Origin of the sequence: Streptosporangium becharense, assembly GCF_014204985.1 — a bacterium.
GTDB lineage: Bacteria > Actinomycetota > Actinomycetes > Streptosporangiales > Streptosporangiaceae > Streptosporangium > Streptosporangium becharense.
The window spans coordinates 2,756,405-2,814,075 of sequence record NZ_JACHMP010000001.1 but is presented as its reverse complement, the minus strand read 5'-3'; the positions used below and the strand labels follow the sequence as shown (position 1 = coordinate 2,814,075).

47 protein-coding genes (2 of these 47 running past the window's edge) are annotated in these 57,671 nt (G+C 72.3%); 31 read left to right on the top strand and 16 right to left on the bottom strand.

Translation table 11 applies throughout. The features are described 5' to 3' along the window. From F4562_RS11970 to F4562_RS11955, 4 genes are all read left to right on the top strand, one after another. Window positions 1–1,946, top strand: the 3' portion of a protein-coding gene (locus F4562_RS11970; RefSeq protein WP_184538668.1) for a hypothetical protein. It extends 208 nt beyond the left edge of the window; 1,946 of the gene's 2,154 nt are visible here — the last part of the coding sequence; the start codon falls outside the window, past its left edge; its stop codon occupies window positions 1,944–1,946. 203 nt (window positions 1,947–2,149) lie between these two features. Continuing rightward, window positions 2,150–3,001 (top strand): permease-like cell division protein FtsX, encoded by an 852-nt coding sequence (locus tag F4562_RS11965; protein WP_184538670.1) that lies wholly within the window; start codon window positions 2,150–2,152, stop codon window positions 2,999–3,001. Window positions 3,002–3,287: 286 nt separating this feature from the next. Beyond that, window positions 3,288–4,181, top strand: a complete 894-nt coding sequence (locus tag F4562_RS11960) for a glycosyltransferase family 2 protein (protein ID WP_184538672.1) — start codon at window positions 3,288–3,290, stop codon at window positions 4,179–4,181. Between the two features lie 3 nt (window positions 4,182–4,184). Further along, the gene (locus F4562_RS11955) at window positions 4,185–5,375 is read left to right on the top strand and encodes a glycosyltransferase family 4 protein (protein WP_184538674.1); all 1,191 of its coding nucleotides are present in this window, start codon (window positions 4,185–4,187) and stop codon (window positions 5,373–5,375) included. On the opposite strand, the gene F4562_RS11950 is transcribed toward F4562_RS11955, so the two are convergent. Next, window positions 5,330–6,274, bottom strand: a complete 945-nt coding sequence (locus F4562_RS11950) for a lysylphosphatidylglycerol synthase transmembrane domain-containing protein (RefSeq protein ID WP_184538676.1) — start codon at window positions 6,272–6,274, stop codon at window positions 5,330–5,332. The two genes, F4562_RS11955 and F4562_RS11950, sit on opposite strands and share 46 nt — an antisense overlap. 67 nt (window positions 6,275–6,341) lie before the next feature. Between F4562_RS11950 and F4562_RS11945 the strand changes: the two genes are divergently transcribed. The 7 genes from F4562_RS11945 (at window position 6,342) to F4562_RS11915 (ending at window position 16,132) form a co-directional block, all read left to right on the top strand. Then, window positions 6,342–7,181, top strand: coding sequence for a class I SAM-dependent methyltransferase (locus F4562_RS11945; RefSeq protein WP_311733837.1), 840 nt, complete (start codon window positions 6,342–6,344; stop codon window positions 7,179–7,181). Beyond that, window positions 7,178–8,104 carry a lysylphosphatidylglycerol synthase domain-containing protein gene (locus F4562_RS11940; RefSeq protein WP_184538678.1) on the top strand — a complete coding sequence of 309 codons (927 nt, stop codon included), beginning with the start codon at window positions 7,178–7,180 and terminating at the stop codon, window positions 8,102–8,104. The genes F4562_RS11945 and F4562_RS11940 overlap by 4 nt, the downstream gene beginning before the upstream one ends. An 89-nt stretch (window positions 8,105–8,193) precedes the next feature. Further along, complete coding sequence (locus F4562_RS11935; RefSeq protein ID WP_184538680.1) at window positions 8,194–9,315, top strand: glycosyltransferase family 4 protein; 1,122 nt, start codon at window positions 8,194–8,196, stop codon at window positions 9,313–9,315. 17 nt (window positions 9,316–9,332) lie between these two features. After that, window positions 9,333–10,427, top strand: a complete 1,095-nt coding sequence (gene manB / locus F4562_RS11930) for a mannose-1-phosphate guanylyltransferase (protein ID WP_184538682.1) — start codon at window positions 9,333–9,335, stop codon at window positions 10,425–10,427. A 19-nt stretch (window positions 10,428–10,446) separates the two neighbouring features. After that, window positions 10,447–11,343: a DNA-3-methyladenine glycosylase family protein gene (locus tag F4562_RS11925; RefSeq protein WP_184538684.1), complete on the top strand. Its 897-nt coding sequence runs from the start codon at window positions 10,447–10,449 to the stop codon at window positions 11,341–11,343. Window positions 11,344–11,689: 346 nt separating this feature from the next. Then, window positions 11,690–14,293 (top strand): bifunctional FO biosynthesis protein CofGH, encoded by a 2,604-nt coding sequence (locus F4562_RS11920; protein WP_184538686.1) that lies wholly within the window; start codon window positions 11,690–11,692, stop codon window positions 14,291–14,293. Window positions 14,294–14,413: 120 nt separating this feature from the next. Beyond that, complete coding sequence (locus F4562_RS11915; protein WP_312872108.1) at window positions 14,414–16,132, top strand: substrate-binding and VWA domain-containing protein; 1,719 nt, start codon at window positions 14,414–14,416, stop codon at window positions 16,130–16,132. 131 nt (window positions 16,133–16,263) lie between these two features. On the opposite strand, the gene F4562_RS11910 is transcribed toward F4562_RS11915, so the two are convergent. From F4562_RS11910 to cofD, 4 genes are all read right to left on the bottom strand, one after another. Further along, entirely contained in the window at window positions 16,264–16,875 is a 612-nt protein-coding gene (locus F4562_RS11910; protein ID WP_184538690.1) for a phage holin family protein, read from the bottom strand. A 168-nt stretch (window positions 16,876–17,043) separates the two neighbouring features. Then, complete coding sequence (locus F4562_RS11905; RefSeq protein ID WP_184538692.1) at window positions 17,044–17,568, bottom strand: ClbS/DfsB family four-helix bundle protein; 525 nt, start codon at window positions 17,566–17,568, stop codon at window positions 17,044–17,046. Between the two features lie 156 nt (window positions 17,569–17,724). Then, complete coding sequence (locus F4562_RS11900; RefSeq protein ID WP_184538694.1) at window positions 17,725–19,044, bottom strand: coenzyme F420-0:L-glutamate ligase; 1,320 nt, start codon at window positions 19,042–19,044, stop codon at window positions 17,725–17,727. After that, window positions 19,041–20,075: a 2-phospho-L-lactate transferase gene (gene cofD, locus F4562_RS11895; protein ID WP_246473410.1), complete on the bottom strand. Its 1,035-nt coding sequence runs from the start codon at window positions 20,073–20,075 to the stop codon at window positions 19,041–19,043. The genes F4562_RS11900 and cofD overlap by 4 nt, the downstream gene beginning before the upstream one ends. 342 nt (window positions 20,076–20,417) lie before the next feature. On the opposite strand from cofD, the gene F4562_RS11890 reads away from it, so the two are divergent. From F4562_RS11890 to F4562_RS11875, 4 genes are all read left to right on the top strand, one after another. Next, on the top strand, window positions 20,418–23,153 hold the full coding sequence (locus tag F4562_RS11890; protein WP_184538696.1) for a hypothetical protein: 2,736 nt from the start codon (window positions 20,418–20,420) through the stop codon (window positions 23,151–23,153). Window positions 23,154–23,379: 226 nt separating this feature from the next. Beyond that, window positions 23,380–23,640 carry a WhiB family transcriptional regulator gene (locus F4562_RS11885; RefSeq protein WP_012888122.1) on the top strand — a complete coding sequence of 87 codons (261 nt, stop codon included), beginning with the start codon at window positions 23,380–23,382 and terminating at the stop codon, window positions 23,638–23,640. 221 nt (window positions 23,641–23,861) lie between these two features. Further along, on the top strand, window positions 23,862–26,723 hold the full coding sequence (locus tag F4562_RS11880; protein WP_184538698.1) for a glycosyltransferase family 2 protein: 2,862 nt from the start codon (window positions 23,862–23,864) through the stop codon (window positions 26,721–26,723). Beyond that, entirely contained in the window at window positions 26,720–28,132 is a 1,413-nt protein-coding gene (locus tag F4562_RS11875) for a DUF5719 family protein (protein WP_184538700.1), read from the top strand. Before F4562_RS11880 ends, F4562_RS11875 begins: the two co-directional genes overlap by 4 nt. Window positions 28,133–28,234: 102 nt before the next feature. Here the strand turns inward: F4562_RS11875 and F4562_RS11870 are convergent, their stop codons facing one another. Next, a complete protein-coding gene (locus tag F4562_RS11870; protein ID WP_184538702.1) occupies window positions 28,235–28,687 on the bottom strand; it encodes a metallopeptidase family protein in 453 nt (150 codons plus the stop codon). Window positions 28,688–28,892: 205 nt separating this feature from the next. On the opposite strand from F4562_RS11870, the gene F4562_RS11865 reads away from it, so the two are divergent. From F4562_RS11865 to F4562_RS11845, 5 genes are read left to right on the top strand one after another with little or no spacing between them, the layout of a single operon-like run. Next, window positions 28,893–29,261 (top strand): DUF3499 domain-containing protein, encoded by a 369-nt coding sequence (locus tag F4562_RS11865; protein ID WP_184538704.1) that lies wholly within the window; start codon window positions 28,893–28,895, stop codon window positions 29,259–29,261. A gap of 49 nt (window positions 29,262–29,310) precedes the next feature. Continuing rightward, a complete protein-coding gene (locus F4562_RS11860; protein WP_184538706.1) occupies window positions 29,311–30,669 on the top strand; it encodes a phosphomannomutase/phosphoglucomutase in 1,359 nt (452 codons plus the stop codon). A 4-nt stretch (window positions 30,670–30,673) separates the two neighbouring features. Next, window positions 30,674–30,847 (top strand): Trm112 family protein, encoded by a 174-nt coding sequence (locus F4562_RS11855; RefSeq protein WP_184538708.1) that lies wholly within the window; start codon window positions 30,674–30,676, stop codon window positions 30,845–30,847. Then, window positions 30,844–31,950, top strand: a complete 1,107-nt coding sequence (locus tag F4562_RS11850; RefSeq protein WP_311733838.1) for an SIS domain-containing protein — start codon at window positions 30,844–30,846, stop codon at window positions 31,948–31,950. Before F4562_RS11855 ends, F4562_RS11850 begins: the two co-directional genes overlap by 4 nt. Before the next feature lie 47 nt (window positions 31,951–31,997). Next, entirely contained in the window at window positions 31,998–32,930 is a 933-nt protein-coding gene (locus F4562_RS11845; protein ID WP_184538710.1) for a cation diffusion facilitator family transporter, read from the top strand. A 146-nt stretch (window positions 32,931–33,076) separates the two neighbouring features. Here F4562_RS11845 and F4562_RS11840 read toward each other — a convergent pair whose 3' ends face one another. Then, window positions 33,077–34,084: a TDT family transporter gene (locus F4562_RS11840; protein WP_184538712.1), complete on the bottom strand. Its 1,008-nt coding sequence runs from the start codon at window positions 34,082–34,084 to the stop codon at window positions 33,077–33,079. A gap of 276 nt (window positions 34,085–34,360) precedes the next feature. Further along, entirely contained in the window at window positions 34,361–34,696 is a 336-nt protein-coding gene (locus F4562_RS11835; protein WP_184538714.1) for a MerR family transcriptional regulator, read from the bottom strand. Window positions 34,697–34,905: 209 nt separating this feature from the next. Between F4562_RS11835 and ahcY the strand changes: the two genes are divergently transcribed. Further along, a complete protein-coding gene (gene ahcY, locus F4562_RS11830) occupies window positions 34,906–36,333 on the top strand; it encodes an adenosylhomocysteinase (protein WP_184538716.1) in 1,428 nt (475 codons plus the stop codon). 71 nt (window positions 36,334–36,404) lie between these two features. Then, window positions 36,405–37,655, top strand: a complete 1,251-nt coding sequence (locus F4562_RS11825; RefSeq protein WP_184538718.1) for an adenosylhomocysteinase — start codon at window positions 36,405–36,407, stop codon at window positions 37,653–37,655. 42 nt (window positions 37,656–37,697) lie between these two features. Here F4562_RS11825 and F4562_RS11820 read toward each other — a convergent pair whose 3' ends face one another. After that, window positions 37,698–38,330 carry a DUF305 domain-containing protein gene (locus F4562_RS11820; RefSeq protein WP_311733839.1) on the bottom strand — a complete coding sequence of 211 codons (633 nt, stop codon included), beginning with the start codon at window positions 38,328–38,330 and terminating at the stop codon, window positions 37,698–37,700. Between the two features lie 266 nt (window positions 38,331–38,596). On the opposite strand from F4562_RS11820, the gene F4562_RS11815 reads away from it, so the two are divergent. Together F4562_RS11815 and F4562_RS11810 are read left to right on the top strand one after the other, a co-directional pair. Then, complete coding sequence (locus tag F4562_RS11815; protein ID WP_184539580.1) at window positions 38,597–39,943, top strand: LVIVD repeat-containing protein; 1,347 nt, start codon at window positions 38,597–38,599, stop codon at window positions 39,941–39,943. A gap of 239 nt (window positions 39,944–40,182) precedes the next feature. After that, on the top strand, window positions 40,183–41,571 hold the full coding sequence (locus F4562_RS11810) for an LVIVD repeat-containing protein (RefSeq protein ID WP_184538721.1): 1,389 nt from the start codon (window positions 40,183–40,185) through the stop codon (window positions 41,569–41,571). 88 nt (window positions 41,572–41,659) lie between these two features. On the opposite strand, the gene F4562_RS11805 is transcribed toward F4562_RS11810, so the two are convergent. Next, complete coding sequence (locus F4562_RS11805) at window positions 41,660–42,640, bottom strand: RDD family protein (RefSeq protein ID WP_184538723.1); 981 nt, start codon at window positions 42,638–42,640, stop codon at window positions 41,660–41,662. A 36-nt stretch (window positions 42,641–42,676) separates the two neighbouring features. Between F4562_RS11805 and F4562_RS11800 the strand changes: the two genes are divergently transcribed. Continuing rightward, the gene (locus F4562_RS11800; protein WP_184538725.1) at window positions 42,677–43,672 is read left to right on the top strand and encodes a stage II sporulation protein M; all 996 of its coding nucleotides are present in this window, start codon (window positions 42,677–42,679) and stop codon (window positions 43,670–43,672) included. Window positions 43,673–43,819: 147 nt separating this feature from the next. Here F4562_RS11800 and F4562_RS11795 read toward each other — a convergent pair whose 3' ends face one another. From F4562_RS11795 to F4562_RS11775, 5 genes are all read right to left on the bottom strand, one after another. Continuing rightward, window positions 43,820–45,289, bottom strand: coding sequence for a DUF58 domain-containing protein (locus F4562_RS11795; RefSeq protein ID WP_184538727.1), 1,470 nt, complete (start codon window positions 45,287–45,289; stop codon window positions 43,820–43,822). 3 nt (window positions 45,290–45,292) lie between these two features. Further along, entirely contained in the window at window positions 45,293–46,216 is a 924-nt protein-coding gene (locus F4562_RS11790; protein ID WP_184539582.1) for an AAA family ATPase, read from the bottom strand. A gap of 187 nt (window positions 46,217–46,403) precedes the next feature. After that, the gene (locus F4562_RS11785; protein WP_184538729.1) at window positions 46,404–47,558 is read right to left on the bottom strand and encodes a DUF4350 domain-containing protein; all 1,155 of its coding nucleotides are present in this window, start codon (window positions 47,556–47,558) and stop codon (window positions 46,404–46,406) included. Continuing rightward, on the bottom strand, window positions 47,555–48,385 hold the full coding sequence (locus tag F4562_RS36295; RefSeq protein WP_311733841.1) for a DUF4129 domain-containing protein: 831 nt from the start codon (window positions 48,383–48,385) through the stop codon (window positions 47,555–47,557). The genes F4562_RS11785 and F4562_RS36295 overlap by 4 nt, the downstream gene beginning before the upstream one ends. Further along, window positions 48,382–49,725 carry a glycerophosphoryl diester phosphodiesterase membrane domain-containing protein gene (locus tag F4562_RS11775; protein ID WP_184538731.1) on the bottom strand — a complete coding sequence of 448 codons (1,344 nt, stop codon included), beginning with the start codon at window positions 49,723–49,725 and terminating at the stop codon, window positions 48,382–48,384. The genes F4562_RS36295 and F4562_RS11775 overlap by 4 nt, the downstream gene beginning before the upstream one ends. Window positions 49,726–50,092: 367 nt before the next feature. On the opposite strand from F4562_RS11775, the gene mtrA reads away from it, so the two are divergent. The 6 genes from mtrA (at window position 50,093) to F4562_RS11745 (ending at window position 57,106) form a co-directional block, all read left to right on the top strand. Beyond that, complete coding sequence (gene mtrA / locus F4562_RS11770; RefSeq protein WP_030509347.1) at window positions 50,093–50,770, top strand: MtrAB system response regulator MtrA; 678 nt, start codon at window positions 50,093–50,095, stop codon at window positions 50,768–50,770. Between the two features lie 25 nt (window positions 50,771–50,795). Continuing rightward, window positions 50,796–52,535 carry an MtrAB system histidine kinase MtrB gene (gene mtrB / locus F4562_RS11765; RefSeq protein ID WP_184538733.1) on the top strand — a complete coding sequence of 580 codons (1,740 nt, stop codon included), beginning with the start codon at window positions 50,796–50,798 and terminating at the stop codon, window positions 52,533–52,535. After that, window positions 52,525–54,315, top strand: coding sequence for an LpqB family beta-propeller domain-containing protein (locus F4562_RS11760; protein WP_184538735.1), 1,791 nt, complete (start codon window positions 52,525–52,527; stop codon window positions 54,313–54,315). Before mtrB ends, F4562_RS11760 begins: the two co-directional genes overlap by 11 nt. 109 nt (window positions 54,316–54,424) lie before the next feature. Next, window positions 54,425–55,129 (top strand): ComF family protein, encoded by a 705-nt coding sequence (locus tag F4562_RS11755; protein WP_184538737.1) that lies wholly within the window; start codon window positions 54,425–54,427, stop codon window positions 55,127–55,129. 514 nt (window positions 55,130–55,643) lie between these two features. Beyond that, the gene (gene hpf, locus F4562_RS11750) at window positions 55,644–56,306 is read left to right on the top strand and encodes a ribosome hibernation-promoting factor, HPF/YfiA family (RefSeq protein ID WP_184538739.1); all 663 of its coding nucleotides are present in this window, start codon (window positions 55,644–55,646) and stop codon (window positions 56,304–56,306) included. A 95-nt stretch (window positions 56,307–56,401) separates the two neighbouring features. Beyond that, the gene (locus F4562_RS11745) at window positions 56,402–57,106 is read left to right on the top strand and encodes a response regulator (RefSeq protein ID WP_184538741.1); all 705 of its coding nucleotides are present in this window, start codon (window positions 56,402–56,404) and stop codon (window positions 57,104–57,106) included. 50 nt (window positions 57,107–57,156) lie between these two features. Here F4562_RS11745 and F4562_RS11740 read toward each other — a convergent pair whose 3' ends face one another. Continuing rightward, window positions 57,157–57,671, bottom strand: the final stretch of a protein-coding gene (locus tag F4562_RS11740; RefSeq protein WP_311733842.1) for a winged helix-turn-helix domain-containing protein. 691 nt of this gene lie beyond the right edge of the window; the window shows 515 of its 1,206 coding nt (coding positions 692–1,206); its start codon lies off the right edge, out of view — the gene reads right to left on this strand; its stop codon occupies window positions 57,157–57,159.

The following is a 57,671-nucleotide window of genomic DNA, read 5'->3' as shown; positions in this document are numbered from 1 at the left end:
CCGAGACCGTCGAGGCGACCGCCTGGCAGGTCACCGGGGTGCTGGGAGTGGCCCTGGCCTCGGGCGTGTGCAACGCCCTGCTCCACAGCGAGCAGCTGATCGTCCGCCGCGACCCGGCCACCTACGCGCAGTACGCCGTCTGGCTGGCCCGGCACGGCTCGCTGCCCGTCCCCGCGGACCCGCAGGCGTTCGGCGGCCCCGACCCGGGGCTGCGCTTCGACAGCGTGGGCTTCTACGACCACGGCGGCGCGGTCGTGCCGCAGTTCATGCCGGGACCGCCGATGGTCCACGCGGTGGGTGCCTGGCTGGGCGACCTGGCCGGGATGCTGCTGGTGCCGCCGCTACTGGGGGCGGCGGCCGTGCTCGTCCTCGCCGGGGTGGTCGCCCGCCTGGCCGGCGCCCGCTGGGCCCCGCTCGCCGCGCTGGCGTTCGCGGTCAGCCTCCCGATCGTCTACACCTCGCGTACGACCTTCAGTGAGATCCCGTCGATGATCATGCTCTTCGGCGGGCTCGCGCTGCTGCACGACGCGCGGGTGCGGCTCCGCTCGGGCGTCACCGGTGTCGGCTACCTGCCGTCCGCTCCTTCGGGGGAGGACCCGAGGCGGGTCCGCGCGGCGCAACCGGGCGACGCCCTCGCCGGAGCCGCGCTGGCGGGGCTGGTGTTCGGACTGGCCGTCCTGGTGCGGATCGACGGGCTGCGCGACGTGCTCCCCGTGCTCGGCTACGCCGGGCTGCTGGTCGCCGTGCGCCGGGCTGGGGGCCGGGAGGAGGGGCGGCTCGGCCTCCCGCTGCTCGCCGGGCTGGTCACCGGGGCCGGGCTAGGCCTGCTCGCCGGGCGGCTGCTGGCCGCGCCGTACCTGGAGTACCTGTCCGGCTCGCTCGTCCCGCTGCTGGCCATCTGCGGCGCGTTCGCCGCCCTCATGCTGGCCGTGGTGGCGCTCGCCCCCCGGCTCGCCGCCCCGCTGCGCCGGCTCGGCCGGACACCGCGGCTGCCCGAGGCCGCCGCCGCGGCGGTCGCGCTGATCATGGTGGTCTTCGCGGCCCGGCCGTGGCTGCAGACCGTCGTCCGGCGGCCCGTCACGCCGGAAGACCAGACCACCGCGCAGTTCATCACCGTGATCCAGCGCGCCAACGGGCTGTCGCCCGACGGCACGCGCCTGTACTACGAGGACTCGCTGTACTGGGTGGTCTGGTACGTCGGCGTGCCCGCGGTGGTCCTGGCCACCCTCGCGGCGGCCGTGCTCGCGCGCAGGCTCGTCAGGGGCACCGGGGCCGGCTGGCTGCTGCCGCTGGCCGTCGTCGGCTGGACCACGGTCACCACCCTCTACCGCCCGGCGATCACTCCCGACCAGCCGTGGGCCGCCCGGCGGCTGGTCCCCGTGGTCGTCCCCGGGCTCGTCCTGCTGGCCGTCTGGGGGCTGCGCTGGGTGCGGGACAAGGCACGCAGGTCCGGGTACGGCCCCGCGGCGCAGGCCCGCGTCGCCGCGGCGGGCGCGGTCCTCCTCCTCGTCCCGCCCGTGATCACCACGGCGGGGACGTTCCTCACGCCGGTCGAGCGCGGCGAGCGCGCCGCCGTCGAGGCGATGTGCGCGGCGCTCCCGCCGCGGGCCTCGGTGCTGATCGTGGAGCGCGTCACCGGCGACCGCTTCACCCAGGTCGTCCGCGGCACCTGCGGCGTTCCCACCGCCCGGGTCCCCGCCCTGCGGGGTGACGTCCCACCCGGCTCCGAGGTGCTCCGGCTGGCCGACCGCGTCCGCGCCGCCGGGCGTGTCCCGGTCCTGCTCGCCGCCGGGGCCGCCCAGCTCTCCGCGTACGGCATGCCCGTCCGGGTCATGGCGCTGCGCACCCGCCAGGACGAGCGCTCCCTGATCTCCCCGCCCGACACCACCTGGTCGCTCTCGGTCGACGTCTGGATGGCCGTGCCGCGACCCGCCGGATCCGGTTGACCGACCGGTCACGGTACCCGCGCGAGCGCTCCCGGGGCCACCGCCCCGCCCGGCGCCGCGCTGCCCGTCCGGTTCCGTCTCAGGGGGGACACATGCGGCTCGGCGGACGGTTCGTTGTCCTGCCCGGCATCCTTTTCGTGTCACTTGTTGCAGTTTCTGCATAGCGGTTGCCGTCGAATAGGAAGATCGTCATAGTCGGGCGGGTGGAATCGCAGAAACCCCCCGCGGGCAGGGCCGGGCGTGCCCTGTTGTCCGGCGGGATGATGATCGCCGTCCTGTGCGGGACGGCCGGGACCGCGTACGCGGACGGTCCCGACGACACCTGGTACGCCCCGCCGAGCAGTGTCGAGGTCTCCCAGCCGCCGGTCGGCCCCTGGCCCGAGGGCGGGACGTTCACCGTCTTCCTGTGCGGGGACGACAGCCCCTTCGACCGGTGCCGGGAGAAGGTGATCACCCCCAAGCAGAAGCGGGCGCTGGAGGCGAAGCTGCGGGCGATGCCGCAGGTGACCAAGGTGCGGTTCGAGCCCCGCAAGGAGGTGGGGGAGACGGCCGTCAAGGAGTTCGCCCACGACAGGGCCGTCCCCGCCGGCCTCCGGACCGGGGACGTGGCGCAGGCGTTCACCGGCACGCTCCGCCGCCGGGCCGACATCGCCCCGTTCACCTCCGCCCTCAGGAAGGTCGCGGGCGTCGGCGACGTCGCGACCCGGGGCGGCTCCTTCTGGGCGGGCAAGGCGGACGTCGTCATCAGGCTGTGCGGGCCCGGCGACGAACCGTCCGACACCTGCGACGGGAACGACCCGGCGACCTTCCGGGACCGGGAGCGGATCGAGGCCAGGCTGGGCACCGTGGAGGGCGTGGAGAAGGTCTACTTCGCCGACGTCGAGCACGCCAGGCGGACCGCGACGTTCACCGCCGTCAGCCGCGACTTCCGCTCCGCGCAGTTCTCCGAGTCCTACTACGTCAGGGTCGCCGACCGCCGCGACGCCGAGACGCTGATCGACACGATCAAGGTGTTCCCCGGCGTCGGCGACGCCGGCCTCGTGGGCTCCGGCTGAGGCCCGCGGGTTGGACACGCCGTTGTCCGGGACACACCGTTATCCGGGCCACGCCGGGACGACGCGCCACGCCGGGACGACGCACCCGGGACGGGCGACGTGCTCGTCCCGGGCCGTGAGCCCGGGCCGTGAGCCCCAGACGGGCGGACCGGGCGGACGGACCGTGTGGACGGACCGTGGACGACGACCGAGCCGCCCGCGGGGGTGAAGTGCGTCCGGCTTCCAGCCGGGCAGAGTATCCTCGCCGGTCGAGAGTACGCCCGAGAACCCCGAGAGTGGATCAGCTGTGGACGCAACGCCGTACGTGACCATCGTCCTGCCGTGTTACAACGAGCAGGACCACGTCATCGACGAGGTCGAGCGCATCTGCGGCGCGATGGACGACAGCGGATACACCTACGAGCTGGTGGCGGTCGACGACTTCTCCACCGACGAGACGCTCGCCAGGCTCCAGGAGGCCGCGCCGCGGTTCCCGAACATGCGGATCCGGGCGTTCCACCGCAACGGCGGCTCCGGGACGGTCCGCAGGATCGGCACCCAGGAGGCCCGCGGCGAGATCGTCGTGTGGACCGACGCCGACATGACCTACCCCAACGAGCGCATCCCCGAGCTCGTCCGGATCCTGGAGAAGGACCCGACGATCGACCAGGTCGTCGGCGCGCGGACCAGCGAGGAGGGCTCCCACAAGCTTCTGCGGGTGCCGGCCAAGTGGTTCATCCGCAAGGTGGCCGAGCGGCTGGCCGGGCAGAAGATCCCCGACCTGAACAGCGGTCTGCGGGCGTTCCGCAAGTCGGTCGCCAAGCCGTACCTGCGGCTGCTGCCGCCCGGGTTCTCCTGCGTCACCACGATCACGCTGTCGTTCCTGTCGAACCAGCACGACGTCTACTACCTGCCGATCGAGTACAGCAAGCGGGCGGGGAAGTCGAAGTTCAGCTTCGTCTCCGACGCCTACCGCTACATCCTGCAGGTGCTGCGGATGGTCATGTACTTCAACCCGCTCAAGGTGCTCATGCCGCCCGCCATCTGGCTGGTCTGCATCGGTCTGGCCAAGGGGGTCTACGACAACGTCAAGACGCCGTTCTACCTGGCCAGCAACACCATTGTGATCTTCCTGTCCGGCCTGCTCATCGGTTCGCTGGCGCTGCTGGCCGACCTGATCGTGCGTTCCAGGAACGAGTAGCGCGTGCGGATCGCGATCGTCGGGCCCACCTACCCGTACAAGGGCGGCGGCGCCGCGCACACCACCGAGCTCGCCCACCGGCTCGCGTCCGCCGGGCACGACGTGGTGATCGAGTCGTGGCGCGCGCAGTACCCGTCCTTCCTCTACCCGGGCCGGCAGACCGTCGAGGCCCCCGACGGGGAGCCGTTCGGCCGTGTCCGGCGCGACCTCGACTGGCGCCGCCCGGACGGCTGGGTCGCGTGCGGGCGGCGGCTGCGCTCCGCGGACCTGGTGGTCCTGGCCGTGCTCAGCCCGGTGCAGGTCCCGCCCTACCTGGGCATCCTGGCCGGTCTGCGCCGCCGGACCCGGGTGGTGGCGCTCTGCCACAACGTGCTGCCGCACGAGCGCAAGCCGTATGACACGCCGCTGATGCGGGCGCTGCTGCGCCGGGTGGACCGGGTGCTCGTCCACTCCGAGGGGCAGGCGGCCCTGGCCCGCGAGCTGGCACCCGCGCCGGTGACGGTGGCCGAGATGGCGCCGCACCTGCCCGCCGCCTCGCACGGGTCCGCGTCGCAGAGCCCCGCACCGGCGCGACCCGCGTCGCGGAAGCCCGCACCGGACGGCTCCACGTCGGACGCCTCCGCACCGGAAGGCTCCGCACCCGCCGACCCCGCGCCGGGGTCCGCCGCGGGGGAGGGCGTGCACCGCAGGCTGCTGTTCTTCGGGCTGGTCCGGCCGTACAAGGGGCTCGACCTGCTGATCCGGGCCCTGCCGGAGGGCGTCTCGCTGCGGGTGGCGGGGGAGTTCTGGGGCGGTCTGGCGGAGACCGAGGCGCTGGTCGCCGAGCTGGGGCTGGGCGACCGGGTGGAGCTGCGGCCGGGCTACGTGGCGGCCGGGGACGTGCCGGGGCTGTTCGAGGACGTGGACGCGCTGGTCCTGCCGTACCGGAGCGGGACGGCCAGCCAGCAGGTGTGGCTCGGTCACGAGCGGGGCGTGCCGGTGATCGCCACCCGGGTCGGCACGCTCGGCGACCACGTCACCGACGGGGTGGACGGGTTGCTGGTCGAACCCGGCTCGGTGGAGGCGCTGCGCGCGGCGCTGGAGGAGTTCTACCGTCCCGGCGAGCCCGAGCGGCTGCGCGCCGGGGTCAAGGCCGTCGACCCGGCCCCCTACTGGGAGGTGTACGTCGCCGCCCTGGTCTCCGGGGGACGCTGAGCGCGACGGCCCAGGCCGAACCCGATGCCCGCCCAGGCCACGTCGGTGAAGGTGAACGCCAGCCGGGAGACCAGCGCGGCGACGATGGCGTTGGGCGTGCCGATCGTCGGCGCGAGGACCAGCACCAGCGCACCCTCGCGCACGCCCACCCCGGCCGGGATGAACGCGAACAGCAGACCGGTGGCCCAGGCGAAGGCGTAGGCCCCGGCGCCGAGCAGGTAGAGCGAGAAGTCGCCGGTCAGGTCGCCCACGACCAGCCACAGGTGCAGGCCGTACACCAGCCAGCCGAGGATCGTCCACGCGGTGACCCTCAGCAGCGTGCCGCCGGAGAGCACCTGGTCGAAGGGTTCCCGGCGGGCGATCCGCAGCGCCAGGTTCAGGCCCCAGGCGAGGATCCTCGGGTGCAGGCAGACGACGATCACCGGGATGATCAGGACGAGGTACCAGGTCCGCTCGGCCACCGACCGGGCGGTGAACGGCAGCGTGGCGGCGGCGAGGCCGACCGCGCAGCCGAGCGAGACCAGCAGGCCGAGCGAGGTGGCGCCGAAGGTGCGCTTGGGCGGGCAGCCGTGGTCACGGCCCAGCTCCATCATCGCGGCGTAGGCCCAGACCGAGCCCGGGACGTACTTGCCGAGCTGGCCGACGAACAGCACGCGCGCGGCGACGCGGTACGGGAGCTCGGAGCCGAGCCCGGTGAGGACCCGCCGCCAGGCGATCATCATGATCCAGGCCCCGGCCATGACCGCGGCGAACGCCCCCGCCACCGACCACCACGACAGCCGGGCGAGCGCCGCGAGGGTGTCACCCGCGTTGCGGGCCAGGCCGTAGCCGACGAAGGCCAGCGCGACCAGGGCGAGCAGGACGCGCAGCAGACGGCTTGACCGCAGGCGGCTGAGCATCGGTCAAGGATACGACGCGGGCGTTACCGGACGGTAGGGTTCGGCCGCGCCGGTACCCTAGGGCCCCGTGGGCACGAAAAGAGTGGCGCAGCTTGAGTACTCCGAGTTCCAGGCGGCGATGCTGGACGAGGAGAAGCGCCGCCGTAAGGCCGCGAAGATCGTGGCGGTGCTCGCGCACTTCCTCGGCCGGGACGAGAACGTCCTGGAAGGGCTCACGGTCGCCGACATCGGGTGCTCGGCCGGGTTCATCGCCGACGAGCTGGCCTCGGCGGGTGCGAGCCGCGCCTTCGGCGTCGACATCGACGTGCCCGGCCTGCGCAGGGCGGCCCAGCGGTTCGGCGACCGCGTCGCGTTCGTGTGCGCCGACGGCACCGCGCTGCCCTTCCCCGACGGATCGGTCGACGTGCTGGTCTTCAACCACATCTACGAGCACGTGGTCGACCCGGACGCGATCATGGCGGAGATGCACCGGGTGCTCGCCGACGGCGGTGTGCTCTACCTGGGCCTGGGCAACCGGCTCGGGGTGATGGAACCGCACTACAAGCTGCCGTTCCTGTCGTACCTGCCGCCCGCGCTCGCCGACCGCTACGTCCGGCTGTCCGGCCGCGCCGACAGCTACTACGAGCGTTACCGCACCCGCCGCGGCCTGCGCAGGATGGTGCGCGGCTTCGAGGTCTGGGACTACACCTTCCCCGTGCTCGCCACCCCGGCGGCGTTCGCCGGCAAGGAGTTGTTCGGCGGCCCGGCCGGGCGGCTGGCCGAGGGTGTGCTGGCCCGGTTGCCCCGGGCCGTGCTGCGTGCCCTGCTGCCGGTGGTGCCGACCTACCTGTGGGTGGCGACCAAGGGCGGCCGCCGGCCGGCGGGGGCGTCCCTGCCCCGGCCGCCCGAGCGGGTCGACCCGCTGTGAGACGTCTGCTCCGCGTCGTCTTCCTCCTGGTGGCGCTGGGGTTCGGTGCCTGGGTGGTGGCGGGCCAGTGGGACGCGGTCCGCGCCGGGTTCGCCCGGCTGTCGTGGTGGTCGGCGGCGCTCTCGCTGGTCGCCGTGGTCGCGGCGCTCGGCGGCGGGATGATGACATGGCGGGCGTTGCTGGCCGACCTGGGCTCGCCGCTGCCCCTGCGCGCGGGGGCGAAGGTCTTCTTCGTCGGCCAGCTCGGCAAGTACATCCCCGGTTCGCTCTGGCCGGTGCTCGCCCAGATGGAGATGGGCCGCGAGCTGGGCGTCCCCCGGGCACGGAGCGCGACGGCGTTCTTCCTGACGCTGCCGGTGCAGCTCGGCAGCGGGCTGGTGCTGTCGGGGGTGACGCTGCTGGCGGCGTCGCCGGGAGCCGCCGCCCCGTACGCGTGGGCGTTCCTGCTGGTCCCGGTGCTCGCGGTGGCCTTCGAGCCGCGGGTGGTCAACGCGGTCATCGGATTCGGGCTGCGCAGGCTCGGGCGTGAGCCGCTGGAGCGCCCGCTCACCCGCCGGGGCATGATCGCCGCGCTGGGGTGGGCACTGCTCGGCTGGGTGGCCTACGGGCTGCATCTGGCGGCGATCGTCCACGACCTGGGGGCGTCGGGCCCGTCCGCGGTCGTGTTCTCCGTGGGAGCGTTCGCGCTCTCCTGGTGCCTGGGCATCATGACGTTCGTGGTCCCGGCCGGGGCGGGGGTGCGGGAGGTGGCGATGGTGGCCGTCCTGGCGCCGGTCCTCGACCGGGGGACGGCCATCGCGGCGGCGCTCTGCTCCAGGATCGTGATCGTTCTCGGCGACCTGCTCTGCGCGGGTCTGGCGGGTCTGGCCGCGCGACGCGCCGGCGATCCCAGGCGGGATCACACTCCAGGAAAAGCCGTGTGATTTCGCCCACGTTCTCGGAGAATCTGGCAATAGAGTAAACAGCAAAGGGACGATCGTCCCGTTTTGGATCTTGAGGGGGGCGATCCTTCTTGACGCCGAGAGTGCTCGTCGACGCGGCCGCGGTCCCGGCCGATCGCGGTGCGCTGATCAGGTACGTCGATGGGCTCGTCGCCGCGCTGGACAGGGCGGGCGCCAACCTGGTGGTCGTCTGCCAGCGGGCCGACGCCGCGCGCTACGCCGGGCTCGCGCCTTCGGCCCGGATCGTTCCAGGGCCGCACGACATCACCAACCGGGCCGCCAGACTGGCGTGGGAGCAGACGGGGCTGCCGCTGCTCGCCCGCCAGGTCGCCGCCGAGGTGATCCACGCCCCCTACTACTCGATCCCCCTCCGCTCGGGCCTGCCGACCGTGGCGACCGTGCACGACCTGACGTGCTTCACCGAGCCGTTGCAGCACGACGCGGTCAAGGCGGCGTTCTTCCGCTCGGCGACCCGCACCGCGGTCCGGCACGCCTCCCGGGTGGTGGTGCCCTCCAAGGCGACGAGGGACGAGCTGATCCGGGTGCTCTCGGCCGACCCGACCCGGATCGACGTCGCCTACCACGGGGTCGATCCCGCGCTGTTCCACCCGCCGTCCGAGCAGGAGCTCAAGCACGCCGCCGACCGGCTTGGCCTGCGCGGCGCCCCGTACGTGGCCTTCCTCGGCCCGCTGGAGCCGCGCAAGAACGTGCCGAACCTGATCCGGGGTTTCGTCCGCGCGGTCCGGGAGGTGCCCGACCCGCCGGTGCTGGTGCTCGCCGGAGGCGTCCACAACCCCGAGGTGGACGCCGCGGTGGGGGAGGTCCCCTCGACCGTGCGGGTGCTCCGCCCCGGCTTCCTGTCCTTCACCGACCTGCCCGGTTTCCTGGGCGGGGCGCTCGTGGCCGCCTTCCCCTCCCGGGGGGAGGGGTTCGGGCTGCCCGTGTTGGAGGCGATGGCCTGCGGCGCCCCGGTGCTCACCACGCACCGCACCTCGCTGCCCGAGGTGGGCGGCGACGCGGTCGCCTACACCGAGCCCGACGCCGCGAGCATCGCCGAGGCGCTGGGAACGCTGCTGTCGTCGCCGGAACGCCGTCAGGAGCTCTCCGCCGCCGGGATCGCCCGCGCCGCGGAATTCACCTGGGACGCCTCGGCTGAGGCGCACATCCTCGCCTACCAACGCGCGATCGAGTAGTGAGCTACCCTCGCGGGATGACGGAGACCCCTTTGCCGGATCTTGAGGCGATCCTCCTTGTCGGTGGACAGGGAACGCGCCTGCGTCCCCTGACGCTCGGGACGCCCAAGCCGCTGTTGCCGACTGCGGGCGTTCCCTTCCTCGCCCACCAGCTGGCCCGTGCCCGGTCGTTCGGCGTGCGGCGCATCGTCTTCGCCACCTCCTACCGCGCGGAGATGTTCTCCGAGGCGTTCGGGGACGGGGCGGCCTTCGGCCTGTCTCTCGAATACATGACGGAGGAGACCCCGCTCGGCACCGGCGGCGCCATCCGCAACGCCGCGCAGGCGCTGACCTGCGGCCCGGACGCCCCGGTGCTGGTGCTCAACGGTGACATCCTGTCCGGCCACGACATCGCCGACCAGGTCGCCACGCATGTCGCCAGGAAGGCCGCCGTCACCCTGCACCTGACCGAGGTGGACGACCCCTCCCGGTTCGGCTGCGTGCCGACCGACGAGACCGGCCGGGTGACCGCCTTCCTGGAGAAGACCCCCAACCCGGTCACCAACCGGATCAACGCCGGGTGCTACGTCTTCACCCGCTCGGTGATCGACACGATCCCGGCCGGTCAGGTCGTCTCGGTGGAGCGGGAGACCTTCCCCGGCCTGATCGAGGACGGCGCGCTGGTGCTCGGCTACGCCGACGCGTCCTACTGGCTCGACGTCGGCACCCCCGCCGCCTTCGTCAAGGGCTCGCGCGACCTGGTGCTGGGCCGGCTCGTCTCGCCCGCGCTGCCCGGCCCGCCCGGTGACTTCCTCGCTCTGCCCGGCGCCATGATCTCGGCGGAGGCCAAGGTGGCCGGCGGTTCGGTGATCGGCGCGCGGGCGATCGTGGAGTCCGGCGCCCAGGTCAGCGGCAGCGTCCTGGGCGACGACTGCGTGGTCGACTCGGGGGCGGTCGTGGTCGACTCCGTGGTCGGCATCGGTGCCCGGGTCCACTCCGGAGCGGTCCTGAGAGACGTGATCGTCGGTGACGGCGCGGTGGTCGGCCCCGGCAACGAGCTGCTGGCGGGCAGCCGTGTCTGGCCCGGCGTGGTGCTCCCCGAGTCCGCGATCCGCTTCTCCAGCGACATCTGACCTTCCGCGGCGCGGCGTGATGATGGAGCGTGAGTGGCGCCCGGCCTGGCCGCTCGACCTGAGGCTGACGCTCGGCCCGCATCGGCGCGGGGCCGCGGACCCCACCTGGCACAAGGACGCGGCCGGGGCGATCTGGCGGACCTCGCGGACGCCGGACGGGCCGGCGACGCTGCGCGTGGCGGCCCGCGGGGGGTGGGTGGCGGCCACGGCGTGGGGGCCGGGGGCGGAGTGGACGCTCCAGACGCTCCCCGCGCTGCTCGGCGCCGAGGACGACGTGACGGGGTTCACCCCCGGGCACGAGGCCGTGCGCAGGGCGGCGGGGCGTCACCCCGGGCTGCGGATCGGGCGGACGTTCCGGGTGCTGGAGGCCCTCGTCCCGGCCGTGCTGGAGCAGAAGGTCGTGCACACCGAGGCTCGGCGGGCGTGGCGGTGGCTGCTGCACCGGTACGGGGAGCCCGCACCGGGGCCCGCGCCGCGGGAGATGAGGGTCTTCCCCTCACCCGAGGTGTGGCGGTCGATCCCGTCGTGGGACTGGCACCGGGCCGGGGTGGAGGCCGTGCGCGCCCGTACGATCACCGGCGCGGCCGGGCACGCCGCGAAGCTGGAGGCCGCCGGGGGCAGCGCCGAGGCCGACCGGCTGCTGCGCGCGCTGCCCGGGGTCGGGGTGTGGACATCGGCGGAGGTGCGTCAGCGCTCGCACGGCGACGCGGACGCCGTCTCGGTCGGTGACTTCCACCTGCCGTCGCTGGTCGGCTGGTCGCTGGCCGGGGAGCGGACCGACGACGCCGGGATGCTGCGCCTGCTCGCACCCTACCGGGGGCACCGCCACCGGGTCAGCCGGCTGCTGGGCGTGGCCGGTGCGCGGCCACCCGCTCGCGGGCCGCGGGTGCCCGCACGGGACTATCGCTCGTTCTGAGCGCTCCGTCGTCCCAGGAGGGCATGGCGGGCTCGACGGGCTCGACCGGTTGCCAGTCGCGGCCGTCGCGCGTGTCCGCGCCGATCAGCGGGGCGAGGACGGAGACCACGGCGAGGGCAAGGAGAAACCAGATCATTTTCGGCTCCTGAACGGTTGGAGTTGGAGAGTGTGCGGCGGCGTGGTCGCGCGCCGTGGTCCGGAGACCCCGGACACCTCCAATTTATGCAGGCGCAACCATTTACGTCTATCGAGACTTGCTTCACTTAACTGTTTAGGAAACCTGAACTGCCTGGTCGGCCCGAGCCCCGCCGCCCGGTCGGTACGGACTGCGCCGTAATGTGCGGGCATGAGCGCGAACCCCACCGACAACGCGATGCGCCGGGCCCTGGCCAGGGCCCGCGACGGCAAGGCTCTCGACCCGGCTGAGGCCACCGTCCTGCTCCACGCGCGGGACGGGCACCTTGAGGATCTGCTCGCCCACGCCGGGAGGGTCAGGGACGCGGGCCTGGCGGCGGTCGGACGGCAAGGGATCATCACCTACAGCCGCAAGGTCTTCATCCCCCTGACGCGGCTGTGCCGCGACCGCTGCGGGTACTGCACGTTCGCCACCGCCCCGCACAAGCTCGACGCCCTGTTCCTCGGCCCCGACGAGGTCCTGGAGATCGCCCGGCGGGGTGCGGCGATGGGGTGCAAGGAGGCGCTGTTCACGCTGGGGGACCGGCCGGAGGACCGCTGGCACCAGGCCCGCGAGTGGCTGGACGCGCACGGCTACGACGACACGCTCTCCTACGTCCGCGCGATGGCCATCCGGGTCCTGGAGGAGACCGGCCTGCTGCCGCACCTCAACCCGGGCGTCATGACCTGGCGGGACCTCCAGCGGCTCAAGCCCGTCGCCCCCTCCATGGGCATGATGCTGGAGACGACCTCACGGCGGCTCTTCGAGGAGAAGGGGCAGGCGCACTACGGCTCACCCGACAAGGACCCCGCGGTCCGGCTGCGCGTGCTGGAGGACGCCGGTCGCACGAACGTGCCGTTCACCAGCGGCATCCTGATCGGCATCGGCGAGACCGTCGGGGAACGCGCCGAGTCGCTGTTCGCGCTGCGTGGGGTGGCGCGCGAGTACGGCGGGATCCAGGAGGTCATCGTCCAGAACTTCCGTGCCAAGCCCGACACCGCGATGCGCGGCATGCCGGACGCTGACCTGCAGGAACTGGCCGCCACGATCGCGGTGGCCCGCCTGGTGCTCGGTCCCAGGACACGGTTGCAGGCGCCGCCGAACCTCGTCGACTCCGAGTACGAACTGATGATCAGGGCGGGCATCGACGACTGGGGCGGCGTCTCGCCGCTGACCCCCGACCACGTCAATCCCGAGCGCCCCTGGCCGCAGATCGACGACCTGGCCGCCCGCACGGCCGCCGCCGGGTTCACCCTGCGCGAGCGGCTGACGGTCTACCCCGAGTACGTGCTGGCCGGGGAGCCCTGGCTGGACCCCAGGATCACCGCGCACGTGGCCGCCCTCGCCGACCCGGAGACCGGGCTCGCCCGCGAGGACGCGATCCCGGCCGGCCTTCCCTGGCAGGAGCCGGACGGCGGCTTCGCCGCCCTGGGCCGTACCGACCTGCACACGGCCGTCGACACGGAGGGACGCAGCGCCGACCGCCGCGACGACTTCGACCACGTCTACGGAGACTGGGAGGCGCTCAGAGAGAGGCTGCCCGCCGCCTCCCCGGCGGCCGTCCGCGGCGACGTGCGCGAGGCTTTGCGGCAGGCGGAGCGCGACCCCGCCGGGCTGAGCGACGAGGCGGCGCTGACCCTGCTGGACCTGGCCGGTGACCAGAACGGGACCGGCGCCGACGACGCCGCCCTGGACGAGCTGTGCCGCATCGCCGACGGGCTGCGCCGGGAGGCGGTCGGGGACGACGTCACCTACGTGGTGAACCGCAACATCAACTTCACCAACGTCTGCTACACCGGCTGCCGTTTCTGCGCCTTCGCGCAGCGCCGCACCGACGCCGACGCCTACACCCTCTCCCTGGAGCAGGTCGCCGACCGCGCCTGGGAGGGCTGGCAGGCCGGGGCGACCGAGGTCTGCATGCAGGGCGGCATCCACCCCGACATGCCGGGCACCGCGTACTTCGACATCGCCCGCGCGGTCAAGGCCCGGGTGCCGCAGATGCACGTCCACGCGTTCTCCCCGATGGAGGTCGTCAACGGCGCCAGCCGCACCAACCTGTCGATCGAGGACTGGCTGCTCGCCGCCAGGGAGGCGGGCGTCGACTCGCTGCCCGGCACCGCGGCCGAGATCCTCGACGACGACGTCCGCTGGGTGCTGACCAAGGGCAAGCTGCCCGCCGCGGAGTGGGTCGAGGTCATCACCACCGCGCACCGGGTGGGCATCCCCACGACCTCCACGATGATGTACGGCCACGTCGACGAGCACGGGCACTGGGTGCGGCACATCCGGCTGATCCGCCGCATCCAGGAGGAGACCGGCGGCTTCTCCGAGTTCGTGCTGCTGCCGTTCGTCCACCACAGCGCACCCATCTACCTGGCGGGCATCGCCCGGCCGGGACCCACCGCCCGGGAGAACCGGGCCGTACACGCCCTGGCCAGGATCCTGTTGCACGGCGCCGTCCCCAACATCCAGTGTTCCTGGGTGAAGCTCCAGGACGGCCTGTGCCGTGAGGTGCTCCGGGGCGGGGTGAACGACCTCGGCGGCACGCTCATGGAGGAGACGATCAGCCGGATGGCGGGGTCGGAGAACGGCTCCTTCAAGACGATCGGCGAGCTCGAGGCCATGGTGGCGCCCACCGGGCGACCGGTCCGGCAGCGGACCACCTCCTACGGCGTCCCGGACGCCGATCGGCTGGCCGCGGCCCGGGCGAGCGACGGCGTCTGCCGGAGCGTGCGGTCCGCCTCGCGTCCCCTACTGTCGCTTGAGCCGCAGTGAGGCTATAACAGGTTCTATATTTGTGTGCGTCACACCCGAGGTTCGTAGGGAGGACCGCTCCTCCCCCCGAAGCGAGAGGTCCCGCGCGTGCCCTCTGGTCGACACCGTGTGGGCGCCGACGTGCAGACACGCCGGCGCCGGATCCGTCTGAACCTGTCGCTGACGGCGATCGCGGTCGCGACCGTGATCGCCGGCGGCGCCGTCCTGGTGTTCGGCCAGGCACAGGGCTCGTGCTCGGACCGCGATCCGGTCCTGGTCGGCGTCGCCGCCGCCGTCGACATCGCCCCCACGGCCATGGAGGCGGCGGAGCGGTTCAACCGGAGCGGGACGGCCGTCGACGGCCGGTGCGTCCTGGTCCAGGTGACGGAGCAGCCGCCGGCCACCGTGCTCCGCACATTGATCGGCGACGCCGCCGGGATGCCCGGCGGACGCCCCGACGGCTGGATCTCCGACTCCTCGGCCTGGATCCGGCTCGCCCGCAAGCGGGAGGCCGCCGACCTGGCCGGCACCGAGACCGTCGTGGCCAGCTCACCCCTGGTCTTCGCCACCCGCAGGTCCCTCGCCCGGCGCTTCGCGGTGGGCGGGACCGGCATGGACTGGCGGATGGTCTTCCCCCCGACCACGCGCGGGCGGATCACCCCCACCGAGGACGAACCAGACGTGGTCCGCGTCCCCGACCCCTCGCTCGCGGGTGCCGGAATCGCCACCGTGGCCGCGGCCCGGGACGTCGTCGGCACCGGAGCGGAGGCCGACCGGGAGCTGACCGCCTTCGTCCGCTGGGCACAGGCGGGCGCGGCGCCCGACTACCGCAGCATGCTCACCGCCGTCGACGACCGCTCCTTCTGGAAGCGCCCGGTCGTGATCGTCCCCGAGCAGGCCGTGTGGGAGCACAACCGCCGGCCGTCCGACGACCCGGTGGTCGCCCTCCACCCCCGCGAGGGGACCGTCAACCTCGACTACCCCTACGTGGTCACCGCAGCCGACGGGGCCAGGGCGAGCGGCTCACGGGCCTTCGAGGCGTGGCTGCGCTCCCCGGAGACCCAGGAGGCGGCACGCCGGGCGGGCTTCCGCTCGGCGGACGGCGCGCTGGAGCCGTACTCACCGGGTCCGGAGATCCCCACCGCCCCGCCCAGCACCCGCCCGAGCATCCTGCCCGCCAGGATCGACGAGGCGCTGGAGGCGTGGAGCAGGCTCGCCCCGCCCACCAACGTCCTGGTCCTGGCCGACGCCGGGAAGCACATGGCCGAGCCCATCGCGGGTGACCGGGGCAGGACCAGGTTCACCGTCGCGCTCGAAGCCGCCCGGCTCGGGCTGCGGCTCTTCCCCGACTCCACGCACATGGGGATGTGGGAGTTCTCCTCCGTCAAGGGCGACGACCAGCGCGAGCGGGTGCGGATCGGGCCCATCGTCGAACCCGACGGCGGCCAGGTCACCCGGCGCGGCCTGCTGACGGAGCTGACCCGGACCCTGCGCGCCGACCCTGGAGCACCCAGCGCCTTGTACGACTCCGTCCTCGCCGGTTTCCGCGAGGTCACCGACGCCTACGACGGGAGGATGAACAACACCCTGCTCGTCATCACGGCGGGCAAGGACGACGGCAAGGGCGTCTCCGGCGCCGAACTGGTCCGCAGGCTCCGTGAGGAGTGGGACGCCGAGCGGCCGGTCCAGATCGTCGTCCTGGCCTTCGGCGCCGACCTCGACCGCGGCACTCTCGCCCAGGTGGCCTCCGTCACCAACGGCTCCCTGCACGTCGCCCGGGAGCCCGGCGAGATCATCGACGTGTTCCTGTCCGCCCTGGCCCGCCGGCTGTGCCACCCCACCTGCCGCGAACCCGCCTGACCGGCTTGACCTACCGCCGGGGCGCCGGTCTCCGTACGGTCGTGCCGTGATGCCCGGCCCGGCGCTCACGCCGCGGTTCCCGGATCACGCCGTAGCCCCCGGCTCGCGCCGGTGCCCGCCCGGCCCGGCGCTCACGTCACCTCCCCGGCGACGAGACCGACGATCAGTCCCACCGCCCCCACCGCGAACGTCATCCCGGCGAGCACCAGGAGCGACCACCACATCGGCGTGCCCCAATCCCCGTCGCCGATGAACACGCCGAACAGCATCATCAGCCCCACCATGGCCAGGCCGAAGGCGGGGGTGGGGAGCGCGGCGAGCGCGTACCAGACGCCGCGGAGGACGGCACGGTCACCGTCCGGCGAGAGCTGGGCGGGGTAGGTGTCGCCGGGGTCGAAGGCGTTGTCGGCGGATGTCTCGACCGCCCGGCCGTCGGCGGCATGGACGAAGACACCCCCGCAGTACCGCCGGTGCCTGCTGGTCTCCGGCTCCTCGCACCATGAGACGGTCATGGTCCCGGCGGTGCCGGACCAGCCGGCCGCCAGCACGGCGTCGGGCATGACCTCAATGGAGGAGGAGACTATCCAGCCCACCATCGGGCCCAGCGTGAAGAGCATGACCAGGATCTCCTTCCACCGCGGTTCCTTGCGGGAGTCGCGCGCGGAGACCTTATCGACGGGTCCGGGCCGCTCGTCGCGCCGTTTGCCACGGCGGATACGGCGGGCACGGCGGGAGGAAGTCATGGCCGCATTCTGCGGCGGGCCGCTTGGAGCCGGTTTGCGGGTGAATGGTGCTGGAGCGGCGGACGCCGCCTCCGGGCTCCGGCCCGCCGGGGCGAGGGCCCGTCAGGCCGCGTCCGTCCGCCGATCCCGTTCACGGTGGTACTCGGGGCGGGCCGTCGCGCACCCGCGTCAGGGCTGTTCCCGCCTCCCGGTCTCCGCGGGGCGGCGGGTGCCCTTCCTGATCTCCCGGTGTGCCCACCGGTAGTGGTTGCACGAGGCCGGGGCGGTGTAGGTGACCAGGGGATTCCTCCCCGTCCAGGGGAACATCCCGGGCTTGAGCAGCTCGTCCTCCGAGAGCGCCTCGATGTGCTGGAGCATCCGCCGGTGGGAGCCGGTCAGCAGGGCACGCATCTCGGCGAGGTCGACGTCCCGGAAGCGTCTGTACAGCTCGTCGTTGAGCCGGGGTGTCTCGTTCCACTTGTAGCCCGCCGCGGGGAGGTGAACGGCCTCGCCCGCGAGGCCCTGCTCCCACCAGTCGAAGTAGAGGCACTGCCAGCCGTACAGGTGGGCCAGCAGGTCCTTGATCGTCCACTCGCCGCAGACCGGCAGGGTGGCCTTCTCCTCGTCGCTGAAGCCGTCCATCAGCCGGACCAGCCGGTCGTACTCGACGGCGGCCTCGTCGAGCAGCTGCTTCTTGCCGGTGATCCTCGCCATCACCGATCCTCTCGTTCCGTCTCCGTCCGCGGGTCCTTCCGGACGCCAGCGTCGCACGCGCGCGCTCACGAGATCAGGGCGGAAGGCCACCGGTGACGGTGACCTTCGTCCCACCCGGGCCGCCGGCCGCTCCCCGGACGGTCACACCGCCGGGGACTAACGGACGACGACGAAGTCCGCGGCCCGCCGCGGGGCACGGTCGCGGGGTGGGGCGGCCGGGTGACCGATGGCCACGGCGCCCATGGGATCCCAGTCCGGGGGCAGGTCGAGGACCTCGCGGACCACGTCGCGGCAGAACATCGTGGAGGACACCCAGGCCGAGCCCAGCCCCTCCACCGCGAGCTGGACGAGGAAGTTCTGCACCCCGGCGCCGGCGGCGACCACGAACATCTCCCGCTCGGCGGTGTTGCGCCGCTCGTCGCGGTAGGTGTGCGAGCCGTCCATGACCAGGCAGGGCACCACCAGGTACGGGGCGGCGCGGAGCACGTCGCCGCGCCTGACCCGCCGGGCGATCGACTCCGCGGAGAAGCCGTCGCCCCGCAGGTCGGCGATCCACGCCTCGCGCATGGCGTCGAGCAGCTTCTCCCGGACCCCGGCCGACTCCAGCAGGACGAACCGCCACGGGGTCGTGTGATGCGGGGCGGGTGCGGCGATGGCGGCGTCGACCGCCCGGCGGACCCTGGCGCCGTCCACCGGCCGCGACGAGAACTCGCGGATGGTCCGGCGGGCGAAGACCACGTCGCGCGCGCCGTACCGGAACATGTCGTCGTCGGACTGGCGGACCAGGTCGCGCACGCCCGGCCCGTCCTCCTCGGAGGTGTACTCGGCCAGACCCCTGACCACCGCGACCGGGGTCTGCGCCACCTTTCCCTTCACCAGGTCGCCCGCCGCGGCGAGTTCGTCCGCGACGGCGGTGAGGGTGACCTCCAGCGGGTTGCCGTGGTCGTCGGACACGCCCCGGTAGTCGAGTGCGGGGACCACCCCGGCCACACCGACGGCCATGTCCGTCTGGCCGTTGCGCCACGGGCGGCCGAAGGTGTCGGAGACGACCACGCCGACCGACACGCCGAGCCGCTCCCTGATCCGGGCCCTGATGGTCGCGGCGGAGGCGTCCGGGTCGACGGGCAGCAGGACGACGGTTCCGGGTGGCGTGTTGGACGCGTCCACCCCGGCGGCGGCCATGACGAAGCCGTGCGCGGTTTCGGCGATCACCGTCTCGCCGCGCCGGGCGACCACCCGCCTGGTCTCGGCGGCGACGGCCTCGGCCCGGCCGATCCCGTGGCGGGTCCGTCCCTCCGCCTTGCTCACGATCTTCGAGGTGACCACGAGGACGTCCCCGTCGCGCAGGCCGGGCCGGGCCGCGGCGATCAGCTCCCCGACGTCGTCGCCCTCACGTACCTCGGGGAGGCCGGGAACGGCGAAGATCTCCAGCCTGGTGTCGGCGGAGTCCTCCCGCCTGCGTCTGATCCGGCTCATCGGGCGTCCTCCGTCCCGGTCCCCGCGGCTTCCCGTTCTGTCCCGGTCCCCGCGGCTTCCCGCTGCGCGTCCGGGGACGCCGGGACCCCGGCGCCGCCCGCCAGCCGCGCGGCCAGGTCCAGGGCGGCGCGCGCGATGTCGGCGGCGGCCGGTACGTCGTGCATGATCAGCGGGCGGGCCTGGACCTCGACGCCGTCCAGGGCGACCCCGGCGTCCTCCTCCGCGACCAGCCAGCCGTTCACCAGCGGCGTGCCGTACAGCTCCAGGACGGCCTGGGCGGTGGTCTCCACGCCGATCGCGGTCAGGCAGGCGTCGGCCATGCCGCGGACCGGGGCGCCGCCGATGATGGGGGAGACGCCGACGACGGTCTTGGACTCCAGGGCCTCGCGGATGCCCTTGATCTGCAGGATCGTGCCGATGCTGACGACCGGGTTGGACGGCGGCAGGATCACCGCGTCGGCGGCGGCGACGGCCTCCAGCACTCCCGGGGCGGGGGCCGCCTGGTCGGCGCCGACCAGGATGATCTGTTCGGCCGGGACGGAGGCGCGCAGCCGTACCCACCACTCCTGGAAGTGGATGGCGCGGCGTCCCCGCTCGTCGGAGACGACCACGTGGGTCTCGGCCCGGTCGTCGGTCATCGGGATCAGCCGGACACCCGGTTGCCAGCGCGCACACAGCGCCTCGGTGACCGCCGACAGGGGATATCCGGCGTCGAGCATCTGGGTGCGCACGATGTGGGTGGCGAAGTCGCGGTCGCCGAGGCCGAACCACTGCGGCTCGACGCCGTAGGCGGCGAGTTCCTCCTTGACGACGTGCGACTCCTCGCGCCGTCCCCAGCCCTGCTCCTCGTTGATGCCGCCGCCCAGCGTGTACATCACGGTGTCGAGGTCGGGGCAGACCCGCAGTCCGTAGAGGCTGATGTCGTCACCGGTGTTGCCGATGACGGTGATCTCCGAGTCGGGGGCGGCGGTGCGGAGGCCGCGCAGGAAACGGGCGCCGCCGATTCCGCCGGCGAGGGACACGATGCGCATGCCGCCCAGTCTTTCACCCGGCCGGTGCGTGTTCCGGCGGGGCCGGGGGGAGGGGGCGTGGAGAGGGCCGGGGGGAGGGGCCGTGGAGAGGGGCCGGGGGGCCGTGGAGAAGGGCCGGGGAGGGGCCGTGGAGAGGGGCCGCAACGCCGGGAGGAGACGGGGAAGGGACAGTCTTTTCATGATCGTTATATCGCCGGGTGCTGGCGTGATCACCTGATGCACTGTCCGAAATGTGGGTTAATAGGGTCCAATGGTGTGCTTATGGTGTTGATGGGCTTCCCGGGACTACCGACACCAAAGTCAGCCATGTGCAAAACTGGCCCGGGTTTACCCAAAGACCCTATGGGGGTAGTTGTGATCAAGGTCGAGGCGAGCCGGCTCCGAGAGCCGGCGGCGTGGCTCATGGTCGCCGCCGCGTCCGCGAGCGTTCTCGTCGGCGTCGAGCGGCTGCTGTTCGGCGGTTCGTCCTTCGCCGTGCGCGCGGTTCTCTACCTGGACCAGTTCACCTCTCCCGTCGTCGCGGCACTGCTCGTCGGCGCCGTGCTGCTGGCCACCCACCTCGGGCCGGTGATCGAACGCCTCCGGCTGATGGCCCTGGTGGCGGCGGGCACACTCGGGCTCTCGCTGCTGTTCGGCCTGGTCGGACTGGTCGGCGGACTGTTCGGCGGTGCGGCGGGCTTCCTCGGGAAGATCGAGCTCCTGCTCCTCCACCTTCCCGGCCTGGCGCTGGCGGCGATCGCCCTGCTCTACCTGCTCCCCCGGGCGGTCCCGGCCGGTGAATCCCGCGCCGCGGACGGTTTCGGCCGCTTCGAGAACCAGGATCGGCACACCGGCCCGGGCGCCTTCGAGCACGACCGGAACCAGCCGCAGGACCGGGGTTTCGGCGGTCAGCCCCATCCGCAGGGCCAGGACTTCGCCGGTCAGGACCCCTCGCGGGACCGGGCCGCCCGCGGGCAGAGCGCGCAGGACGCCCCGCACGGCCCGCGGAACCTGCCGGCCCTCCCGCCCGCGCCCGAGCACGCGCAGGGTTCCCACGGTGACTCCGAGGGGCAGCCCCGGCAGACGGGTGCCCCCTCGGCAGGTGACGTCCGCCCCCAGACCCCCTCGCACGTCTCGGCGGCCGACCCCCAGCCGTACGGGGTCCAGACCGGCTCCTACGCGCCGGCCCCCCAGCATGGCTCGCCCCAGCAGGGTTCCCCCCAGCTTGGCTCGCAGCAGAACTCGTCGCAGCCCCAGTGGCAGCCGGCCCCGCAGGCGCAGCCCATGGCGCCCGTTCCCGCCCCGGTACCTGCCGAGCCCTACACCCCCAACCCGTACGTCGCGGCGGACGTTCAGCCCCCCACGCCGACCGCCTACAACTCCCCCGCCCACGGGGCTCCCGCCGAGCGGGCCGAACTCCGCCTTCCCGGTTATGGGCAGGCGGAGCCGCAGGTGCCGGGTTACGGGCAGACTGAGCCGCGGTTGCCGGACTACGGGCAGCTTTCCGATTTCGGGCACGGTGGGTACGGGCAGTCCGAGGGGCAGCCGTCCTATGGTCGCGGTCCCGAGTCGCAGGCTTCCGCCTACGGCCAGCCCGGCCAGTCTGGACCGCAGGCTCCTGCGTACGGCCAGTCCGGTCAGTCGGGTCAGCCCGAGTCGTACGGTCAGCCGCCGGAGCAGGCGCCCGGCTACGGTCAGTTCGAGTCGCAGGCCCAGGCTCCCGCCTACGGTCAGTCCGTCCACGGCGCACCCGCGGAGCAGCGGGGCGAGCAGCTTCCCGGTTACGGGCAGCCCGGCACGCACGACTCCGGATACGGGCAGCACTCCAACCCCTCGCTCCCCGGGTACGGTCAGTACTCCGACGCCGCCCCGACCGGGCAGCAGGCGGACTCGCCGGTATCCGCTTCGGGTGGACGGCACGCGGACGGGCAGCAGTCCTACAATCACGGGCTTGAGTCGCAGGCTCCTGTCTACGGTCAGTCCGAGTCGCAGGCCCAGGCTCCCGCCTACGGCCAGTCCGGCTACGGCGCACCCGCGGAGCAGCGGGGTGATCAGTCCTCCGACTACGGGCAGACCGAGCCTCGCCTTCCCGGTTACGGGCAGGCGGAGCCGCAGGTGCCGGGTTACGGGCAGACTGAGCCGCGGCTGCCGGACTACGGGCAGCTTTCCGATTCCGGACACGGTGGGTACGGGCAGTCCGAGGGGCAGCCGTCCTATGGTCGCAGTCCCGGGCCGCAGGCTTCCACCTACGGCCAGCCCGGCCAGCCGGAGTCGTACGGCCAGCCCGAGTCGCAGGGTCAGTCGTACGGTCAGTCCGGTCAGCCGGAGTCGTACGGTCAGCCGCAGGGCCAACCGTACGGTCAGTCGCCGGAGCAGGCGCCCGGCTACGGTCAGTCCGAATCGCAGGCCCAGGCTCCCGCGTATGGTCAGTCCGGCTACGGCGTACCCGCCGAGCAGCAGGCGTCCGCCCCCCTCGCGGGCACTGGCGGCCACCGGAGCACGCCGTTCGACGACCGGCCCGCGCAGCCCTTCCCGCAGCCGCCGGAGAACTACGGCCAGCCGTTCACCGGTTACTCCGGGACGGAGTTCGGCCGGGTCGACGAGCCGGGTCCGCACTACCCGGCGCCCGACCCGATCGACCCGCGGACCCAGCAGATGGCCCAGGCGTACCAGCAGGCGGAGAGCTACCAGCAGCAGAACCAGGGCACCGCGCCGAACCTGCGCGTTCCCGACTACGGCTCCGGGCAGCAGAACTCCTCCTACGACGTCCCGTTCGGCCACCAGCAGGCCCCCGATGCGCCGTTCGGTCACCCCCAGACCTCGCAGGCACAGCCGTACCAGCAGGGCGGCCCGCAGTGGGACGCGCAGAGTGAGGCGACGGTCCGCTTCGACCCGGACGCCTACCGGGCCGACCCGCTGGGCGCCGCCGCGCCGTCCGCCGCGTCGTGGGACTCGCAGCCCATCGACCCCACGGCGATCTACAAGCCCGAACAACTCCCAGGTCAGGTCACGGACGGGGAAACCCCGGATAGAGAGAGGACGGGCCCCGGTCAGGATCAGAACATGTCCTGGTACGGTTCCGACCGTCAAGAGCGCTGAGTCCCTGGCGGTCGCCGCGATCGCCTGGTGCAATTGCCGTCGTGGCAGGCACACGACCCACAACCGGGGAGAGCGGGTCTTTCCCCGGATACCGGCATGCCGCTTGACGCCACACCGGACACGCGCGTGTAATTACACACGTGTTGTTACGTCTTTCTCTGGGTGGGTAAGGGGGAGGCGTTCATAGGGGGGCTCCATTTGCGGGCGTGCGGCAGGGAGGTGTGCAGTGGCCGACCTGGTCATCGCACAAGACAGCATCGCTGAAGAGCAGCTTGGTTGGCAGGAGCGCGCTCTGTGCGCGCAGACCGATCCTGAGGCGTTCTTCCCGGAGAAGGGCGGCTCGACCAGGGAGGCCAAGAAGGTCTGCCGTTCCTGTGAGGTGCGTGCCGAGTGTCTTGAGTACGCACTGGAGCATGATGAGCGGTTCGGCATCTGGGGTGGGCTGTCCGAGCGGGAACGCCGACGGATCAAGCGGGAGGCGGTCTGAACGCCTGGTGCCCAGGCGGCTCGACCGGTTCTGACAGGGAGTTGACAGCGTCCCGGTGGGGGACGCCTGATGAATATGTCCAGGGGTCACGTGACTGAGGTCACGTGACCCCTTTTTCGTGCGGGTAACCAGGTGTAAGACATAGTCAGACCCCCATGATCAGACATAGGCTGCATATCGGTGCCGTGCCGATCGTCCCCGCCTCCTGAACCCCGGGATGTATGTCCATCACCGACCCCCCGCACCCCCACCACACCGTCACCGCGATCGTCGTGTCCCACGACGGCTCCCGGTGGCTGGGAGAGACGCTCGAAGCCCTGCTCCGGCAGACCCGCCCGGCGGATCGGATCGTCGGGGTGGACAACGGCAGCAGGGACGGCAGCGCCGCGCTGCTGGCCGGTGCCTTCGGCCCCCGGGCCGTTCTGTCGCTTCCGCGTTCGACCGGTTTCGGCGAGGCCGTGGCCGAGGTTCTCGACCGGCTCGGGCCCGATGACGGGCAGGAGTGGATCTGGCTGCTGCACGACGACTGCGCTCCCGACTCCCACGCCCTGCAGACCCTGCTCCGGGCCGCGGACCAGGACCCGAAGGCGGCGGTCCTCGGCCCGAAGCTCCGCGACTGGCTGGACCGGCGCCTGCTGCTGGAGGTGGGCGTCACCGTCGACCGCACCGGCCGCAGGGACACCGGCCTGGAGGCCCGCGAGTACGACCAGGGCCAGTACGACGGTGTCAGGGACGTGCTCTCGGTCTCCACCGCGGGCATGCTGATCCGCAGGGACGTCTGGGAGGAGGTCGGCGGCCTCGACCCCGCCCTGCCGCTCTTCCGGGACGACCTCGACCTGTGCTGGCGGGTCAGGTCGGCCGGATACCGGGTGCTGAACGTCACCCGGGCGGTCGCGTGGCACGCCGAGGCCGCGGCCCGGCGCCGGCGCCGCATCACCGTGAGCGGTGACCATCCCCGCCGCCTCGACCGCCGCAACGCCATGTTCGTCGTCATGGCGAACCTGCCGTTCCGGCCGCTGCTGCTGGCGCTGATCCGCAACATGGTCGGCTCGCTCCTGCGTACGGCGCTGTTCCTCGCGGCGAAGCAGCCCGCGGCCGCGCTGGACGAGTTCCTCGCCTTCGGCTCGGTGTTCGGCCATCCGGCCCGGATGCTCAGGGCCCGGCGGGCCCGCGCCGCGGGCCGCGAGCAGTCGTACGGCACGGTCCGCCGCCTGCTGACCCCGCCGGGTGCCGGCTGGCGGCGGCTCGCCGACCGGGTGCGGAGCTACCTGGCCGGGACCGGTTTCGTGGAGTCCGCCGGACGCCACCACGCCGTGGCCGCCCGGCAGGAGGACGGCGAGGAACTGCTCACCGACGTCGGGGTGACGCAACGCGTCTTCACGAACCCGGGCGTCCTGCTCTTCCTGGCGCTGACCCTGGTGACGCTGGCCGCCGAGCGGTCCCTGTTCGGCGGCGCCAGGCTGGGCGGCGGAGCGCTCGTCCCGGTGATCGGCGGGGCCTCCGACCTGTGGGATCTCTACCGCGAGGAGTACCACCAGACCGGTCTGGGCAGCGACGCGTGGGCACCGCCGTACGTCGCGGTGCTGGCGGTCCTGGCCGGCCTGCTGTTCGGCAAGACCTGGCTCGCGGTCTCGTTGCTGCTACTCGGCTGCGTGCCGCTGGCGGGCCTGTCCGCGTACGCGGCGACGCGGTCGATGATCCCCGGACGGTGGACTCGGGTCTGGCTGGCCGCCTCCTACGCCCTGCTGCCGGTGGCCACCGGAGCGGTGGCCGCCGGGCGGCTCGGCACCGCGGTGGTCCTCGTGCTGCTGCCCCTCTACGCGGCGCTCGCCACCAGGGTGCTGACCGGGGAACGGCGCCGTGCCCGTCGCGCGGCCTGGTGCCTGGGCCTGCTGCTCGCGGTCGGCACCGCCTTCGTCCCGCTGGTCCACCCGCTCACCGCGGTCCTCGGCGCGCTGGCGGCACTGGCCTTCCCGCGCCGCGGCGCCGCCGTCTCGATGGTCGTGGCGTTCACGGTGCCCGTGGTGCTGCTGCTCCCGTGGCTGGTCCAGACAGCCGCCGACCCGGGCCGGCTGCTGCTGGAGGCGGGCCTGCACCAGCCCTCCCTGGTCGAGACCGGGCTGCCCGCCCGGTCGTTGCTGCTGCTCAGCCCCGGCGGCCCCGGCATGCCGCCGCTCTGGGTGACCGGCGGCCTCGTCGCCGCGTGCCTCGCCGCGTCGCTGACGCGCCGCAACCGGCTGGCCGTCGCGGTCGGCTGGGGTGTCACGCTCTTCGGTCTGCTGGTGGCGATCCTGGTCAGCCGGACCCAGGTCACCCCCGTGGGCGGCGGCGTGGCGGCCCCGGCCTGGCCGGGCGTGCCGCTGGCCTTCGCGGCCACCGGCATGCTGGTGGTGGCCGCGCTCACCGCCGACCGGATCGCCGAGTTCCGGGCGGCCGGCGGCCCACGCCGGGTCGCCGCGCTCGGCGTCGTGCTGGTCGCCTTCTCCACACCGCTGCTCGCGGCGGGCATGTGGATCGCCGAGGGTGCCGACGGCCCGCTCCGCGGCACCGTCCGCGACGTCGTCCCCGCCCTGGCCGCGGCGAACTCCACGGGCGGCGAACGAACCCTGGTGTTGCGCGGCACGGAAGACGGCCTGCTCTACACCGTGCTGCGCGGCCGGACCCCGATCGTCGGCGAGGCCGACATCCCCGTCCCGGACGGTCCCAGGGAACGGGTCCGTCTCGCGGCGGCCGGGCTGGTGTCGGGCCGGGGCGGTGACGACGCCCGCGTGCTGGCGGCGCACGGCGTGCGGTTCGTGGTGCTGGCCGCGCCCGTCGACCCGCGGATCAGCGGGGCCCTCGACTCCCAGCCCGCGCTGGCCAGGATGAGCCTGTCCCGCGCGGTCGGGGTGTGGCGGCTGACGCAGCCGGTGACCGTCCCGGCGGCCCCGCCCGGTGACCCCTGGCACGGCCGCCGGCTGTGGGGTCAGGCCGTGCTGGTGATCGTCGTCGTGGCCCTCGCGGCTCCCGGCTCGCGGAGCGACGGCCGGGAACCCGTCCCACAGGAGCGGCCCGTGCCCGTGCGGAAGCCGGTCACCCGGTGAAATCTCTGGCCGAGAACCGGTACAGCCTGCCGGCGTTGGTGCTGGTGGCGTTGTTCACCCTGTACGGGGTGGCGTCCGCCGGCCGGCCGGACGCCACCGTCCGGCCGCCGGGCCCGGAGAGGGTGCCCGTGGCCGAGGTGACGACCGTCTGCCCGGCTCCCGGCGCGGCGGGCGTCGGCGTGATCACCCCGGTGGGCGGGCAGGGCACGGGCACCACGACCCTCGTCACCGGTGACAGGACCCTGGCCACGCTCGACGCACCCGGCACGCTCTGGCACGAGGAGGTGCCCGCCGGGTCGCCGCCCCTGGTCACGACGGCCACCGGCGGGATGGCGGCCGGTCTGGAGGTGGCGCAGACCCGCAGGGAGACCTCGGGCGGGCAACGGGGCCTGGCCGGGGTTCGGTGCACGGAGCCGGTGGCGAGCACCTGGCTGGTCGGTCCCGGGCCCGCCGCGGCCGACGTCACGCTCCACCTGACCAACGCCGACCTCGCCCCGGCCGTCGTGGAGGTCATGGTCCACGCGGGTGAGGGCCCGGTCTTCGGCGACACCGGCGGGGTCCTCACGCTCAGAGCCGGGGAGAGCCGCACCGTCAAGGTCGCGGAGCTGGCACCGTCGCCGCTGGTCATGGCCCTGCACGTCCGTACGGTCTCCGGCCGGGTCGCCGCCGCGGCCCGGGCCGTCATGAGTGACGGGCGGGGGGTCGACTGGCTGCCCGCCGCCGCGCCGCCGGCCACCAGGGTGGTGGTGCCGGGCGTTCCGGGCGGCGGCGGCGAACGCCGGCTCCTCGTCGCCTCCGTCGAGGAGACCGACACCCTGGTCGAGGTCAAAGTGCTCACCTCCGACGGCGGCTACGCCCTCAAGGGCCGCGAAGTGGTCGAGGTGCCCGCCCGCTCCGTGGCCACCCTCGACCTGTCCGCCGGTGTCGGCGGCCGGCCGGCCGCGCTCGTGCTCACCTCCGACGCGCCGATCGTGGCCGGGCTGGTCGCCACGGGAACCGGCGCGCGGGGCGATGTGGCCTTCACCGCCGGTGCCGTCCCGATCGACCTGGGCAGCGTGGTCGCCGACAACCGCACGGGCGGCAAGAGGAACTCCCGCCTGCTGCTGACCGCGCCGGACACGATAGGGAGGGTCAGCGTGCAGGTGCTGCCCCGGAAGGGGGAGCCGCGCCAGCCGTTCCAGGTCGACATTCCCGCAGGCCGGACCAAGCAGGTCAAGCTTCCCGAGGTGGACGGGCCCTTCGCGGTGGTCCTGCTGCCGCTGCCGGGCTCCGGGCCGGTGTACGGCGGTCGCGTGATGGAGGAGCGGCTCAAGGGCGGCCAGGCGCTGACGGTCCAGCCGCTGGCCACGGCCCGGACCTGGGCACTGGTCCCGCCGATCACCGAGTCCGCCGCCGTCGTACTGCCGTGACGTCCCGGGAGGGAGAGGTCCGTCGGTCGTGACGCGGTGACGTCCGGGGGCGGGGAGGCCCGCCGGTCGTACTGCCGTGAGGTCCGGGGACGGGGAGGCCCGTCAGTCGTGGTCGTCGAAGCCGGGGTCGATCGACTCGGGGGAGAGCCCGAGGAGGCCGGCGACCTGCTCGACCACCGTCTCGTGCACCATCGCGCCGAGGTGGTCGCGGTCGCGGGCCCGGCTCTCCAGCGGGCGGCGGTAGATGACCACCACCGCCGGGTTGCCCCCCGTCGCGGGCTCGGAGCGGCCGAACGGGATCGGGTCGCCGCTCAGCAGGCCGGGGCCGTCGCCCAGCTCGCTGACCGGCGGCACCTCCTCGACGGCGAACTCCACGGCCGCCAGCTGCCTGCCCCACCGGGGCTTGAGCCGGTCGACCGAGTCGAGCACGAGGTCGTCGAAGCGCTCGCTGCGGGCCTTGGCGATCGGCACGTGCGAGGGGGCGAGCGGACCTCGCAGGCCGCGGCCGTGCCTGTCGCGTCTACGGGGAGGACGTCTGCCGGGTGCCGAGCTCACCCGCCCAGCTTAGATGCTGCCCCTTCCGGCGGGCGTTCCCGAAGCCTCTCCGGCGGGCGTTGCCGAACCCGCAGGGCGGCGTTGACAGCGGGCGTAAGTCGTACAGGCGGGTGGAAGCCGGGACACGTGTCCGAATTGTGGCGACACGCTCTTTAAGAGCGCTCAGATAGTGGCGCCCCGGACGCTTACCGGATACGGTCCCACCGTGAGCCCCGTCCGCCGCTGTTCCCGCACCGCGTGCAGTCAGCCTGCCGTTTTCACGCTCACGTACGTCTACGCCGATTCGACCGCTGTTCTCGGGCCCTTGGCTACGTACGCCGAGCCGCACTGTTACGACCTGTGTGCCGAGCATGCCGAGCGGCTCACGGCGCCCCGCGGATGGGAGGTCGTCCGGTTGCCCACCGACGGTGCGCCGCCGAGCACGGACGACCTCGAAGCCCTCGCCAACGCGGTCCGCGAGGCCGCCAGGCCCGCTCCGAGCGGCGGCGCCGAGCCGGTCGGCCAGGGGGTGGAGGTGGGCCGCAGAGGCCACCTGCGGGTGCTCCGCTCGGCTCAGCCCCAGCGCGACCGCTGACACTACTAGGCTGGGGGCCAGCGGACACGACACAGAAAGTGGAGCTGGAGTGGGCGACCTCGCCAAGATCTTCAAGGCGTACGACGTTCGAGGCGTCGTGCCGGACGAACTCGACGAGGAGACCGCGCAGGCGGTCGGCGCGGCATTCGTGGAGGTGACCGGGGCCGCGACCGCCGTCGTCGCGCATGACATGCGCGAGTCGTCGGCACCACTGGCCGCCGCCTTCACCCGCGGTGCCACCTCGCGGGGGGCGGACGTGATCAACGCGGGTCTGGGCTCCACCGACCTGCTCTACTACGCCAGCGGCAGTCTCGGCCTGCCCGGCGTGATGTTCACCGCCAGCCACAACCCGGCCCGCTACAACGGCATGAAGATGTGCAGGGCCGGAGCCGTTCCCATCGGCAGCGGCACCGGGCTCACCGAGATCCGCGACCGGGCCGCCGAGATCCTGCGATCGGGCGTCCTCGGCGACGCCACCGGGGCCGGGAAGGTCTCCGAACGCGACCTGCTGCGCGGCTACGCCGACCACCTGCGCACCCTGGTCGACCTGTCCGCGATCCGGCCGCTGCGGGTCGTGGTCGACGCAGGCAACGGAATGGGCGGTCACACGGTCCCGGTGGTCTTCGAGGGGCTGCCCGTCGAGCTGACCGCCCTGTACTTCGAGCTGGACGGCACCTTCCCCAACCACGAGGCCAACCCCATCGAGCCGGAGAACCTGCGCGACCTGCAGAAGGCCGTGCTCGACGTGGGCGCCGACATCGGCCTGGCCTTCGACGGCGACGCCGACCGTTGCTGGGTCGTCGACGAGCGCGGCGAGTCGGTCTCCCCGTCCGCGATCACCGCGCTGGTCGCGGCACGCGAGCTGGCCAGGCATCCCGGCGCCGCCGTCATCCACAACCTGATCACCTCGCGGGCCGTCCCGGAGATCGTCGCCGAGCACGGCGGCCGGCCGGTCCGCACCCGGGTGGGCCACTCGTTCATCAAGGCCGAGATGGCCGCGACCGGCGCGGTCTTCGGCGGCGAGCACTCCGCGCACTACTACTTCAAGGACTTCTGGTTCGCCGACTCCGGCATGCTGGCCGCACTGCACGTGCTGGCCGCGCTGGGCGGGCAGGACCGGCCGCTCTCCGAGATCCTGGCCGACTTCACCCGTTACGCGGCTTCTGGAGAGATCAACAGCACGGTCGCCGACCAGGCCGCGGCGACCGCGCGGGTCCGCGAGATGTTCGCCGCCCGCGACGGTGTCGTCTTCGACGAGCTGGACGGCCTGACCGTATCCGGTCCCGGCTGGTGGTTCAATCTTCGTCCGTCCAACACCGAGCCGCTGCTCAGGCTGAACGCCGAGGCGGCCGACGAGAATCAGATGGCAGCGATCAGGGACGAAGTCCTGGCTGCCGTGAGGAGCTGAGCACGTGAAGATCGACGACTGGCTGCTTGAGATCCTGGCCTGTCCCAACTGCAAGTCCCCGCTGCGTGCCGAGCCGGAGGTGGACGAGCTGTCCTGCACCTCCGCCGCCTGCGGCCTGGTGTACCCGGTCCGTGACGACATCCCGGTCCTGCTCGTGGACGAGGCGCGGAAGTCGTGAACTGGGAGCCCGATCGGCTCGACGATCAGGGCCTGTTGACCGAGGGCGACCCGTCGGGGATGCTGCGCGCGGTGGCCGCCTCGGCCGCGCAGATCCGCACCTCCCGGCGGGCCGCGCTGGAGTCGGCGCTGCCCTCCATCGCCCGTGACGGGCGGCCCAGGGCGATCGTGGTCGCCGGTCTGGGCGGGGCGGGCACCGCCGGCGACATCCTGAACGCGGTGTGCGGCTACGGCGCACCGCTGCCGGTGCTCACCGTCAGGTCCTACCGGCTGCCGGGCTGGATCGGCGCGACCGACCTGGTGATCGTCGTGTCGCGTTCGGGCCGGACCGAGGAGACGCTCGCGGTGGCGGCCGAGGCGGTGCGCCGGGGCTGCCGCCTGCTCGCCGTCGGCGGGCCCGACTCGCCGCTGCAGGCGGTCGCCCGGCAGGCGGGGGCACCCTTCGTGCCCGTCGAGCCGGACGGCTCGGCGCGCGCCGCGCTGTGGTCGCTGACGGTGCCGCTGATCGTCGCCGCGGCCGAGCTGGGCCTGATCGTCGCCGGGGAGGACGTGTTCGAGGAGACCGCCCGGCGCCTGGAGGACATCGCCCACCGCTGCCGTCCGGCCAGCGAGTCGTTCATCAATCCGGGCAAGTCACTGGCGATGGAGATCGCCGAGACGGTGCCGATGATCTGGGGGTCCACTCCGCTGACGGCCGTCGCCGCCCGGCGGTGGGCCTCCCAGCTCAACGAGAACGGCAAGTATCCGGCGACCTGGGGAGAGATTCCCGGCTCCGACCACAGTCAGCTCGCCGTCCTCGACGGCCCGCTCGCCCGGCGCGACGTCTTCGCCGACGACGGCGGCCGGGCGGTCCGGCTGTTCGTGCTGCGCGACGTGGAGGAGCACCGGCAGGTGACGCGGCGCTGCGAGGCGGTGCTGCGGCTGGCGGAAGACCGGGACGTCCGGGTCACCCAGGTCACCGGCGAGGGGACCCACCCGCTGGAGCGGCTGGCCGTGTTGATCGAACTCGGTGACTTCGCGAGTACGTACCTCGCTCTCGGGTACGGTATCGACCCCTCAGCTGTGGCGGCGATCACAGAACTCAAGGCGAGGGTTTCACAATAGGATCCTGTTTCGTCCTTTTTCGGATAGATAAATGAGCGGAGGCTGCCGTGAGCGCGGGCGGCGGTACTAAGGCGATCATCGCGGCGTTGGCCGCCAATCTGGCCATCGCGGCATCCAAGTTCGTGGCGTTCCTCTTCACGGGGTCGTCATCCATGCTCGCCGAGTCGGTCCACTCGGTGGCCGACTCCGGCAACCAGGCGCTTCTTCTCATCGGGGGCAAGCGAGCCCAGCGTGCCCGCACTCCCCAACACCCCTTCGGGTACGGCAGGGAGCGTTACTTCTACGCGTTCGTGGTGGCGGTCGTGCTGTTCACCATCGGCGCGGTCTTCTCCCTCTACGAGGGCTGGCACAAGATCTCCCACCCGGAGCCGCTGACGTCCCCGCAATGGGCGTTCGGCGTGCTGATCTTCGCGATCATCGCCGAGTCGTTCTCGTTCCGGACGGCCATCATCGAGTCCAACCACATCCGGGGCGACCAGTCCTGGGTGCAGTTCATCCGCCGTTCCAAGTCGCCCGAGCTGCCGGTGATCGTGCTGGAGGACCTCGGCGCGCTGCTCGGTCTGATCTTCGCTCTCTTCGGCGTCACCATGGCCGTGGTGACCGGAAACCCCGTCTGGGACGGCATCGGCACCCTGATGATCGGTGTCCTGCTCGGGGTCATCGCGGTCATCCTCGCGGTCGAGACCAAGTCGTTGTTGATCGGTGAGGGTGCCGGTCCGGAGATCGAAGCCAAGATCGTCGATGCCCTGCAGGCTGCCCCCGAGGTGACGCGGGTCATCCACATGCGGACCCTCCACCTCGGTCCCGAGGAGGTCCTGGTCGCCGCGAAGATCGCGGTGGACCACGACAACACGGCGGCCCAGGTGGCCCGGGGCATCGACGAGGCCGAGCAGCGGGTCCGCGCCGCCGTCCCGACGGCCCGCGTCATCTATCTGGAGCCCGACCTCGACAGGTCGCCGAGCGTCAGCGGCTCCGTCTGACCTCACCTTCCGCACCGCCGCCCTCCCTGGTCACCGGGGAGCGGCGGTGTTCCCGTTTCCGGGAGCGGCGGTGCCCCTCCCCTCGGGGCGGGCATGCGACGTCCGGTCCCCGGGACGCGGGATCGGTCCGCTGATCTTTCGGAGGCTCAGCCGGCGGCGGGGGCGGCCGCGGCCGTCTCCGGACGGGCCCTGAGTTCGCGCAGCTGCGGCACGAGGAGCGGCATGGTGCGGATCGCGACCGTCGCCCAGGCGCTCACCAGCAGCGCGTACAGTCCCAGTTCGACCCAGCCGAACGGCTCGGAGCCGAGCTGGACGGACAGGGCCGCGGTGCCGGTCACGCAGGTGCCGATCGGGAAGGTGAAGCTCCACCAGGTCATCGCGAACGGCAGCCCGTCGCTGCGGGCGGTCCGGAACAGGAAGAACATGGCGACCGCCAGCCAGATCATCGCCAGGGTCCACACCGGCACGCCGTACCAGATGCCGAAGGCGGCCAGCTCGGGTGCGGTCCGGCCGAGCTGGTTGACGGCGGTGACCGACTGGCCGAGCGGGCCGAGCACGATGAACAGCGTCGGGACCAGCTGCGCCGAGCCGGGCCCGTGCTTGCGGATGCGGCGCACCAGTCCGATCAGGATCGGTACGACCGCCAGCAGGCTCAGCCCGAACAGCGCGTAGCAGATGACCACCAGTGTCGTCCGCAGCGAGCCCGCGTACGGGACCAGGTAGGCGCCGCAGGTCGAGGCGACCATGGGCGGCACCACCGGCATCAGCCAGGCACCGGACACCTCTTCCAGGCTGGGCCGGTGCCGGGTGGCCATGAACCAGGGAACCCCGGCCAGGGTGGTCAGGCCGAGCAGCGTGCCAGCGGTCCACAGCGCCGCGTCCACGGCGACCGCGGCGGGCAGGCCGATCAGGTCGCGGCCGTAGACGAGGGTGCCCGCGCCGACGGTCAGCAGTGCCATCGGCGGCGCGCCGAGGAAGGGGGCGATCGCCGGGTCGAACGGGCGGAACCGCCAGGTCAGCGCCAACCCGGCCAGCACGACGCTCGCCAGCAGCCACACCGCTATCGCCACGGGTCGCCAGGTGGCGAAGTCGGAGGGCAGGGCGGTCGCGACGATGCCGGTCCCCATGACCGTCGCATACCAGTTCGGAGGCATATCGCAGAAGATTCCTAAGCTCGCTCGATGTCCGCTTTCGGCGGTCTTACAAAAGGTGCAAATGGTACACAAGGGGCGTGAGGTGCGTGTCGGGGTGCTGCCTGACGACGCCGTCCACACGACTCCTCGACGGGTAGGGCTCTCGAAAAGGGGTCAGACCGGTCTGACGGCGCGCGGAACGAAATAGTTCGCGAAGGATCGGCGATCTCTACGGGAAGATCCGGTGGCCTCCCGGAGGCCGGCGTGGCGGGTGGGGGAGTCTCCGCTGTGAAGGCGCTAGCGGCGGCCCTGGAGCAGGCGCAGGGCCTTCTCCTTCTCGAAGTCCAGTGCCCGGCGCGGTGCCTGGATCCGGCCGATGCGCAACCCTAGCTCCCGGACGGCCTGCGCCACGGCGGGCTCGCTCAGCACGCGCAACCCGAAGGCGAGTTCGGCGGGGGAGATGTCGAACCGCTTCTCCAGCTCCGTGCCCTGCGCCACGGCCGCGAGCTCCTCGGGGCCGAAGCGCCGGTGGGCGCCCTGGTTCCTGACGGGCGGGAGCAGGCCGAGGGCTTCCCGGTAGCGGAGCATCCGGGGGGACATGCCCAGTCGCCTGGCCGCCTCGGTGATCCGCATCGCGGGGCTCCTTCTGTGATTCTTACATTCTTGTGTCAGATTACCCCTCCAGAAGGTGCATGGAATCGCTTCGGCCGCCTAAACTCACAACGTCGACTTTTCCGGTGGAGCGGCAGTCCGGCCCGAGAACGAAGCGTGATCGCGAGTCCAGCGCGATCGGCGAGGGTGCGAGGCGAGCGCCGGCCATCAACCAGAGGGGTAAACCACACATGGACTTCAAGGTCGCCGACCTTTCCCTTGCGGCCTTCGGGCGTAGGGAGATCCAGCTCGCCGAGCACGAGATGCCGGGGCTGATGGCCGTCCGCAAGGAGTACGCCGAGTCCCAGCCGCTGGCCGGCGCGAAGATCATGGGCTCGCTGCACATGACCATCCAGACCGCCGTGCTCATCGAGACCCTGGTCGCGCTCGGCGCCGAGGTCCGCTGGGTGAGCTGCAACATCTTCTCCACCCAGGACCACGCCGCCGCCGCCGTGGTGGTGGGCCCGAACGGCACCGTGGACGACCCGCAGGGCGTCCCGGTCTTCGCCTGGAAGGGCGAGACCCTGGAGGAGTACTGGTGGTGCACCGAGCAGGCCCTCACCTGGCCCGGCGACGACGGCCCCAACATGATCCTCGACGATGGCGGTGACGCCACCCTGCTCGTCCACAAGGGTGCCGAGTACGAGAAGGCCGGTGCCGTCCCCAGCGCCTCCGAGGACGACCCGGAGGAGTGGAAGATCATCCTTGACCTGCTCCGCCGCACCGTCTCCGACGAGGGCCGCTGGACGAAGGTCGCCTCGCGCATCAAGGGCGTCACCGAGGAGACCACCACCGGTGTCCACCGCCTCTACGAGATGTTCAAGGCCGGCACGCTCCTGTTCCCGGCGATCAACGTCAACGACTCGGTGACCAAGTCGAAGTTCGACAACAAGTACGGCTGCCGCCACTCGGTGATCGACGGTCTCAACCGCGCCACCGACGTGCTCATCGGCGGCAAGGTCGCCGTGGTGTGCGGTTACGGCGACGTCGGCAAGGGCTGCGCCGACGCCCTCCGCGGGCAGGGTGCCCGCGTCATCGTCACCGAGATCGACCCGATCTGCGCGCTCCAGGCGGCCATGGACGGCTTCCAGGTCACCACGCTGGAGGACGTCGTCGGCATCGCCGACATCTTCGTCACCACGACCGGCAACTTCAACATCATCACGGCCGACCACATGGCCCAGATGAAGCACAACGCCATCGTGTCCAACATCGGTCACTTCGACAACGAGATCGACATGGCCGGGCTGGCGAGGATCCCGGGCATCGAGAGGACCGAGGTCAAGCCGCAGGTCCACACCTGGAAGTTCCCCGACGGCAAGCAGATCATCGTGCTCGCCGAGGGCCGCCTGATGAACCTGGGCTGCGCCACCGGCCACCCGTCGTTCGTCATGTCCAACTCCTTCACCAACCAGGTGATCGCTCAGATCGAGCTCTTCACCAAGACCGACGACTACCCGATCGGCGTCTACGTGCTGCCCAAGCACCTGGACGAGAAGGTGGCCCGTCTGCACCTCGACGCCCTGGGCGTGAAGCTCACCAAGCTCACCAAGGCCCAGGCCGAGTACATCGGCGTGGACGTCGAGGGCCCCTACAAGCCGGACCACTACCGGTACTGATTCCGGCCGACGAGTTCCACCGGGCCCCCGCACGCGCTGCGGGGGCCTTCGGGCGATCTGGGGAGAACGACGTGGACGGTGCCGACAGCGTCCTGGTGGCCGCGGGCGAACGGCGGATCGGCTGGGCGGCGCGGGCGATGCCCGTGCTCACCGCGATCGCCGAGCGGTTCGCCGCCGAGCGGCCCCTCGACGGGCTGCGCGTCGCCGCCTGCCTGCACGTCACCGCCGAGACCGCCGTCCTCATGGGTGCGCTGAAGGCCGGAGGCGCCGAGATCGCCCTGGCCGCGTCGAACCCCCTCTCCACCCAGGACGACGTCGCCGAGGCGCTGCGCGACTACGGGATCGCCGTGCACGCGCGGGCCGGGGTGACCAGGGACGTCTACTACCGCCACATCCACCAGGCGCTCGACGTCGCACCGGACATCGTCCTCGACGACGGCTGTGACCTGGTCAACATCCTGCACACCGAGCGCACCGAACTGCTGGACGGGGTCTCCGGCGGGTGCGAGGAGACCACGACCGGCATCATCCGGCTCCGGCAGATGGCCGCGGAGCAGGCTCTGCGGTTTCCCGTGGTCGCGGTCAACGACACCCGTACCAAGCGGATGTTCGACAACCGGTACGGCACCGGCCAGTCGACCCTCGACGGCATCATGCGGGCCACCAACACCCTGCTGGCCGGCAAGACGGTGGTGGTGGCGGGGTTCGGCTACTGCGGCCGGGGTGTGGCCGAGCGGGCCAGGGGCCTGGGTGCCCGGGTGGTGGTGACCGAGATCGATCCGGTCAAGGCGCTGGACGCGCTGCTCCAGGGCTACGACGTGCGGCCGATGGTGGCGGCGGCCCGCGTCGGTGATGTGTTCGTCACGGTCACCGGCAACCGGGATGTGATCCGGGAGGAGCACCTGGTCCTGATGAAGGACGGGGCGATCCTGGCCAACGCGGGCCACTTCGACGTCGAGATCGACGTGCGTGCCCTCGACGAGCTGGCCGAGACCGTGCACCGGGGGGTGCGGCCGAACACCGACGAGTACGTCCTGGCCGACGGCCGCCGGATCCTGCTGCTGGCCGAGGGCCGCCTGGTCAACCTGACCGCCGCCGAGGGGCACCCGGCCGCCGTGATGGACATGTCGTTCTCCGCCCAGGCGCTCGCCGTCGCGTGGCTGGCCCGCGAGCGGGCGGTCCTGGTGCCCGGGGTGTACGACGTGCCGCAGGAGGTGGACGTGGAGGTCGCACGGCTCAAGCTGGCCGCGGCCGGGATCCGGGTGGACGAGCTCACCGCCGAGCAGGAGGACTACCTCCATTCCTGGCGTCTCGGCTCGTAGCCGGCCCCGGCGGCACCGCGGCCGGGGCTCCGCCCGCGCGTGCTAAAGCTCCGCCTGCATCTCCAGCATCCTGCGGATCTCCGCGCTCTGGGTGGCCGTGACGTCGCCCGCCAGCTCCTCGATCCGCAGGTGGGAGCCGCCGATCAGGACCTGCTCCGACATCTTCAGCGCACCCTCGTGGTGGGCGGTCATCAGCCGCAGGAAGAGCCGGTCGAACTCCTTGCCCGAGGCGGCCTTGAGGGCCTCGATCTGTTCGGGGGTGGCCATGCCGGGCATGCCCTCGTGCCGGGCGTGGTGATCGGGGACCCGCTGGCCCTGCTGCTGGAGCCAGGTGGTCATGAACTGGATCTCCGGAGCCTGGGAGTCCTTGATCCGGGAGGCCAGGCTCTTCAGCCTGGTGTTCTCCGCCCGGGTCGGGGCCAGGGCCGCCATGTCGAGGGCCTGCCGGTGGTGAACGATCATGTCCTGCACGTACTCGACGTCGGAGGCGTTGGCGGTGGGCGTGGGCACGAGCGTGGCGGCCTCACCGGGGCTGACGGTTCTCGCCGCCTCCCCCGGTCTGCCGGGGACGATCACCGGTGCCGACGCCGCCGGGGACGGGGCCGGGGCGGGTGCCGAGGTGCACGCGCCGAGGGACAGGACGGCGGCGATCATGGCGATGAGCGCGACGCGCACCCGGCCTCCTCGTGACATCCCCGGAAAGCCATATCGGCCTTCTGTGCCGAAAGAACGTAACCCCGCTGGAACAACAGGTAAAGCCCCCATGGCGGAAATACTTACTGACACAGTGCCGGGTTGCCCGCATAGTCGGAAAGGATGAACGATTCAGTCACTTGTGCGTCGTTCGCCGGCGCACGTGGCAAGGAGGTACACGAGTGTCCACCCCCCTCGGAAAAGGCCTGACCGGCCGTTTCCTACTCGTGGCCGGGGCCGCCGTCGCGATGGTGCTGGCCATGTCCCCCGCCCAGGCCGCCGACATCCCCGCACCGGGTGAGATCTCCAAGAGCGGAAACGTCGAACACGTCCTCAACGTGCCCAGGCCCGCGGAGCTGACGGGCATCCACACCGACATGGCGTTCCAGGGCGACTACGCCTACGTCGGCAACTACAACGGTTTCTCCATCTACGACATCAGGAAGCCCAGGAAGACCTCGCTGGTCAGCTCGGTGATCTGTCCCGGCGGCCAGATGGACGTCGCGGTCTACGGGAATCTGCTCTTCGGCGCCGTCGACTCCTCGCGCAGCGACGACTCCTGCAACAGCACCGGGCAGAGCGCCGCGACCAAGGAATCGTGGGAGGGCGTCCGGATCTTCGACATCAGCGACAAGAAGAACCCCAGATACGTCAAGGCCGTCGAGACGAACTGCGGCTCGCACACCCTGACCCTGGTCCCGGGCAAGGGCAGGGACCGTCGCAACGTCTACGTCTACGTCTCCTCCTACGGCCCGAGCGGATCCTTCCCCGACTGCCAGCCGCCGCACGACAAGATCTCGATCATCAAGGTGCCGCTGCGCGCGCCGGCGGAGGCGGCGGTCGTCGCCACGCCGGTCCTGTTCCCCGACGGCGGCAACCCCGGCGAGAACCTGCCGTACCCCTACCGCACCTCGGCGACGACCGGCTGCCACGACATCACGGCCTACCCGGAGAAGAACATCGCGGCCGGCGCCTGCATGGGCGAGGGCGTCCTGATGGACATCTCCAACCCGGTCGAGCCCAAGGTCACCACGACCGTCCGCGACGATGAGAACTTCGCGTTCTGGCACTCGGCGACCTTCAACAACAGGGGCACCAAGGTCGTCTTCACCGACGAGCTCGGCGGCGGCAGCGGAGCCACCTGCAACGAGGCGACCGGCCCGACCCGCGGCGCCAACGCCTACTACGACATCGTCCGCGGCAAGCTGGAGTTCCGGAGCTACTTCAAGATCGCCCGTCACCAGGCCGACACGGAGAACTGCGTCGCGCACAACGGCTCGCTGATCCCGGTCAAGGGCAAGGACATCATGGTCCAGGCCTGGTACCAGGGCGGGGTCTCGGTCGTCGACTTCACCGACTCGGCCAAGCCGCAGGAGATCGGCTACTTCGAGCGCGGCCCCGACAACACGGCTCCGGCGCTCAGCGGCGGCATCTGGTCGGCGTACTACTACAACGGCTACGTCTACGGCAGTGACTTCAACCTCGGCCTGGACGTCCTGCGGATCGACGACCCGCGTACGAACCCGGCGCGCGGGGTCAGGTTCGACATCCTCAATGCGCAGACCCAGGGGTCCTACCGCGAGCGGGGTCACTGACCCGCGCCGACGGTGCCGGGACGCTCCCGGGACGGGGCCACGGCTCCCGTTCCGGGAGCGTTCCGGGAGCGTCGCGGGGGCGTCTCGGGGGAAAGGCATAAACTTTAGACTTTTCTTCTGGTTGTGTAAATAAGTCAGAAGGCAACTTTTATCGCACAAGTCGACCTGTGGTTATTTGGCCGTCGGGGGTGGACAATCTGGTCATTTATTCTGGCTCATGTCCCCAAGGAGGCACCTGAGTGTTCACTCCCCGCAGGACCGTCCGGGCGTTAGTCGTGGCGGCCACCGCCGCCGTCACCCTCATGGCGACGGCGCCCGCGCAGGCCGCCGACATCCCGCCACCCGGTGAGATCGTCACCAGCCCCAACGTCTCGCACCAGGGCACGCTCCCCAAGCTCCCCGGTCTCGAACCGACCGTCAACACGGACATCGCCTTCCAGGACGGTTACGCCTACGTCGGCAACTACGGCGGCTTCTCGATCTACGACATCAGGAGGCCGGACCGGGCCAAGCTGGTCAGCGGCGTCATCTGCCCCGGCTCGCAGATGGACGTCTCCGTCTACGGCGACCTGCTGTTCAGCGCCGTCGACAACTCGCGCAGCGACGACTCCTGCAACAGCACCTCGCAGAGCGCCGACGTCAAGGAGTCGTGGGAGGGCGTCCGGATCTTCGACATCAGCGACAAGAAGAACCCCAGATACATCAAGTCGGTCGAGACGAACTGCGGCTCGCACACCCTGACGCTCCTGCCGGGCAAGGGCAGGGACCGTCGGAACGTCTACCTGTACGTCTCCTCCTACAACCCGAACGCGTCCTTCCCCGACTGCCGGCCGCCGCACGACAAGATCTCGATCATCAAGGTGCCGCTGCGCACGCCGGCCGACGCGGCGGTCGTCGCCACACCGGTGATCTTCCCTGACGGGGGGAACGAGACCCAGCCCGGCCTGCTGCTGCCGACCAGCGGCTGCCACGACATCACGGTCTACCCGGAGAAGAACATCGCGGCCGGCGCCTGCATGGGGGACGGCGTCCTGTTCGACATCTCCAACCCGGTCGCACCGAAGGTGACCGCGCGCGTCACCGACCCCAACTTCGCGTTCTGGCACTCGGCGACCTTCAACAACAGGGGCACCAAGGTCGTCTTCACCGACGAGCTCGGCGGCGGCAGCGGAGCCACCTGCAACGAGGCCACCGGCCCGACCCGCGGCGCCAACGCCTACTACGACATCGTCCGCGGCAAGCTGGAGTTCCGGAGCTACTTCAAGATCGCCCGTCACCAGGCCGACACGGAGAACTGCGTCGCGCACAACGGCTCGCTGATCCCGGTCAGGGGCAAGGACATCATGGTCCAGGCCTGGTACCAGGGCGGGGTCTCGGTCGTCGACTTCACCGACTCGGCCAACCCGCAGGAGATCGGCTACTTCGAGCGCGGGCCGGAGCCCGACGGCGGAAGGGGCGGCATCTGGTCGGCGTACTACTACAACGGCTACGTCTACGCCACCGACTACTGGCGCGGACTCGACGTCCTCAAGATCAATGACAGGCGCACCGACCCGGCCAGGCACGTCCGGACGGACCGGCTGAACGTGCAGACCCAGGGCTCCTATCCCGAGCGGGGCCACCACTGATCATCCGCGACCACCGCCCTCTCCGGTGACCTCCTCGGTGAGGTCACCGGAGAAGGCCGACGGCGGGTGCCCTGACATGGGCACGGCGTCAGGCGGGAGGGACGAAGCCGCCGGGGGTGGGGTCGGGTGCCCGCCCCGTGAGCCCGGCTCCGGGCGGCGGGGGCGGGGGAGACGACGTCGGCGGTGCCGCGGGCGGCGGCAACGGGATCCGTGCCGGGACCGGCTGCCCGGCGGAGCCGCCCGGCCATCGCCCGGCGGGGTCGTCCGGCCACTGCCCGGCGGGGTGTCCGGGGCCGGTCTGCGGGGTGTGGTGCCCGGAGCCGGTCCGCCGGGCCAGGCGTTCCCGGTCGCGGCGGCGGCGCTCGGCCAGCACGGCGGTCAGGTAGGCGAACGGCGGAACGTCCGGCGGCGGGGGCGGCGACACGAACGCCGACATCTCGGTGGCGATCCGCACACCCATCTGGTGCCGGACCGCCGGGCTGAGGTCGTGCCACCTGGTGAGGTACTGCCTCGCGGTGGCCGCGACCTGCTCGGGCAGCCGCGACAGCTCCAGCGTCGCCGCCCACGCGGCCAGTTGCGGCGGCATGTCCAGCGGGGGGCCGTACCCCCGGGGAGCGCGCTCGGAGATCACGAGGGTGCCTGCGAAGATGTCACCGACCCGCTTGCTCCGCTCCGAGACCAGCGAACTGATGAGGGCCGGGGCGCCGCTGAGCGCCCAGATCTCCAGAGACCCGGCCAGCGCGCGGAACAGGGCCTGCCGGAACCGTTCGGGACCGCCGTCGTCGCTGACCACCCGGAGCCCGAGGGCCAGCTTGCCGAGGCTCCGGCCCCGGCTGAGCGTCTCGAAGGCCACCGGGTAACCGACGAGCACGAGCACGGTGAGCGCGATGTAGACCAGCCGGGTCAGCGCCGGGTCGCTGACGAAGGCCAGGGCACCGACCAGGAAGTAGGCGCCGAGCAGGGTCGTGAACTGGACCGCGATGTCGATCAGCAGCGCCGCCGCCCTGCTCGGGAGCTGGGCGACGCGGACCTCGACGACCACGGCCTCGCCGGTTACGACATCGGACACACCAGCACCCTACCTTCGTCTGGATAGGCTGCCGGAGTGGACATCGACGCCTTCGTCACCGCGCACCGTGCCGCCTGGGACCGCCTGGAGGAGCTGACCCGGCGGCGTGGGTCGCTGGACGGCGCGGAGGTCGACGAACTGGTCGACCTCTACCAGCGGGTGGCCACACACCTGTCCCTCGTGCGCTCGGCCTCGGCCGACCCGATCCTGGTGGGCCGCCTGTCGGCGCTCGTCGCCCGTGCTCGGTCCGCGGTGACCGGAGCGCACACCCCGGCCTGGCGGGAACTGGTCCGCTTCTTCGCCGTCTCCTTCCCGGTGGTCGCCTACCGGGCCCGCCGGTGGTGGCTCGCCACCACGGTCGCGTTCGTCCTGGTCTCCACGGTCGTCGCCGTCTGGATCGCGGAGAACCCCGGCGTCCAGGCGGCGATCGCCACCCCGGAGGAGATCACCCAGCTCGTCGAACACGACTTCGCCGACTACTACTCGGAGAACCCGGCGGCCTCCTTCGCCGGCCAGGTCTGGGTCAACAACGCCTGGGTGTCGATGCAGGTCATCGTCATGGCGATCCTGCTCGGTCTGCCGATTCCGTTCATCCTGTGGGAGAACGCGCTCAACGTGGCGTCCTCCGCCGGGTTGATGGCCTCGCGCGGCAAGCTCGACATCTTCTTCGGCCTCATCACCCCGCACGGCCTGCTGGAGCTGACCGCGGTGTTCCTGGCCGCGGCGGTCGGCATGCGCCTGGGCTGGACGGCCGTCGACCCGGGCCCGCGCAGGAGGACGGAGGCCCTGGCGGAGCAGGGGCGGGCGGTGATGAGCGTGGCCCTCGGGCTGCTCGTGGTGCTGTTCGTCTCCGGGCTCATCGAGGGCCTGGTCACCCCGTCCGGGTTGCCCACCTGGGCCCGCATCGGCATCGGCGTGGTGGCGGAGGCCGCGTTCCTCACATACGTGGTCTACTTCGGCCGCCGGGCCGAGGCCGCCCACGAGACCGGAGACCTGGAACGGGCCCCTGACCTCGCACCCAGTGCGGGGTAGGGAACCGCCCCGTCCCCGGTCGGGCCTCCGTGTGCCCGAACCGCTCTCCGGGGGCACCGGTCGGGCCTCCGTGTGCCCGAACCGGCCTCCGGGTGGGCCTGTCGCCACGCGTGCTCGGGTCACCGGGCCACCGGGCCCGGTCCCGGGTCAGAGCCGGCCGGCCGCCTTCAGCGCCAGGTAGGCGTCGGCCAGGGCGGGGGCGAGCTGTTCGGGGGCGGCGTCCACCACCTCCACCCCCTGACGGCGCAGCCGGGCGGTGATCCTGCGCCGGTCCGCGATCAGGCGTTCGGCGGCCGCCGCGCCATAGACCAGCTCGGAGGTGCCGCGACCGGCAGCCATCGCGGCGACCTGCGGGTCGGACACCGCGGCCAGCAGCACCAGGTGCCGCGACGAGAGCCGGGGCAGCACCGGCAGCAGCCCCTCCTCCAGTGCCGCCGCGTTGAGGTCGGTCAGCACGACGACCAGGCAGCGCCGCTTGGCCCGTGCCATGACGGCGGCGACCATCCCGGCCGAGTCGGCCTCGACCAGCTCGGCCTCGATCGGGGCCATGGCGTTGACCAGCGACGACAGCAGCTCGGTACGACCGGCGCCGGACACCCACGCGCGCACCGCGCGGTCGTGGGCCATGAAGTCGACCCGGTCGCCGGCGCGGGAGGCCAGTGCCGCCAGCAGCAGCGCCGCGTCCATCGACCAGTCGAGGCGGGGCCAGCCGGGCATCATCGGCACCGTCGCCGGCGGGCCGGCCGGGGCAGACGAACCCGCCGGAACGGACGAACCCGCCGGAACGGACGGGCCGGGCGGAGTGGACGCCCCGGACCCGGACGGCCCGAGCCCGCCGGAGGAACCGGTTCGCGGGCCCTGTCCGGCCGGTGAACCCGGGACGCCGCCCACCCGGCCGGCCGAGGTGCGGCCGGTGTCCAGCACGATCAGCACCCGCCGGTCACGCTCGGGACGCCAGGTGCGGACCACGACGTCGTCGCGGCGCGCGGTGGCCCGCCAGTCGATCGAACGGACGTCGTCGCCGACCACGTACTCGCGCAGGGAGTCGAACTCGGTGCCCTGTCCCCGGACCATCGACGGATGCCTGCCCTCCAGCTCCCTGAGCCTGGACAGTTTCGCGGGCAGGTGTCTGCGGCTGAGGAAGGGCGGCAGCACCCGGACCGACCAGGGCACCCGGTGCGAGCCCTGGCGGGCCGCGATGCCCAGCGGGCCCAGGGCCCGCACCGTCACCGTGACCGCCTGGCGGTCACCCCTGCGCGTGGGAGTCAGGGTGGTGACGAGACGCCGGCGCTCCCCGGGCGGCACGTCCAGCGGCAGGTGCCGGGGCACGGCCCCCGCCGACGGCGGCCAGGCGTCCCTGACCAGGCCGCGTACCCTGCGGAGGCCGGGGTTCTCCACGATCAGCTCGACCGTGGCGGACTCGCCGAGCCGTACCAGGCGGTCGCCCGCGCGGGTGAACCGCAGCGGACGCACACTTCCGGCCAGCAGCAGGTCCACCACGGCCAGCGCCGCGATCAGCAGCGCCACCCCGGCCACGGCCGCCCCCGGCCGGGGAGCGAACAGCACGACCAGGGTGCCCAGCAGTGCCAGCAGCGCGGCCCGTCCCGTCAGCGCCATGGATCAGCGGGGGACGGGGACGGAGACGAGAATGGCGTCGATCAGGCCGTCGGCGGTCGCGCCTTCCAGCTCCGCCTCGGGACGCAGCTGGATCCGGTGCCGCAGCGCGGGCCTGGCCAGCGCCTTGACGTCGTCGGGCGTCACATAGCCGCGGCCGGACAACCACGCCCACGCGCGGGCCCCGGCCAGCAGCGCGGTGGAGCCGCGCGGCGAGACGCCGAGCTGGAGCGAGGGCGACTGGCGGGTGGCCCTGGCGATGTCCACGATGTAGGCGAGCACCTCGGGACCGGCGTGCACCCGGCTGACCGCGTCGCGTCCCGCGGCCAGGTCGGCGGCGGTCGCCACGGCCTTGATGTGTGAGAGGTCGCGCGGGTCGAAGCCCAGCGCGTGCCGCTCCAGCACCGCGATCTCCTGCTCGCGGGGCGGCAGCGGCACGGTCAGCTTCAGCAGGAACCGGTCGAGCTGCGCCTCGGGGAGCTGGTAGGTGCCCTCGTACTCGACCGGGTTCTGGGTGGCGGCGACGATGAACGGGTCGGGCAGCCCGTGTGCCGCCCCCTCCACGCTGACCTGGCGTTCCTCCATCGCCTCCAGCAGCGCGGCCTGCGTCTTGGGCGGGGTGCGGTTGATCTCGTCGGCGAGCAGCAGGTTGGTGAAGACGGGACCCTCGCGGAACTCGAACTCCGAGGTCTTCGCGTCGTAGACCAGCGAGCCGGTGATGTCGCCCGGCATCAGGTCGGGCGTGAACTGCACCCGTTTGGAATCGAGCGACAGCGCCGCCGCGAGGGTCCTGACGAGCAGGGTCTTGGCGACGCCCGGCACGCCTTCGAGCAGCACGTGCCCCCGGCAGAGCAGTGCGATCACCAGGCCGGTGACCACGGCGTCCTGGCCGACGACCGCCTTGGAGACCTCGGCGCGCAGCGCACCCAGCGCGTCACGGGCGGCGTCCGCCGAGCCGGCGGGATTCGCGGGACCGGCGGGGCCGGCGGGGTACGCGGGGTTCGCCTCGGGCGAACGCACTGTGGGGCCGCTCCCCGGTGGTGTGGTCACGCCGACCCCCTGCCGGTCTTCGGGTCCGCGGTGCGGCCGGGGGTTCCGGCTCGCGCGCTACGCTCGCTCACGACTGTCTGACCTGCCTTTCCAACATGTCCATATATGCGGCCAGGGCGACCAGCCCGGCCTCGTCGGCGGGCGGCGGCCCGTAGAGGGCGGCGCCCACACTCGTCACCGGCTGGCCGGTCCGGTCGGCGACGGCGCTCACCGTCGCCTCCGGTCCGGCCCCCGGAGGCAGTCCGAGCCGGGGGGTGACCCGGTCGGCGAAGCCGGCGCGGAGCGCCGCGGCGGCCCGGTCGCGGGCCCGTCTCGCCCGATAGAGCCTGGCACGGCCCTCGACCGTCTCGGCGGCTCTGACCACGACCGGGAGCCGCTCGACCACGACCGGGCCGAGCCGGCGTCCCCGCCAGAGGGCCAGCAGCAGCACGGCGAGCCCCACCTGCAGCACCGCCCACTTGACCCCGTCCGGGATCAGGCCGTAGAAGTCCTGCCCGTCAGTGGCCCGGGGCGAGTCGGGGGCGGTCAGCCAGACCAGCACGGGCCGGGCGCCGGCCAGGTTCACCGCGAGTGCGGCGTTGCCGTCCTCGGCGAGCCGCAGGTTGGTCATGAACCCGCCGTCGCCCGTGACGGTGATCGTCCGTCCCCGGTCCGGGTAGGAGACCAGGGTGGGTGCCCCGTCCGACGGGTAGCAGCCGGTGCCCCGCGCCGGGAGGGTGAAGGTCGTCCCGCCCAGGTAGGCGCTGCCCGCCCCGGCCGCGGCCGGCAGGACGCACCGGGGTTCGCGGGAGCGCGTCCGCGCGCGCTCGCCGGGCGACACGCCGGGGGCGAGCACGTCCAGGTGAGTCCGCACTCCGACCAGGAGCAGGTCGGCGGGGAGCGCGGCGAGCCGCTCGGCGTCCTCCACGGTGAGGAAGGACGTGTCGCCGACCAGGAGCGTCCCGGTGCCGGCGGCCGCGGCCTCGGCCGCCGAGGTGACCCGGACGACCCGGACCCCCCGGGCCCGCAACAGCTCGGCCAGGGCCTTGCCACCCGACAGCGAGGTGTCGGCGGGGTCCAGTGGCCGGCCGCCCCCGCCGGAACCGCTCAGCAGCACGCCGGTGAGGGCCGCGACGACCACGAGGAACGCGATCGCGAGGGCGCCCCGGCCGCGGAGCCAGAGACCTCGGGCGGTCGGCGAGGTGGAGGCGGACCCCGACTCCGGAGGAGCGGCCAGGCTCACGGGGCGGCCTCTCTCACGGACGTCTCCCGCGCGGTCGTCCCCGGCCCGGTCGTCCCCCCTGCGGTCGTCCCCGGCCCGGTCGTCCCCCCTGCGGTCGTCTCCGGGCCGGTCGTCCCCCCTGCGGTCGTCTCCTGCGCGGACGCCCGTCCTGCGGTCGCCCACGGGGTCGTCCCTGGCGGGGTCTCCGCCGCGGCGGGGACGAGCACCGGGCGGGCGTCGCGCAGCCGCAGGTCGAGGTCGCGAAGCAGCCCGTAGTCCTCCGCCGTGCCCGGGACCTCGCCGTAGGTGACGTCGTCGAACACCCGCGCCGCCGCGGTCAGGCCGGCGGCGAACCCGGGCAGCGCACGCCCCGCCTCGGCGGCCAGTTCGTCGGCGGTGCGGCCGGGGACCGCGTTGACGATCACACGCTCCTCCAGGTCGGCCGCGATCGCCCGGAGCCGTTCACGGACGGCGTCGGACCAGCGGCCCTCCGCCGCCAGCCGCTCGGCGGCCTCCCGGTGTTCCGCGGCGCTGCGGCGACGGCCGGTGAAGACGCCCTCCCGCCGCGCGGCCCCGCTCCGGACGGTCCTGCGCGCGATCACGACCAGCGCGGCCAGGAGGGCGACGACGATCACGGCGAGCGCGATCCGTACCGCGACACCGCCGCCGACGTCCACCGACTCCAGGTCCAGCAGGTCGCCGAGGAACTGGTCGACGCCGCGCAGGATCCGGTCGAGGAGCGACTCGTCGGCGTACTCGGCCTTGAGCAGCTCCTGCGCGGCCTGACGCTGCGCCTCCTCACGGCCGACGTCGACCGGAGGGGCCAGGGGCGGGACCACGGAACTCACCGGTCGGGATGCCCCGGCTGTCCGGGCCCCGGCGGACCGTAACCCGGCTGTCCGTAGCCGGGCTGTCCGTAGCCGGGCCCGGGCTGCCCGTAGCCCGGTTGCCCGTAGCCGGGCTGTCCGTAGCCGGGCTGGACCGGGGTGACGGACGGGTCCCACAGGTCGTCGGCGGAGGCGTGGACCCAGCCCTGCCGCTGCTGTTCGATCGCCGCGGTCTGCAGCACCAGGTCGAACGCCTCGACGCGCATCCGCCGGTCGGCGTAGAGCAGGCCGTTGACCCCCGCCTGGAACGGATAGGTGATCATCGAGCCGACGACGCCGCCCACGGCGATCAGCGTCGCCGCGGCGATCAGCGAAGCGGTGGACAGGCCGCCCGCGGCGGTCAGCACACCGGCGACCACCGTGAAGGGGATGAGGAGCACGAAGGAGACCAGGATCATGATGATCTGGGTGAGGATCAGGATGCCGAGCGTCCGCCAGAAACCGCCGTCGACCAGGTTCCAGGACCTGCGCAGCGAGTCGACGACGCCGCGCCGCTCCAGCACCGCCACGGGCGCCGCGAGAGCCAGCCTGGTGGTGATGAAGAACGCGTAGACGAGGAAGCCGAGCATCGCCAGCAGGGTCACGGCCACTGCCGCCCCGACTCCGGCGTCGGCGGTGAGCGCGATGATCAACACGAAGATCGGCACGGCCGGGACCAGCAGGATCGCGGTGATGACGAGCACCAGACCGAGCAGGGTGGGCACGCGGGGGCGGGCCAGCCGCCACGCCTCGGCGATCGTCACCCTGCCGCCGAGGACCGCCCGGCCGAGTACGCACGTCAACATGCCGCTGAGCAGGGTCACCGCGACGAACTGCACCGCGGACGACACCAGCGTGCCGCCGTACTGGGCGAAGAGGCCCGTCCGGGACAGGCTCTCCGCCGCGTACGGGTCGTCCAGCGAGACGGAGAAGGAGGCGCCCGGAGCGAGCAGTTGCCAGATCAGGCTGGGGATCGTGCTCAGCACGGCGACGATCGCCGACAGGCCGAGCGTGCTCCTGGGGTTGGAGCGGATCAGCTTGACCGCGCCGTCGAGGATGTCGCCCAGGCCCAGCGGACGCAGCGGGATGATCCCCGGCCGCAGTGCCTGGTAGGCGTGCGGCGCCGCGCCGTACGGGCCCTGCTGGTGGGGCTGCTGGTATCCCTGCTGGTGGGGCGGCGGCTGTCCGTGGGGCGTGGAAGGGCCGCCGGGTGTCGAGCCGGGGGCGGTCCAGGGGGATCCCGGGGTGCCACCGTAGGGGGGAGGCTGGTTTGACGCCCAGCCCGGAGGCGTGTCGGGAGCGGAACCGTGACCGTCTGACATATCCCAATCCTGGCATGCGACCACGCCGTCCGTGGTGATCGGGTGATCACAGTCCCGTTCCCTTCGGGCGGGACGCGCGGGAGGATTCCGGCTCGGAGATCGACGGAGATGCCGGAGGGATGGCCGAGACGGCGCGGTTTACCGCAGACTGGGGTCGTGGTCATCTCCGCCCGGTGTCCGCAGTCGCCGGGACGGGCGAGGACCGTGCGGGGGCACCACGACACGCTTCACGTTCCTGTGCCTAAAATTCGTCGCTTGGACGCGCGGTCGTCGGCCGGTGTCATCTGGTAGGCGGACAAGGGTAATCTTCGACGATCGAGCGGTTTATCCCAATAACTCCCGAACTGCGTAAACCGAATGAGGGGCCATGAAAGGACGCGTGCTGGTCGTCGACGACGACGCCGCTCTCGCCGAGATGCTCGGCATCGTGCTGCGCGGGGAGGGCTTCGAACCTTCCTTCGTCTCCGACGGTGACAAGGCGCTCGACGCGTTCCGCGACACCCGGCCGGATCTGGTGCTGCTCGACCTGATGCTCCCCGGCGCCGACGGCATCGACGTCTGCCGCCGTATCCGCGCCGAGTCCGGGGTGCCGATCGTGATGCTCACCGCCAAGAGCGACACCATCGACGTGGTGCTCGGCCTGGAGTCGGGGGCGGACGACTACATCGTCAAGCCCTTCAAGCCCAAGGAACTCGTCGCCCGGGTCCGCGCCAGGCTGCGCCGCACCGACGAGCCCACGCCGGAGATCCTGCAGATCGGGGACATCACCATCGACGTCGCCGGGCACTCGGTCAAGCGGGGCGAGGAGACCATCAACCTCACGCCGCTGGAGTTCGACCTGCTGGTCGCCCTCGCGCGCAAGCCGCGCCAGGTCTTCACCCGGGAGGTCCTGCTCGAACAGGTCTGGGGCTACCGCCACGCGGCCGACACCCGCCTGGTCAACGTGCACGTGCAGCGGCTCCGCGCGAAGATCGAGAAGGACCCGGAGCACCCCGAGATCGTCGTGACGGTCCGCGGTGTCGGCTACAAGGCCGGCCCGGCCTGATCCACGGATCCCCCCGGACCCCGACATGCCTTCCGCTCCGAAGAAGCGTCGCCGCACCCCGCGCCAGCTGGCGCGGGGTGTCCGGCGTCGTGTCCGGCGCGCGGCCGGACGGGTGCGCCGGGTCTTCTGGCGCTCGCTCCAGCTCCGCGTGGTCACCAGCACCATGGTCATCTCCATCGTGGTGGTCGCCGTGCTCGGCGTCTTCCTCATGCAGGAGATCGCCAGAGCGACCCTGGAGGCCAGGGAGGGAGCGGCGAGAAGCGAGGCCCAGGCCGACCGGAACGCGGTGCTCGGCTACCTCAACCAGCCGGCCGCCGAGCCCGCCAAGCAGCCCGCGGAGTCGGGTCAGCCGCTCCAGGCGGGCGGGGGCAGCCCGCTCAGCCAGGCCACCGGCGCGCTCGCCCGGCGCGCCGGTTCCGCCAGCCGCTACTCGGTGATCATCCGCAACGAGAACCGGCCCGGCGAGTTCTACGGCACCACGAACATCGACCCGGTCAGCATCCCGCCCAGGCAGCGCGAGGAACTGTTCAGGAAGGAAGCCGGCGAGGACAGCGTCTGGTACACCCCGCTGTACTACAAGGGGCAGCCGGAGCCGGTTCCCGGCCTGATCATCGGCACCCGGCTGGACACCTGGGGGACCGGGCTCGACACCTCCTACGAGATCTACCACCTCGTCCCGCTGGACAAGGAGGAGCGGATCCTCGCCTCGGTCCAGCAGATGATCACGCTTGTCGGTGCCGGCCTGGTGCTGCTGCTGGCCGCCATCGCCTCGCTGGTCACCCGCCAGGTCGTCACGCCGGTGCGCCTGGCGCGCCAGGCCGCCGAGCGGCTGGCCGCCGGGCGGCTGGACGAGCGGCTCAAGGTGCGCGGGGAGGACGACCTGGCCCGGCTGGCGACCTCCTTCAACGAGATGGCCGCCAACCTGGCGTTGAAGATCCACCAGTTGGAGGAGCTCTCCCAGGTCCAGCGGCAGTTCGTCTCCGACGTCTCACACGAGCTGCGCACCCCGCTGACCACCGTGCGGATGGCCGCCGACCTGCTCTACGACGCCCGGGACGACTTCGACCCGATGGCGGCCAGGTCGGCCGAGCTGATGCAGAACCAGCTCAACCGGTTCGAGGCGATGCTCGCCGACCTGCTGGAGATCAGCCGCTACGACGCGGGCGCCGCCGATCTGGACATCGACTCCGTGGACGTCAGGGACGTGGTGCTCCGCGCCGTCGCCGACTCCGAGGCGCTGGCCGAGCGTCACTCCACCAGGTTCGACCTGCGCCTTCCCGGTGAGCCCTGTATGGCGGAGATGGACAGCCGCAGGGTCGAGCGCATCCTGCGCAACCTGCTGTTCAACGCCATCGAGCACGGCGAGGGCCGCGACGTGGTCGTCTCGGTCGGCGCCGACCGGGACGCCGTCGCGGTGGCCGTGCGCGACCACGGGGTGGGGCTGAAGCCCGGCGAGGAGAACCTGGTGTTCGACCGCTTCTGGCGGGCCGACCCGTCCCGCGCGCGGACGATCGGCGGCACCGGTCTCGGGCTGGCCATCTCCAGGGAGGACGCCATGCTGCACGGCGGCTGGTTGCAGGCGTGGGGCGCCCCCGGCGAGGGGTCGCAGTTCCGGCTCTCGCTGCCCAGGGTGGCCGGGACCGTCCTGCGCGGTTCGCCGCTGCCGCTGGTCCCGCCGGAGGTGGAGATGCGCCGGTCGTGGCGCGGGCACATGACCCCGGTGCTGTCGCCCGCGGTGGCCGACGGGGGCCGCGATGCGGACTAGGCCCGCCCGCGCCGCGAGCCTGGCGGCGATGGCCGTCGTCCTGGCCTGCGGCGGATCCGCCTGCTCCGTCATCCCCACCGGGGGCAAGGCCATCGCCGTCGGCGACGTGCGCAAGGGCAACCCGCTCGGCGACCCGTACGCGCGGGTCATCGCCATGCCGCCGAACCCCGACTGGTCGCCCGAGGAGGTCGTCACCGGGTTCCGGGCCGCGATGGCCAGCCCCGACGACCCGGACCACGCGGTCGCCCGCCGTTACCTCACCGGGGCGTTCGCCGCGAAGTGGAACCCGCACAGCGGCGTCACGGTCTACCGGCAGGGCGACTACGAGAAGCCCCCGCCCGTGACCGCCGAGGACAAGCAGGCCAGGGTCACGCTCAAGGGGGTCGTCACGGCCACCATCGACGAGGACGGCCGGTACCGTCCCAGCGGCGGCGCGCTCGACAAGCCCTTCAGCCTCGTCCGGGAGCCCGGCGGGTGGCGGATCGACGACGGGCCCGACGGGCTGCTGCTGTCGGAGGCCGACGTCGACCGCGGCTACCTGCCCGTGGACCTGTACTTCCTCGACTCCCGGTGGCAGGGCCTGGTGGTCGACCAGGTGCGGGTGCCGATCGACCCCGGTGCCAACTTCGCCAAGAGCACGGTCGAGCGGCTGCTGCGGGGGCCGAGCAGCGCGCTCAAGGACGCGGTGAACACGGCCTTCGACCCCGGCACGGAGCTGATCGACGTCACCACCGAGAACAACCGCGTCGTCGTCGACCTCACCCGGCGCGTCGACACCGACCGCATCGACTCGATGGCCGCCCAGCTCGCCGCCACGCTGACCGCGCTGACCCAGGGCGGCTGGGGTTTCGAGGTCAAGGTCAACGGTGAGCCGTACTACTCCTCCGACTCCGCGCTGCAGATCGACGCGCAGGAGCAGTCGCGGTTCGACCCGTGGATGAACCCGAGCGACGTCGCCCCGTTCTACATGGCCGGCGGTGCCCTGCACCTGCTGGGCAAGGAGAACGTCGGCCGGCCGGTGCCCGGCAGGGCGGGGCAGAAGGGCAACGGGTTCAAGAGCCTGGCGATCAGCGCTCAGCCGATCAAGCAGGTGGCGCTGCTCGCGCCGGACAGGAAGAGCATCTCCGTGGCGCCGCTCGCCGAGGGCGGCGAGTGGCGGGTGTGGGCGACGGGCACCGACCTGGCCCCGCCGTCGTGGGACCGCTATGACACGCTCTGGACCGTCGACCGGCCCGACGACCGCACCTCGATCGTGACCCGGCACGACAGCGGCGACGAGCGCCGCTACCGGGTCTTCGCCCCCGACCTGGAGTCGGCCTACATCGAGTCGCTCAAGGTCGCGCGGGACGGCGTGCACGTCGCGGTGGTCGTCAGGGACGGGCTGGGCGAGCAGGTCCACATCGGCACCGTCATCGGCCAGGGGGCCGACACCCGCATCGACAACCTCCAGACCGTGGTGCCCGCGGAGGGCAGCCAGAAGATCGAGGACATCGCCTGGAAGGACGGCAAGACCCTCTACGTGCTGACCGGCAAGTCCGAGCTGCTGGAGGCGTCGGTCACCGCGGCACCCAAGTCGCTCGCCTCCGACTCCCGGATCGAGAGCATCACCGCCCTGGACGGCACCCTGCTGGCCGGGGCGAAGGACGACAACGAGAACCGGCAGGTCCTGTTCTGGAACACCGCCAAGTGGGATCCGCTCGTCAAGGACGAGACCGGTTCGACTGACTTCGCGGACAACGGTCCCGACGGCCCGTCCGCACCGGTCTTCCCCCTGGGCTGACGCGGGGGTGCCGAGGTCCGCCGCGCCGGGCCTTCCTCCCGGGCCGGTGGAGGGGTGCCCGGCCGTTGTGCTGCGGTTTTTTGTCGGTGGGGTGTGACACCGTGAACCCGTGACGACCGCCATGCTCGACCTGATCCTGCCGCCCCGCTGCGCCGGCTGCGACACGCCGGGCTCTCTCGTCTGCCCCCGCTGCGCCGCCGAGATCCACGGGCGGCCCGCGTGCCGCACCCCCGACCCGGCGCCGCCCGGCCTGCCCGAGTGCTGGTCGGCGGGGGAATACACCCCCGCCGTGCGCCGGGCGATCATCGCGTACAAGGAACGGGGCCGCACGGCCGTGGCCCGTCCCCTGGCCGGGGCGCTCGCCCTGGCGGTGGCCGGCGCGGTCGGCGAGCGGCCGGTCGTGCTCGTGCCGGTGCCCAGCGCCCGCCCGGCGCTGCGGCGCCGTGGGCACGACCCGGTGACCCGGCTCGCGGAGCTGGCGGCCGGTTACCTCGCGCAGGCGGGGTGGCCCGCGGCCGTGGCCAGGCTGCTCGCCCAACGGCGCCAGGTGGCCGACCAGGCGGGGCTGAGCTCGCTCCAGCGGGCCGCGAACGTCTCCTCCGCCTTCACGGTTCCGGCCGGCCGGAACGCGCCCGTGCCGCGATCCTGGGGCGGTCTGGAGGCGGTTGTGCTGGTCGACGACATCGTCACCACGGGGGCGACGCTGGCCGAGGCGGCCAGGGCGTTGCGCGAGGCCGGTGTAACGCCCGACCGTGCCGCGACGATAGCCGCGACACGCCGGAGAGACCGAAGTCACGTTCGTGACGGAGGGTGATCGCGGGGCCGTCGCCGCCTCCCTCTCGTCGCCCGTCCCACCGCCCCTTCCGGGGTTCGGCCGCTGCTCGGGGACGCGCCGGACCGCCGCGCGCCGAGGCTCCCGGCCGCCCACCTGCCTCCGGCGCGGCCGCCGCCGCGCCGACGATCACACAAAGTGATCTCCCGCCGGTCCCGCAGGCTGACATTCGGCCGGGATGCGGATAGCGTCTGAGCCATGGCACCCGCTCGGGTCCGTGGTTGCGCCGGACCGACCCCCGAAGGGGGGCCGGCCTGGCTAGCCGATGCCAGCCGCAGGCGAAACGGCCCACGTAAGGCGACTTTTCGTCGACCGATCACGGTGCGGCTTAGAGGTAAGACCTGCCTTCCCGAGGAGCCAGATGTTCCTCGCCAGAAGAGAAGGGCATGTAGTGGCAAAGAGCTGCGAAACCCTCAGCAGGCGGATGTGGGGACGAAGACCAGGTCGGCCGAGCGGGTGTCGCGTACCACCGTCGAGGTTCGAAGGGGGGCTGTGCATGGAAATCATCGTCAAGGGGCGGCACACCGGAGTGAGTGACCGATTCCGCGATCATGTGAACACCAAGCTGGCCAGGATCGAGCGTCTTGACCACAAGCTCATTCGCGTTGACGTGGAGGTGTCGAAAGAGCGTAATCCCCGCATCGTCGACCAGCGCGAGCGGGTGGAACTCACCATCCACACGCGCGGCCCCGCGATCCGCGCGGAGGCCTCGGCAGACGATCGCTTCGCCGCCCTTGACATAGCACTCGGAAAACTCGAGGGAAGACTCCGCCGTCTCGCCGACCGGCGGAAGATCCACCACGGCAACCACTGCCCCCCTTCGGTCGCCGAGCTGACCGCCACGGCGCTCGCGGAGTCGCTGGAGAGCGCTCCGGCCCAGCTCCTCACCGAGACGGCGGCCCGGCCCGAGACCGAGACCGAAGCCACCTCTCCGGAGGACACCTCGATCGTCCCCATCGAGATGGACGGGGACGGCCCGCTCATCGTCAGAGAGAAGTTCCACAACGCCGAACCGATGACGATCGACCAGGCCCTCCTGGAGATGGAGCTGGTCGGGCACGACTTCTACCTGTTCCGTGACAAGGAGAGCGGCCAGCCGAGTGTCGTATATCTGCGCCGAGGTTACAACTACGGCGTTCTGCGCCTCGTCGAACCCTGACCGAGACGTTCGAAGATCCTCTCCGCCCAACCCGAGGACCGTGAAACCCGTGTAATCATGGCGGTCCAACGGCTCTGGCCCCCCGAGGAGGAGGCGTGACGGAACCCGACGACGCAACCGGCTCCGCCGGGCGCGGCGACCCGATCCGCGTGCTGATCGTTGACGATCACGCGCTGATCCGGCGCAGCCTGGAAATGGCGCTGGACGCGGAGACGGACATCGAGGTGGTCGGCGAGGCGAGCGACGGTCAGGAAGCGGTCGAGCTCGCCGACCGTCTCACCCCGGACGTCGTGCTCATGGACGTCCGGATGCCACGCAGGAGCGGCATCGAGGCCACTCGCGAGATCAAGGCCTCGGTGCCGAGCACACGGATCATCATGCTGACGGTGAGTGACGAGGAGGAGGACCTCTTCGAGGCGATCAAGGCGGGAGCCACCGGTTACCTGCTGAAGAACGTCCAGCTCGACGAGGTGCCGCAGGCCGTGCGCGGTGTGCACGAGGGACAGTCGCTGATCAACCCGGCGATGGCCGCCAAGCTCATCAGCGAGTTCGCCAGCATGAGCCGCAAGGAGGCCGAGCGGCCGCCGCAGCTGCCCGTCCCGCGCCTGACCGAGCGGGAGATGGAGGTGCTTCGCCTGGTCGCGAAGGGGATGAACAACCGGGAGATCGCCAAGCAGCTGTTCATCTCGGAGAACACCGTGAAGAACCACGTCCGCAACATCCTGGACAAGCTCCAGCTGCACTCCCGGATGGAAGCGGTGGTCTACGCGGTGCGCGAACGGATGCTGGAGATCACCTGACACCCGTCCGTCCGGCGCGGTGACCGCCCCGCGGTCGCCGCGCCATCCGCTCAGCGTCCCAGGGCGTCGTGCAGCGGGCCCACCAGCAGCGGATCGACCCGCTCGACGCGCACGGCGTCGCAGCCGACCCAGCCGGCGGCCTCCCACAGCGCCTCGGCCAGCGGCCCGGCGCCCCTGCCCGCGGAGACGCCCGGTTCGAGCCCGACCTGACGGGCGACGAGGGTTCCGCCCTCGCGCGCCGGGTCGACCCGGCCGATCAGCCGGCCCCCCGCCAGCAGCGGCATCGTGAAGTAGCCGTGGACGCGTCTGTCCTTGGGCACGTACGCCTCCAGGCGGTGGTTGAAGCCGAAGACGCGCAGGGTGCGGGCACGGTCCCAGACGAGGGAGTCGAACGGGGAGAGCAGGGTCGTGCGGTGGCGGCCCCGGGGCGGGGTCTCCAGCGCCTCCGGGTCGGCCCAGGCGGCGGCCGAGCGCTCAGGCCATCCGGAGACGCGCACGGGCACCAGCCCGGCGGAGCCGTCGAGCAGGCACCGGTCGAGCAGGAGGGCCTGGGCGGACCTCAGCC

Coding starts and splice junctions, on each gene's coding strand:
- F4562_RS11950 (WP_184538676.1), bottom strand. CDS start 6,274: ATGCTCAGCCGCCTGCGGTCAAGCCGTCTGCTGCGCGTCCTGCTCGCC.
- manB (WP_184538682.1), top strand. CDS start 9,333: ATGACGGAGACCCCTTTGCCGGATCTTGAGGCGATCCTCCTTGTCGGT.
- F4562_RS11925 (WP_184538684.1), top strand. CDS start 10,447: ATGATGGAGCGTGAGTGGCGCCCGGCCTGGCCGCTCGACCTGAGGCTG.
- F4562_RS11920 (WP_184538686.1), top strand. CDS start 11,690: ATGAGCGCGAACCCCACCGACAACGCGATGCGCCGGGCCCTGGCCAGG.
- F4562_RS11910 (WP_184538690.1), bottom strand. CDS start 16,875: ATGACTTCCTCCCGCCGTGCCCGCCGTATCCGCCGTGGCAAACGGCGC.
- F4562_RS11905 (WP_184538692.1), bottom strand. CDS start 17,568: ATGGCGAGGATCACCGGCAAGAAGCAGCTGCTCGACGAGGCCGCCGTC.
- F4562_RS11900 (WP_184538694.1), bottom strand. CDS start 19,044: ATGAGCCGGATCAGACGCAGGCGGGAGGACTCCGCCGACACCAGGCTG.
- cofD (WP_246473410.1), bottom strand. CDS start 20,075: ATGCGCATCGTGTCCCTCGCCGGCGGAATCGGCGGCGCCCGTTTCCTG.
- F4562_RS11890 (WP_184538696.1), top strand. CDS start 20,418: ATGGGGGTAGTTGTGATCAAGGTCGAGGCGAGCCGGCTCCGAGAGCCG.
- F4562_RS11880 (WP_184538698.1), top strand. CDS start 23,862: ATGTCCATCACCGACCCCCCGCACCCCCACCACACCGTCACCGCGATC.
- F4562_RS11840 (WP_184538712.1), bottom strand. CDS start 34,084: ATGCCTCCGAACTGGTATGCGACGGTCATGGGGACCGGCATCGTCGCG.
- F4562_RS11835 (WP_184538714.1), bottom strand. CDS start 34,696: ATGCGGATCACCGAGGCGGCCAGGCGACTGGGCATGTCCCCCCGGATG.
- ahcY (WP_184538716.1), top strand. CDS start 34,906: ATGGACTTCAAGGTCGCCGACCTTTCCCTTGCGGCCTTCGGGCGTAGG.
- F4562_RS11815 (WP_184539580.1), top strand. CDS start 38,597: ATGGTGCTGGCCATGTCCCCCGCCCAGGCCGCCGACATCCCCGCACCG.
- F4562_RS11795 (WP_184538727.1), bottom strand. CDS start 45,289: ATGGCGCTGACGGGACGGGCCGCGCTGCTGGCACTGCTGGGCACCCTG.
- F4562_RS11775 (WP_184538731.1), bottom strand. CDS start 49,725: ATGTCAGACGGTCACGGTTCCGCTCCCGACACGCCTCCGGGCTGGGCG.
- mtrA (WP_030509347.1), top strand. CDS start 50,093: ATGAAAGGACGCGTGCTGGTCGTCGACGACGACGCCGCTCTCGCCGAG.
- mtrB (WP_184538733.1), top strand. CDS start 50,796: ATGCCTTCCGCTCCGAAGAAGCGTCGCCGCACCCCGCGCCAGCTGGCG.
- F4562_RS11760 (WP_184538735.1), top strand. CDS start 52,525: ATGCGGACTAGGCCCGCCCGCGCCGCGAGCCTGGCGGCGATGGCCGTC.
- hpf (WP_184538739.1), top strand. CDS start 55,644: ATGGAAATCATCGTCAAGGGGCGGCACACCGGAGTGAGTGACCGATTC.